The 56,372-nt window shown below is 49.0% G+C and carries 54 protein-coding genes, 4 tRNA genes, 1 other RNA gene and 1 pseudogene (1 of these 60 only partly in view); 24 read left to right on the top strand and 36 right to left on the bottom strand.

Going from position 1 to position 56,372, the window contains the following annotated elements; all coding sequences use genetic code 11:
* Both EQP46_RS18490 and EQP46_RS18485 read right to left on the bottom strand, forming a co-directional pair.
* Positions 1 to 381, bottom strand: the 5' end (the start) of a protein-coding gene (locus EQP46_RS18490; protein WP_129495052.1) for a DUF58 domain-containing protein. Its footprint begins 615 nt before the window's first position; only the first 381 of its 996 coding nucleotides appear in the window; it begins with the start codon at positions 379 to 381; its stop codon lies off the left edge, out of view.
* Positions 378 to 1,334: an AAA family ATPase gene (locus EQP46_RS18485; RefSeq protein WP_129495051.1), complete on the bottom strand. Its 957-nt coding sequence runs from the start codon at positions 1,332 to 1,334 to the stop codon at positions 378 to 380. The genes EQP46_RS18490 and EQP46_RS18485 overlap by 4 nt, the downstream gene beginning before the upstream one ends.
* 195 nt (positions 1,335 to 1,529) lie before the next feature.
* Between EQP46_RS18485 and EQP46_RS18480 the strand changes: the two genes are divergently transcribed.
* A complete protein-coding gene (locus EQP46_RS18480; protein ID WP_129495050.1) occupies positions 1,530 to 1,793 on the top strand; it encodes a TIGR03643 family protein in 264 nt (87 codons plus the stop codon).
* Positions 1,794 to 1,804: 11 nt separating this feature from the next.
* Here EQP46_RS18480 and EQP46_RS18475 read toward each other — a convergent pair whose 3' ends face one another.
* The 5 genes from EQP46_RS18475 to EQP46_RS18455 form a co-directional block, all read right to left on the bottom strand.
* A complete protein-coding gene (locus EQP46_RS18475; RefSeq protein WP_129495049.1) occupies positions 1,805 to 2,608 on the bottom strand; it encodes a hypothetical protein in 804 nt (267 codons plus the stop codon).
* Positions 2,608 to 4,398 (bottom strand): trypsin-like peptidase domain-containing protein, encoded by a 1,791-nt coding sequence (locus EQP46_RS18470; protein ID WP_129495048.1) that lies wholly within the window; start codon positions 4,396 to 4,398, stop codon positions 2,608 to 2,610. Before EQP46_RS18470 ends, EQP46_RS18475 begins: the two co-directional genes overlap by 1 nt.
* Positions 4,399 to 4,562: 164 nt before the next feature.
* A complete protein-coding gene (locus EQP46_RS18465) occupies positions 4,563 to 5,516 on the bottom strand; it encodes a ChaN family lipoprotein (RefSeq protein WP_129495047.1) in 954 nt (317 codons plus the stop codon).
* A 150-nt stretch (positions 5,517 to 5,666) separates the two neighbouring features.
* The gene (gene rlmA / locus EQP46_RS18460) at positions 5,667 to 6,482 is read right to left on the bottom strand and encodes a 23S rRNA (guanine(745)-N(1))-methyltransferase (RefSeq protein WP_129495046.1); all 816 of its coding nucleotides are present in this window, start codon (positions 6,480 to 6,482) and stop codon (positions 5,667 to 5,669) included.
* Positions 6,483 to 6,814: 332 nt separating this feature from the next.
* Positions 6,815 to 7,159: a hypothetical protein gene (locus tag EQP46_RS18455; RefSeq protein WP_129495045.1), complete on the bottom strand. Its 345-nt coding sequence runs from the start codon at positions 7,157 to 7,159 to the stop codon at positions 6,815 to 6,817.
* A 699-nt stretch (positions 7,160 to 7,858) separates the two neighbouring features.
* Between EQP46_RS18455 and EQP46_RS18450 the strand changes: the two genes are divergently transcribed.
* Positions 7,859 to 8,908: a hypothetical protein gene (locus tag EQP46_RS18450; RefSeq protein ID WP_129495044.1), complete on the top strand. Its 1,050-nt coding sequence runs from the start codon at positions 7,859 to 7,861 to the stop codon at positions 8,906 to 8,908.
* Positions 8,909 to 9,148: 240 nt separating this feature from the next.
* Here the strand turns inward: EQP46_RS18450 and EQP46_RS18445 are convergent, their stop codons facing one another.
* The 3 genes and pseudogenes from EQP46_RS18445 to EQP46_RS18435 all read right to left on the bottom strand — a co-directional run.
* Positions 9,149 to 9,502 carry a hypothetical protein gene (locus tag EQP46_RS18445; RefSeq protein ID WP_129495043.1) on the bottom strand — a complete coding sequence of 118 codons (354 nt, stop codon included), beginning with the start codon at positions 9,500 to 9,502 and terminating at the stop codon, positions 9,149 to 9,151.
* A 219-nt stretch (positions 9,503 to 9,721) separates the two neighbouring features.
* Complete coding sequence (locus EQP46_RS18440) at positions 9,722 to 10,327, bottom strand: hypothetical protein (protein WP_129495042.1); 606 nt, start codon at positions 10,325 to 10,327, stop codon at positions 9,722 to 9,724.
* Positions 10,328 to 10,401: 74 nt separating this feature from the next.
* A pseudogene (locus EQP46_RS18435) lies at positions 10,402 to 10,563 on the bottom strand (arginase family protein); the annotation flags it as partial.
* 174 nt (positions 10,564 to 10,737) lie between these two features.
* Here EQP46_RS18435 and EQP46_RS18430 point away from each other — a divergent pair.
* Entirely contained in the window at positions 10,738 to 11,541 is an 804-nt protein-coding gene (locus tag EQP46_RS18430) for a hypothetical protein (protein ID WP_129495041.1), read from the top strand.
* Positions 11,542 to 11,600: 59 nt separating this feature from the next.
* On the opposite strand, the gene speB is transcribed toward EQP46_RS18430, so the two are convergent.
* From speB to EQP46_RS18415, 3 genes are all read right to left on the bottom strand, one after another.
* Complete coding sequence (gene speB / locus EQP46_RS18425; RefSeq protein WP_102259977.1) at positions 11,601 to 12,524, bottom strand: agmatinase; 924 nt, start codon at positions 12,522 to 12,524, stop codon at positions 11,601 to 11,603.
* A gap of 56 nt (positions 12,525 to 12,580) precedes the next feature.
* Positions 12,581 to 14,500 (bottom strand): biosynthetic arginine decarboxylase, encoded by a 1,920-nt coding sequence (speA, locus tag EQP46_RS18420; RefSeq protein WP_129495040.1) that lies wholly within the window; start codon positions 14,498 to 14,500, stop codon positions 12,581 to 12,583.
* 633 nt (positions 14,501 to 15,133) lie between these two features.
* Positions 15,134 to 15,640 (bottom strand): YfbU family protein, encoded by a 507-nt coding sequence (locus EQP46_RS18415; protein WP_129495039.1) that lies wholly within the window; start codon positions 15,638 to 15,640, stop codon positions 15,134 to 15,136.
* 205 nt (positions 15,641 to 15,845) lie between these two features.
* Here EQP46_RS18415 and EQP46_RS18410 point away from each other — a divergent pair, with 205 nt between their 5' ends.
* Positions 15,846 to 16,493 carry an energy-coupling factor ABC transporter permease gene (locus tag EQP46_RS18410; protein WP_129495038.1) on the top strand — a complete coding sequence of 216 codons (648 nt, stop codon included), beginning with the start codon at positions 15,846 to 15,848 and terminating at the stop codon, positions 16,491 to 16,493.
* 90 nt (positions 16,494 to 16,583) lie between these two features.
* Complete coding sequence (locus EQP46_RS18405) at positions 16,584 to 16,940, top strand: GtrA family protein (protein ID WP_129495037.1); 357 nt, start codon at positions 16,584 to 16,586, stop codon at positions 16,938 to 16,940.
* A 90-nt stretch (positions 16,941 to 17,030) separates the two neighbouring features.
* Here the strand turns inward: EQP46_RS18405 and pflA are convergent, their stop codons facing one another.
* From pflA to ycaO, 4 genes are all read right to left on the bottom strand, one after another.
* Positions 17,031 to 17,771 (bottom strand): pyruvate formate lyase 1-activating protein, encoded by a 741-nt coding sequence (pflA, locus tag EQP46_RS18400; protein ID WP_129495036.1) that lies wholly within the window; start codon positions 17,769 to 17,771, stop codon positions 17,031 to 17,033.
* A 281-nt stretch (positions 17,772 to 18,052) separates the two neighbouring features.
* The gene (gene pflB / locus EQP46_RS18395) at positions 18,053 to 20,329 is read right to left on the bottom strand and encodes a formate C-acetyltransferase (RefSeq protein WP_129495035.1); all 2,277 of its coding nucleotides are present in this window, start codon (positions 20,327 to 20,329) and stop codon (positions 18,053 to 18,055) included.
* Between the two features lie 72 nt (positions 20,330 to 20,401).
* On the bottom strand, positions 20,402 to 21,277 hold the full coding sequence (focA, locus tag EQP46_RS18390; RefSeq protein WP_129495034.1) for a formate transporter FocA: 876 nt from the start codon (positions 21,275 to 21,277) through the stop codon (positions 20,402 to 20,404).
* Positions 21,278 to 21,593: 316 nt separating this feature from the next.
* Positions 21,594 to 23,345: a 30S ribosomal protein S12 methylthiotransferase accessory factor YcaO gene (gene ycaO / locus EQP46_RS18385; protein WP_129495033.1), complete on the bottom strand. Its 1,752-nt coding sequence runs from the start codon at positions 23,343 to 23,345 to the stop codon at positions 21,594 to 21,596.
* Between the two features lie 302 nt (positions 23,346 to 23,647).
* On the opposite strand from ycaO, the gene EQP46_RS18380 reads away from it, so the two are divergent.
* Entirely contained in the window at positions 23,648 to 24,808 is a 1,161-nt protein-coding gene (locus tag EQP46_RS18380) for a tetratricopeptide repeat protein (RefSeq protein ID WP_129495032.1), read from the top strand.
* A 12-nt stretch (positions 24,809 to 24,820) separates the two neighbouring features.
* Here EQP46_RS18380 and EQP46_RS18375 read toward each other — a convergent pair whose 3' ends face one another.
* The gene (locus EQP46_RS18375; RefSeq protein WP_129495031.1) at positions 24,821 to 26,473 is read right to left on the bottom strand and encodes an ABC transporter substrate-binding protein; all 1,653 of its coding nucleotides are present in this window, start codon (positions 26,471 to 26,473) and stop codon (positions 24,821 to 24,823) included.
* 353 nt (positions 26,474 to 26,826) lie between these two features.
* Here EQP46_RS18375 and EQP46_RS18370 point away from each other — a divergent pair, with 353 nt between their 5' ends.
* The 4 genes from EQP46_RS18370 to EQP46_RS18355 all read left to right on the top strand — a co-directional run bounded on the left by EQP46_RS18370 (position 26,827) and on the right by EQP46_RS18355 (position 30,071).
* The gene (locus tag EQP46_RS18370) at positions 26,827 to 27,597 is read left to right on the top strand and encodes an ABC transporter ATP-binding protein (protein ID WP_129495030.1); all 771 of its coding nucleotides are present in this window, start codon (positions 26,827 to 26,829) and stop codon (positions 27,595 to 27,597) included.
* A gap of 114 nt (positions 27,598 to 27,711) precedes the next feature.
* Positions 27,712 to 28,476 carry a transporter substrate-binding domain-containing protein gene (locus EQP46_RS18365; protein ID WP_129495029.1) on the top strand — a complete coding sequence of 255 codons (765 nt, stop codon included), beginning with the start codon at positions 27,712 to 27,714 and terminating at the stop codon, positions 28,474 to 28,476.
* Between the two features lie 160 nt (positions 28,477 to 28,636).
* A complete protein-coding gene (locus EQP46_RS18360) occupies positions 28,637 to 29,338 on the top strand; it encodes an ABC transporter permease (protein ID WP_129495028.1) in 702 nt (233 codons plus the stop codon).
* 10 nt (positions 29,339 to 29,348) lie between these two features.
* Complete coding sequence (locus EQP46_RS18355; RefSeq protein ID WP_129495027.1) at positions 29,349 to 30,071, top strand: ABC transporter permease; 723 nt, start codon at positions 29,349 to 29,351, stop codon at positions 30,069 to 30,071.
* 149 nt (positions 30,072 to 30,220) lie between these two features.
* Here the strand turns inward: EQP46_RS18355 and xthA are convergent, their stop codons facing one another.
* Positions 30,221 to 31,027, bottom strand: a complete 807-nt coding sequence (gene xthA, locus EQP46_RS18350; protein ID WP_129495026.1) for an exodeoxyribonuclease III — start codon at positions 31,025 to 31,027, stop codon at positions 30,221 to 30,223.
* 242 nt (positions 31,028 to 31,269) lie between these two features.
* On the opposite strand from xthA, the gene EQP46_RS18345 reads away from it, so the two are divergent.
* Together EQP46_RS18345 and EQP46_RS18340 are read left to right on the top strand one after the other, a co-directional pair.
* A complete protein-coding gene (locus EQP46_RS18345) occupies positions 31,270 to 31,701 on the top strand; it encodes a hypothetical protein (protein WP_129495025.1) in 432 nt (143 codons plus the stop codon).
* 204 nt (positions 31,702 to 31,905) lie between these two features.
* The gene (locus tag EQP46_RS18340; protein WP_129495024.1) at positions 31,906 to 32,874 is read left to right on the top strand and encodes a glutathione S-transferase family protein; all 969 of its coding nucleotides are present in this window, start codon (positions 31,906 to 31,908) and stop codon (positions 32,872 to 32,874) included.
* Between the two features lie 123 nt (positions 32,875 to 32,997).
* Here EQP46_RS18340 and EQP46_RS18335 read toward each other — a convergent pair.
* The 4 genes from EQP46_RS18335 to EQP46_RS18320 all read right to left on the bottom strand — a co-directional run bounded on the left by EQP46_RS18335 (position 32,998) and on the right by EQP46_RS18320 (position 33,537).
* Positions 32,998 to 33,082: transfer RNA gene (locus EQP46_RS18335), tRNA-Tyr, on the bottom strand.
* A 67-nt stretch (positions 33,083 to 33,149) separates the two neighbouring features.
* A tRNA-Tyr gene (locus tag EQP46_RS18330) sits at positions 33,150 to 33,234 on the bottom strand.
* Positions 33,235 to 33,301: 67 nt separating this feature from the next.
* A tRNA-Tyr gene (locus EQP46_RS18325) sits at positions 33,302 to 33,386 on the bottom strand.
* 66 nt (positions 33,387 to 33,452) lie between these two features.
* Positions 33,453 to 33,537, bottom strand: a tRNA-Tyr gene (locus tag EQP46_RS18320).
* A 245-nt stretch (positions 33,538 to 33,782) separates the two neighbouring features.
* On the opposite strand from EQP46_RS18320, the gene EQP46_RS18315 reads away from it, so the two are divergent.
* Positions 33,783 to 34,856 (top strand): efflux RND transporter periplasmic adaptor subunit, encoded by a 1,074-nt coding sequence (locus EQP46_RS18315; RefSeq protein ID WP_167482780.1) that lies wholly within the window; start codon positions 33,783 to 33,785, stop codon positions 34,854 to 34,856.
* Positions 34,857 to 37,976 carry a multidrug efflux RND transporter permease subunit gene (locus tag EQP46_RS18310; RefSeq protein WP_129495022.1) on the top strand — a complete coding sequence of 1,040 codons (3,120 nt, stop codon included), beginning with the start codon at positions 34,857 to 34,859 and terminating at the stop codon, positions 37,974 to 37,976.
* A gap of 108 nt (positions 37,977 to 38,084) precedes the next feature.
* Here EQP46_RS18310 and EQP46_RS18305 read toward each other — a convergent pair whose 3' ends face one another.
* Both EQP46_RS18305 and EQP46_RS18300 read right to left on the bottom strand, forming a co-directional pair.
* Positions 38,085 to 38,363: a type II toxin-antitoxin system RelE/ParE family toxin gene (locus tag EQP46_RS18305; protein WP_129495021.1), complete on the bottom strand. Its 279-nt coding sequence runs from the start codon at positions 38,361 to 38,363 to the stop codon at positions 38,085 to 38,087.
* Positions 38,360 to 38,644 carry a type II toxin-antitoxin system RelB/DinJ family antitoxin gene (locus EQP46_RS18300; protein ID WP_129495020.1) on the bottom strand — a complete coding sequence of 95 codons (285 nt, stop codon included), beginning with the start codon at positions 38,642 to 38,644 and terminating at the stop codon, positions 38,360 to 38,362. The genes EQP46_RS18305 and EQP46_RS18300 overlap by 4 nt, the downstream gene beginning before the upstream one ends.
* Before the next feature lie 198 nt (positions 38,645 to 38,842).
* Here EQP46_RS18300 and EQP46_RS18295 point away from each other — a divergent pair, with 198 nt between their 5' ends.
* Positions 38,843 to 39,160: a DUF1244 domain-containing protein gene (locus tag EQP46_RS18295; protein ID WP_129495019.1), complete on the top strand. Its 318-nt coding sequence runs from the start codon at positions 38,843 to 38,845 to the stop codon at positions 39,158 to 39,160.
* A gap of 201 nt (positions 39,161 to 39,361) precedes the next feature.
* A complete protein-coding gene (locus EQP46_RS18290) occupies positions 39,362 to 40,096 on the top strand; it encodes a class I SAM-dependent methyltransferase (RefSeq protein ID WP_129495018.1) in 735 nt (244 codons plus the stop codon).
* A gap of 32 nt (positions 40,097 to 40,128) precedes the next feature.
* On the opposite strand, the gene EQP46_RS18285 is transcribed toward EQP46_RS18290, so the two are convergent.
* From EQP46_RS18285 to EQP46_RS18255, 7 genes are all read right to left on the bottom strand, one after another.
* The gene (locus tag EQP46_RS18285) at positions 40,129 to 40,650 is read right to left on the bottom strand and encodes a peptide-methionine (S)-S-oxide reductase (RefSeq protein ID WP_129495017.1); all 522 of its coding nucleotides are present in this window, start codon (positions 40,648 to 40,650) and stop codon (positions 40,129 to 40,131) included.
* Positions 40,651 to 40,769: 119 nt separating this feature from the next.
* Entirely contained in the window at positions 40,770 to 41,456 is a 687-nt protein-coding gene (gene queC / locus EQP46_RS18280) for a 7-cyano-7-deazaguanine synthase QueC (protein ID WP_129495016.1), read from the bottom strand.
* Positions 41,457 to 41,546: 90 nt separating this feature from the next.
* Entirely contained in the window at positions 41,547 to 41,999 is a 453-nt protein-coding gene (locus EQP46_RS18275) for a GNAT family N-acetyltransferase (protein WP_129495015.1), read from the bottom strand.
* A gap of 39 nt (positions 42,000 to 42,038) precedes the next feature.
* Complete coding sequence (locus tag EQP46_RS18270; protein WP_129495014.1) at positions 42,039 to 42,461, bottom strand: hypothetical protein; 423 nt, start codon at positions 42,459 to 42,461, stop codon at positions 42,039 to 42,041.
* Between the two features lie 124 nt (positions 42,462 to 42,585).
* Complete coding sequence (locus EQP46_RS18265) at positions 42,586 to 43,317, bottom strand: helix-turn-helix transcriptional regulator (RefSeq protein WP_129495013.1); 732 nt, start codon at positions 43,315 to 43,317, stop codon at positions 42,586 to 42,588.
* A 230-nt stretch (positions 43,318 to 43,547) separates the two neighbouring features.
* A complete protein-coding gene (locus EQP46_RS18260) occupies positions 43,548 to 44,198 on the bottom strand; it encodes an NADPH-dependent FMN reductase (protein ID WP_129495012.1) in 651 nt (216 codons plus the stop codon).
* A 107-nt stretch (positions 44,199 to 44,305) separates the two neighbouring features.
* Entirely contained in the window at positions 44,306 to 45,376 is a 1,071-nt protein-coding gene (locus EQP46_RS18255) for a PLP-dependent cysteine synthase family protein (RefSeq protein ID WP_129495011.1), read from the bottom strand.
* 199 nt (positions 45,377 to 45,575) lie between these two features.
* Here EQP46_RS18255 and EQP46_RS18250 point away from each other — a divergent pair, with 199 nt between their 5' ends.
* The 4 genes from EQP46_RS18250 to EQP46_RS18235 all read left to right on the top strand — a co-directional run bounded on the left by EQP46_RS18250 (position 45,576) and on the right by EQP46_RS18235 (position 50,587).
* Positions 45,576 to 46,043, top strand: a complete 468-nt coding sequence (locus EQP46_RS18250) for an Lrp/AsnC family transcriptional regulator (RefSeq protein ID WP_129495010.1) — start codon at positions 45,576 to 45,578, stop codon at positions 46,041 to 46,043.
* Between the two features lie 116 nt (positions 46,044 to 46,159).
* A complete protein-coding gene (locus EQP46_RS18245) occupies positions 46,160 to 47,902 on the top strand; it encodes a SmdA family multidrug ABC transporter permease/ATP-binding protein (protein ID WP_129495009.1) in 1,743 nt (580 codons plus the stop codon).
* Positions 47,902 to 49,656 carry an ABC transporter transmembrane domain-containing protein gene (locus tag EQP46_RS18240; protein ID WP_129495008.1) on the top strand — a complete coding sequence of 585 codons (1,755 nt, stop codon included), beginning with the start codon at positions 47,902 to 47,904 and terminating at the stop codon, positions 49,654 to 49,656. Before EQP46_RS18245 ends, EQP46_RS18240 begins: the two co-directional genes overlap by 1 nt.
* A gap of 268 nt (positions 49,657 to 49,924) precedes the next feature.
* Positions 49,925 to 50,587, top strand: coding sequence for a helix-turn-helix transcriptional regulator (locus EQP46_RS18235; protein ID WP_240671768.1), 663 nt, complete (start codon positions 49,925 to 49,927; stop codon positions 50,585 to 50,587).
* Positions 50,588 to 50,607: 20 nt separating this feature from the next.
* Here EQP46_RS18235 and EQP46_RS18230 read toward each other — a convergent pair whose 3' ends face one another.
* The gene (locus EQP46_RS18230; RefSeq protein ID WP_129495007.1) at positions 50,608 to 50,994 is read right to left on the bottom strand and encodes a VOC family protein; all 387 of its coding nucleotides are present in this window, start codon (positions 50,992 to 50,994) and stop codon (positions 50,608 to 50,610) included.
* Positions 50,995 to 51,312: 318 nt separating this feature from the next.
* Here EQP46_RS18230 and EQP46_RS18225 point away from each other — a divergent pair, with 318 nt between their 5' ends.
* A complete protein-coding gene (locus EQP46_RS18225) occupies positions 51,313 to 52,236 on the top strand; it encodes a porin (protein WP_129495006.1) in 924 nt (307 codons plus the stop codon).
* A 293-nt stretch (positions 52,237 to 52,529) separates the two neighbouring features.
* On the opposite strand, the gene tesB is transcribed toward EQP46_RS18225, so the two are convergent.
* Positions 52,530 to 53,402: an acyl-CoA thioesterase II gene (gene tesB / locus EQP46_RS18220; RefSeq protein ID WP_129495005.1), complete on the bottom strand. Its 873-nt coding sequence runs from the start codon at positions 53,400 to 53,402 to the stop codon at positions 52,530 to 52,532.
* 227 nt (positions 53,403 to 53,629) lie between these two features.
* On the opposite strand from tesB, the gene EQP46_RS18215 reads away from it, so the two are divergent.
* Positions 53,630 to 54,049, top strand: a complete 420-nt coding sequence (locus tag EQP46_RS18215) for a YbaY family lipoprotein (protein WP_129495004.1) — start codon at positions 53,630 to 53,632, stop codon at positions 54,047 to 54,049.
* A 26-nt stretch (positions 54,050 to 54,075) separates the two neighbouring features.
* Here the strand turns inward: EQP46_RS18215 and EQP46_RS18210 are convergent, their stop codons facing one another.
* Positions 54,076 to 54,387, bottom strand: coding sequence for an MGMT family protein (locus EQP46_RS18210; RefSeq protein ID WP_192545529.1), 312 nt, complete (start codon positions 54,385 to 54,387; stop codon positions 54,076 to 54,078).
* 226 nt (positions 54,388 to 54,613) lie between these two features.
* Between EQP46_RS18210 and EQP46_RS18205 the strand changes: the two genes are divergently transcribed.
* Together EQP46_RS18205 and ffs are read left to right on the top strand one after the other, a co-directional pair.
* Positions 54,614 to 55,354 carry a VP0952 family biofilm-associated protein gene (locus tag EQP46_RS18205; protein ID WP_129495002.1) on the top strand — a complete coding sequence of 247 codons (741 nt, stop codon included), beginning with the start codon at positions 54,614 to 54,616 and terminating at the stop codon, positions 55,352 to 55,354.
* A 158-nt stretch (positions 55,355 to 55,512) separates the two neighbouring features.
* Positions 55,513 to 55,609, top strand: an RNA gene (gene ffs, locus EQP46_RS18200) — signal recognition particle sRNA small type.
* 108 nt (positions 55,610 to 55,717) lie between these two features.
* Here the strand turns inward: ffs and EQP46_RS18195 are convergent.
* Complete coding sequence (locus EQP46_RS18195) at positions 55,718 to 56,044, bottom strand: hypothetical protein (RefSeq protein ID WP_129495001.1); 327 nt, start codon at positions 56,042 to 56,044, stop codon at positions 55,718 to 55,720.
* Positions 56,045 to 56,372: the final 328 nt, after the last annotated feature.

The following is a 56,372-nucleotide window of genomic DNA, read 5'->3' as shown; positions in this document are numbered from 1 at the left end:
GGCTTGCACGGATTTCAGCATCAACTGCGAACCAAACTTCATGCTGGCACTGAGATCGATGGCGAGCATCACTGGCTGTTCACGTTCTTCGGTGAACAGCTTGGTGTGCGTTTTCCCCGTGCGCGCAGTGACGCGCCAATCAATCGAGCGAATATCATCACTTGGCTGATAAGGGCGCACCTCAGAAAAGTTCATGCCGCGGCCTTTGTGTCGGCTGCCATGTTGCCCGCTCAATTGCGACCAAATGCTGAGCGCGGGAGGTAACCAGCGCACCGCTTGTTGTCGATAATGAAGCAGTTCCGCCAAACACAGGTTCACGCCATCGCTGTGCGCGGGCAGCGCCTGTGCAGGGGAAGCGCTATGGGCGTTGCTGACACTCATACACTGGCAACCTGACCAATGAGGTGTTGCACCACGCTGTCAGCATCAATGCCTTCCGCTTGCGCTTCGTAGCTCAGCAACAGGCGGTGGCGCAGCACAGGGTAGGCCATGGCTTGCACGTCTTCCGGGGTCACGAAGTCACGCCCCGCAAGCCATGCGTGAGCACGGGCACAGCGGTCGAGTGCGAGTGTGGCCCGCGGGCTGACCCCCATTTGCAACCATGCCGCCAACTGATCGCTGTAGCGGCTTGGCTCACGGGTCGCCATCACGAGGCGGATAATGTATTTCTCCACGTCGTCAGCCATGTGAATGCCAAGTACCGCATTGCGCGCTTCAAAAATGCTCTCTTGATTGATGTGAACAGGCTGCTGTTTCTCCACCCCCAAGGCTTCACCACGGTTCAGACGGAGGATGTCGAGTTCACTCTCTTCGTTAGGGTAATCGACGTTTAGCTGCAGCAAGAAACGGTCTAGCTGCGCTTCAGGAAGTGGGTATGTGCCTTCTTGTTCGATCGGGTTTTGCGTCGCCATCACCAAGAAAAGCTCAGGCAATGCATAGGTTTGACGCCCCGCGGTAATTTGTTTTTCCGCCATGGCTTCAAGCATCGCTGCTTGAACTTTGGCCGGTGCGCGGTTGATTTCATCGGCCAGCAACAGAGAGTTAAAAATCGGCCCTGCTTGGAAGGTGAACTCGCCCGTTTCTGGACGGAAAATGTCTGAGCCTGTCAGGTCTGACGGCAGCAAGTCGGGGGTAAATTGAATGCGGTGGAAATCGCCTTCGATGCAATCAGACAAGACTTTCACCGCGCGTGTTTTTGCCAATCCCGGCGGGCCTTGTACCAAAATGTGTCCGTCGGCTAACAAGGCAATCAGCAGTTGTTTGACGAGCTCAGGTTGGCCGATCACCTGACTTTGCAGGTAAGCGTTAAGACGTTGAAATGTATCAGCTAGCATGGCGAATATGACCTTGGTGTATCGAAAACAAAAGGAAAAAGATGAATCTCAGACCGCGTTCGAGGCGAGAGGTTCCACCTTATTGATATGGAGCGCGATAAGAGCGCTTTCAAGGGCGGAAAAGAAGACGTGTCACAGAACATAAACCAAAATGGTGTGTGCGCCGTATGTTTGACTCGAACGAGGAGAATATCGATGAAACATACGTTTAATGACGAAGAGACTTCACGCATCATCGAAATGGCGTGGGAAGACAGAACACCGTTTGAAGCCATTGCGACCCAATTCGGCTTGATTGAAAGCGATGTTATTCGCTTCATGCGCTGTCATTTAAAAGCGGGCAGTTTCAAATTGTGGCGCAAACGCGTGTCGGGCCGAGTAACCAAACACGCGATGCGACGCCCAGAAGGCATTGAACGGGGTTACTGTTCGACGCAGTACAAGCACCGCAGAAAGTAACATTCCCGGTGCTAGTTAATTTCAGGTTTAGTAAATACATCATCTAATGCAGAAATGAGGGTTTCTTCGCTGGCGATCCAGCCGACACCATTCACTGAGCGTAGGAAGTACTGGCCCGATGGCGTCGAGAAAACGGCTTCCACAGACCCTTGCATCCGAGTAATGCTGCCTACGGGGTGCCCATGATCATCAACAAGCTCCCAATTCGTGACACCTTGCTTCCACGCTTCCTCTGATTTCACGATGACCTGAATGCGCTCTTCTCCCATCTCGGGAAGCGAAAAACGCTGTCCTGGCGTCAATGTGTCTAAGTTGGTGTCATCAAATTCAATGAAGTGCTTTTTATCCATGGATTGCACATCCGTGTAATTTTCAAAAACCGATTTAGCACTTTCACTGGCGCGCCACAGTGTCAGATCCACATCAACGAACGTTTGTATCGGGGCGATGCTGTTATTGCGATTGTCGCTTCCCTCCAATGCATTGGCGTTTTTTTCTGCGAAAGCCGACACATCAGCGTCGAGTGCATCCAAGGTGTCAGATTGCGGCGCAACCAGCTCAAACTGCGCAATAGGCGCAGTGTGAGTGTTTTCTCTATCCGATGAAGATCCTTTCAATTCTGGTGAAAGAATAGGAGCCTCCATCGGTTGCACCGCGAAACCGTTTTCCATTGCTTGTTTCTCGTCATTCTCATGCAACGTGCTTTCTTCGGAAACAGGCGAAGATGACTCTGCCTCCCATAGGGAGGGCAGAAAAGAAACAATGACACTAGAGATAAGGCTAATGATGCCGATAGCGATCAGATTACGTTTCATTATTGGCCAGCGTGCTCTAGGGCTAATTTGAACGTTAGTGTTTTATTGAAGCTTGAATGCCAGCCTTTTCCTGCAATGTTAAATAAGCTGTCGTAGCTTCCTTTTGGCAATGAAGTGTTATCTTCTGCGGAGTAAGACACACGCAATTGGCCGTATTTCGCGCCGTTTGAGCAATACACACCATTGTTCATGGTTGTCCAGCCGCATCCTGCATAGCGAGATGCGCGTAGCGTCACCGTTTGAATTTCTTTGGTATCGCGGTTTACGGCTGGTACGTTTAACGTCGACCATGTATTGAAACGACCATGCCAAACGCGTCGCGTTGCATCACTGGTGGTTTCACCTTCGCTCAAGTAATACACCGAACCGTTGACGGTGTTGTCATAGCGAACTGTGGTCACGGCGCTGGATTGCGTGACAGTGCCTTCGATGTGAGAGGCGCCATCGACAAGAATGCTGGTGTTGAGGTTGATCGCGCTATTGTAGCTGTGGTCATGCCAACCTTTTGCATTCAGCGAGAACGTGCTTTTGTACAATCCAGCGGGCGCAGCTTGGTTATCAGAGGCGTTGTACCACACTTTCAAACTGCCTTTTGAGGCGCTTGGGTAGCAATACACGCCGTTATTAATTTCACCCCAGCCACAGTAGGTTTGGCGTTGTGAACGCAGCACGATGTTATGCGTGCCGCCCGTGGTTTGGTTAACCATCGGCACCGTAAGAGGGGTGTAACCACGAGGGTATGCCCATTTGCGGTTTGTTGGGCCTGACACATTGTCACCCGCAAGGTAATACACCGTCCCTTTTACATTGGCTTCAACATCTTTCAGTTCGACCGCTTTACTTTCGGTTAGCGTGCGAGAGCGTGTAACCGTATTGATGTTAGGGAAGATGCGTTTCACCCATGCTTGGTGCGGCGCGACACGGCCGTGGCCTGAATATTGGCTTCCCCATCCAGCCCACCATGATGTAATGCCCATCCCGACAAATTGGCCTTCACGCCATTGCCATGTGGTAGAACCGCTATCGCCCGGCGCAGCGTATGCCCAAGCGTCTTCGGTGTTTGCTTTGTTACGTAAACAGCCGCCAACATCTTGCGTAACGTTTGCAGCGCCATAAGCGCGACCTGAAGACAGCCCCCCAAGGCTGGGTGTGCCTTGACGACCATAGCCAGCGAGTGTCATCGGTTGACCAACATAACCGTTAAACTTAGCGTCATCGGCATAGATAGGCTGTGGCACTGCACTCCCATCGCTACTGATTGGGTTCGTGAGCAAAGGTATCTCGAGAATGGCTAAGTCAGATTGACACCCGTTGTAACCGATGAAGTGGTTCGTGGACACACCGGATGCGACAAGGCGACCATCGCCCGTGCGGAAAGAAATGTTTTGTCCTGTGTAAGAGGATTCTTGTGATTTGTTATCCCCAGCGACACAGTGCGCGGCCGTAATGATAAATGCGGTATCCCCATCATTGCCAAGCCAGGTTGCGGTACAGAGCGCGCCACCGGCGACAATGCGACCGACAGCTTCAAAACGCGGTTCGAGAGAAATCGCTTTGAGGTGGTCATAAACTTTGCGAACAACGGTGTTTTCATTTGAGAGTGAGCCGCCGAGCTCTGTGTATTTCGCATCACTGACACCCACAGCGAATGCGCCTGTTGAGATAGAAGATGCCAATACGGCTGAGGCTAAAAGCGTCGGAATTAAACGTGTCGGAATAAAAAAGGAGCGATGTGATGTTTGATTTGATGAGACTGCGGCCACTGAAGCCAGTGTTTTAGTTGTTTGCATTTCCCTGCACCTTGACGTTGTCGATTACGTTTTCCGGTGCATCTTGCGATATTTACGCCACTCAAGGGTTCTTGATGATGAGATTATTGTCATGATTAGAATGTGGTTATGTAACCCTGAGTGGCACTATTTCTGGGTGTTTTGCCTCCGTGTTTGGCTATGCACTATTCACAGCTGAGAGATTTTCTCGATGTGTGCCGCATCTTGCCAATCGCCGCATTCATCTCTTCTTCGGACAGCCATTGCTCTGGCAAGGGTTTGACGATCAAACGGTAATCGTCAACGTGATTGGGAAGTGGATCATCCTCGGTTTGCGGCGAAATGATCGCGATCTTTAACTCAGGGTTGCGTTGGTGGATACGGCTGGCAATCCCTAACCCTTCCTCAACGTGAAAAGCCCCAGCCACATGCATCACCGTGAAATCAGGGTGTGTGGCGAGAAAGTCCACGATGCTTTCCGCCATGGTGTCATCCCACGCAATTTGGGCGAGGTATTGGTTCTTGGTTTTCTCTTCATCGCCATGAAACATCACCGAGAAGAACTTTTCTTTATAAGGCGATGCCTCTGACGACAATTGCCGCGCCACATGCTGGCGTTTATCAGCAGGTAGGTTGTCGAGGTAGCTTTCCCCTTTGGATGACAGGCAGCGCACGATGTCTTGCGTGGTGTTCGCCGCAATCACAGGCAAGGCTTGCTGCTTGGCGATTTCCATTAAAGGTCGGTAATCACTGGCGTAATTCGGCCATTTTCCGGTGTAACTTGTTAAGGCGTGTTCACCTCTGTCGCCGTTCAGATACGCATCTATCACAGGTTGGGCAGGGCGTGAGAATTGCTCCATGGACAGCGCCGTCGCTGGGCGTCTTTCCGCCAAGGTCGCCAGCAATTGCGCTTGAAACAGATGAATGCCCGGGTGCGTGTGCCATTCGCCCACCAAAATCACGTCGGCGTCGCTGACCGCATTGGCAAATTCGTTTAAGGAATAGGGCGTGCCGCCTGACGATTCAATGCGGTAATCGTACAAGGTGGTGGCAGGAACGGGCGTTTTTTGCAGGTCTAGCGGATGGCTACAAGCAACCAGCAAGGTTGTCAGGCATGCGGAGAAGAAGGCACGGGTCATAATGCGAATCCATCAGTGAGAGAGTGCTTCTTTCAAACTACCTCAAGATGCACCACTCGGCGAGTTTCACCGTGGATTAAATCACATAAACAAAACGCGGCTCGCCTGTGACCAGAACGAACCGCGTTGCGCTCAAAACGAGAAAAAGGCTTAGGCGTTTTTACGATAAACGCGCAGTGTGAAATCCGCTTCGCAATCAAAGGCGGTTGCGTCTTTCAGGGTTTGCCACAGTGATTCTGGCGCGCGCCACGCAAACGGCGTCATTTGCAGCAGGGTGGTTGCATCGTCACTGTTTAAGATCATTGGGTAAGCGACAGACTGCTCCGCTTCCAGTTCAAAACCTGGCAAATCTTCCACCGCCACATCGTGCAGTTTCACCTCTGAGTAGATGCCTTCTTTCAACTGGTAAAGATGGCGAGGCCCCGGGGTTACAGTGACAACAACGCCGCCGCTTTTCACGGTGCGCTGCAATTCTTCACCGTTACACGGCGCATAAATACGCACAACCGCGTCCAGTTGATCATCCGCAAACGGTAAGCGTTGGCTTGATGCCACAAGAAAATCACAGGCAGGGTAGCGCTTCGCCGCATAGCGGATCGCGATTTTTGAAATGTCTAAACCAATGACCTTGGTGTTCGCCATTTGCGCATCAAAGTAGCTGGTGTAATAGCCTTCGCCACAACCGATATCAAGCAGCTGCGTGCTGCCTTCTTTGCTGACCAAACCACGCAACAAGTCACTCACCGCATCGCGCATCGGTTGGTAGTGCCCGCCGTTTAGAAATTGACGGCGTGCTTGCATCATCTCTTTATTGTCACCGGGATCTTTCGAGCGTTTGTGCTGAACAGGCAACAGGTTTACGTAGCCTTCTTTAGCCAGATCAAACTGGTGATTGTTGGCGCATTTGTAGGTGCGCTCAGAAAGATTCAGCGGCTGCTGACATAGCGGACAAAGATAAGATGACATAGTGACATTTCGACAAGGATGGATGAGCGGCAAGGATACGGTGCAAGGGCTAGGGGTTCAAGCAAGGAGAGGAGAATAGAAAGAGAAAATTACTCGGGAGGCACTTTGAAAACGATAAACCGCTGAGTGCGGCATACGCCTCAAAGCAAAACAAATGTAAACGATGTGTCTGGTCAGATATGTAAAGGATGTCTCGGGTTTTACTTCTTTCCGCGGTTGTTCAGCTCTTGATCCTCCCCACTTTTCAAGGGGGGAGTTAGAGGGGGGTTATGGCTGCGGGCAAGTGTTTGGGTATTGATTATTTCAGCACAGGCTCATCAACATAAACGTTGTCAGTGAAATGAACTTTTATAGATTCTATAGAGTTTTTTCAACTCATCTTCATCAATGACTCTCGCTTCAGACACATTGTCTGAGAGTATATCCATAAAACTAAGTATATCAGCGGTCGTTAATTCTTTTTGTTTCGGAAAAAATTCTTCTGGTGTAACCGAGAAACTTAACCAACTCCGATCATCATCAAATACAATATGGGAACCCCATTTACAGATGAATAATTCCCCTTCTCGCTCACGCCAGACAACACTTATGTGGTAGTAGTAAGAATCCTCATCAAACCACTCATAATAGGGATATTCATCTCCATCTTCATCCTTGAAGGTTTTGTCATAGCTCATAGAAAATATTTCTACCGTTGCGACAGTGGGTGCTTCGGTATTGTGCGATACATCGGTAAAGGTGTCTGTACCAATAGTGAAAAAGATTAACGCGGACAGGCACTTTTAGAAAAAGCAAAACCGGTATAAACCCTATGTCCGATCAGATATGTAAAGGGTGTCCCCCGGTTTACTCACATCTCGGCTTGCAAAGCTCTTGACCCTCCCCACTGTTCAAGGGGGGAGTTAGAGGGGGGTTATGGCTACGGAGAGCAGGTGTTTGGGAATTGACGCTGAATGGTTTTTGGACAATTTTGAGCTAGCGTTAGTGACTAACTCAAAAGTGGACAGAAACGTGTTTCGGAAATTAGAATATTAGTACTTCATGAATTACTTAAAGTATGGAAAAGTCGTACGCTTAACTTGGTGTCCAAAGCTAATGTTGCAATTCACAACAATGGCCAACCTGCACGTTATCTATAACTAAAACGAGGTACTCGATATAAAGATGCTATGCTACCGATACCACTACATACTGCTTACATACCAAGGTAGTGCTGCATGTCTGTAAAGGTGGCTTCTGAACCGAAATTACCATAAAGCTAGTTTAGATCGAAGAAAATCATCATAAGATTGATTTATGAAATAAGTTACTTGAAGAGTGAGCGTAAGCATTTAAAATCTTTACCCATATTCTTAAGCAGTGTCAGTAATGAAAATATGAAAACTACTTTTAAAATTGGATTGGTGGTTGCTTGTGCACTATCCATTTCAGCATGTCAAAGTACCGCAACACAAACAGCAGTCTCTCAGAATGAAAAGCTACCTAAGTTCGTTTACAGCCCTCAAGGTCAAGAGCAGTTTGTTTTCGCAGAGGTTCCTGACAAATTACAAAAATATGCATATGCAGATCTATGTTTTCAACTACCGATAAAACACCCCTCTGAATGTGGATTAAACAAGTTGGACTACAACAACTATGTTGGGAAAAAAGGATACTATGTAGATACACCAGAGAAACAATATCGTGGTGGATATGTATTACGAGAGGCTGTATTAGAGACTGGTGAGGTTGTATACCTAATGTCTTCTACTAAGTACAAGCATGTCGGAAAGAGTTTTATAAGTTTGGCTGAACACAATAAAGTATCTAACTTTGAGCCAGAGCCAATTACCGAAGGTTCAGTTGTGACTATTACTGGTTACAGTAAACTTGCAACGGACAGGTTAAATGTGAGTAGCCAGAATACCCACTCTTTCACAGAAAATGAAATCAAAGCTATCCAACGTATAGCATCGAAACACCCTAAAAACGGAGCACGTATTGCAGACTTATTGACAACGCTAAAAGTTGATTATGATGCTTTTGAGGGACGAACAATTATAACTCATTTACCCTTCAATAATAGAGAATCATATTTATCACTAAAAGTTATTATTATGGATAATGGGAAGTTTTATCCATCGGTAACGTCATTCTATAAAGCTAAAGACTGGTTATTTGTTGATAGTTATTCGGTATCGGCTGATGGTTATCGCTGGAATAGCGGCTCATTAGAGTTCAAGAGAGATCATGCGGGTGGGACCATATGGGAGTGGAATAACTCTTCTTTAAATAAGAAACAAAGAGAAATGTTAATTAAAATGGCATCCTCAGATAAATCGATTATTCGATTTAGAGGCAAAGATTATTACGATGACTATGAATTAACAAAGCTTCAGAAAAAAGAACTGTCATCTCTACTGGAGGTGGTAGAGTTAATGGAGTAAATGGTAAATTCAGCCAAACGATATTATACAAAGGCGCTCATTTTGAGCGCTGTTTTGTATCTGTGAGAACTATGTACCTTTTAAGGAGAGTTCAAATTCGGACTAATAGAATGTGAATGATCTTTTACTCTAACGAATTTCGGGGCAAGAATGACTTAGAGTTGGTGCTCCAAGCCATGCAGATTGGATAAACTGGATTTGGTGAAAACCTAGCTTATTTCAGTTTATCTCTTAATTTTCTTATGGTGTAACTAACTTAGGCTCAGAGAAGCTACAAGTAGAACAAGTATAAACTCTTTCCATCGCACCTAACCTACCCATAGTTTTGTGTGGTTTTGTTGAAACCAACTCAAACGAACGGTTATTGCACTTGGGACAAAGTTCACCAGTCGCGCTGGTTAATGCATTCAGCTTTTCCTTTAGTGTTGCATTTTCAGCGACCAAGTCAGCGATTTTAAGTTTGGAATCTGCTAACTCTAAACTTAAATCTGCCAATACATTCTTAAACTCAGCATCCTCTATAGTTTTCCCAATCTCACGTAAACGAGTCGCTAATGAGAGCGCTGTAGAAAATGAAGACAGTAAATCCGCCATGGCTTAACCCTTATTTAATCTATAAACATATATTTTCAAAAGAGTATCATGACTCAATCTAAATATACCAACGGGAGAATACGATAGGATCGAGTATTTATACACACCTCTCGTTTGGCATTAGAAAATCTATCTAAAACTCTCGGCGTGAATCTGATGACGTTAGCTTTTGCCAACACGGAAAGGGGCAACCCTAAGCCAGCAATGCAATCGTAAACTTCAAGAATGATGTGGGCTAATTTCAGGTAGTTTTAGCTGTTGTCTCAGAATGTCATAGACCTCTTCCATGCCGTCGATGCAATCAAACACGGTATCATTGTTGAAATGCCTACCTGATTGTCTTGCTAGATCTGAGGAGACATCGAGCAAGTGTTTCGTGTACTTGCTTTCTTTTCCAGTCCAGAAGCGCACGGTTCCAAAAGGCTGACCAATAAATCGCGTCACTTGAATTTTTGTTTCAGGCGTAAATTCAATGGATAGTGAACTACCACCGAGGTTTTTCCTCTCTATGATTGCCCGCTTATTGGTTACGACATAAACCGTATTTTTCCGAATATATTGGTCGTGAATTTGTTTACCGTATAGGAAATAGAACAAGGCCATTGCCAACAAAAAGAGTGGCAACGCACTGGAAGGTGTATCAGCGATAGATATTGAACCGATGAGAACGATAGGGAGAAGAATCACCAGTAAAGTGATGTTAGAACCCATTGACGTCGAATCTCCTTCTCTATGTATCCGCCCTTGATGAGGCTGCCCGCACCACAATACGCGTTCAGACTCTTCTAAGGGTGTATTGACCTTACTAGCATCAATGGTACTCACACTTACTCCTTAATACCTTGAGATCGTTCAGACAACAAAAAGCATCCGTGACACCGTCGCACAAAAAACAACCCCTAGCAAATGAACAAATCCCATCGCGCCTCAATTTGAAAATGGTCGGCTTCTGATTCGCTGCCCATGTCGTATGTGTCGGTGTGGGCATCGAAGTGAATCAGTGCCATTTCGCCGAATTGCTTTGCGTGTGAGCGCTGTAGGGGCAGGGTCACGAAGTGGTCGCGGTTTTCGTAGAGTGTCTGTCTCTATGTTTCTGTATGGTGATAAAAGGTTCTAACTAATTGAGACCAGAGTTTTTTTGAGCGCTAAAAATTAGGGTGCTATCGCCTAACTATTTGCCGAGAGAAACACCGTGAAATAAAATACGCGTTTAAATATCTGATTGGACGAAACAAATGAATATCGGTGAAGTGGTTGAAGGCACTATGGGCAATGTGAAACAGCGCTTGTCCAGCCCGTTTTTCGGTGCACTTCTCATTGCTTGGTTATGGGAAAATCACCGAGGAATAGGTGTTTTTTTGTTTTCTGAAGCTGACCAACGTTTAGAAATAATTAGTAACTATGACATTACATCAGAGTATGGAGCCATTGTATCAACTTTTTTGTTTGCGATGTTCGTTTTCTATTTTGTGATGCCTGCTATTCAGTTTCTCTATCAATGGACTTATCGCTTGTTTTTAGGAGTTCGTTTATCTCGTGCTCTTTTGGAGCAAGACAAAGCAATTATTGATGATGAGGTCGAGGCGGAAAAAGAGTATCGCCGGAAATTGAAATTTGATCAGCTTGGTGATTGGAAAGCCGAAAAGGTAGGGATGTCATCAAAAATTGAAGAACTTGAGTTCGAAATCAACTCCTTGAGGAAAGAATTAAACTTCCATGAAGATAATTTCAAAGATTTGAGTAACAGCAGTGAGTCTCGTATCAGCTATTTACAAGATGAATTGCAATCTACACGGCGGGAGGTTTCTGAATACACGAAACGTCTAAAGAAACACTATACATCTTTGGATGAGGTTCTTTGCGAAGCTGAAAAGACGATTGGTGGTATCACGCCCGACTCGATCAAGCTAAGTACTATTCGAAAGGTTATAGCTGCGATAGATAGAGAAGATCTTTCAAGGTTAGTTCAAGGCTTAGAGTACTTGGGGAAAAATAAGGTCGTACGAGAACTTCGGCAAAATCTCTCTAGCGAAAAATAAGCTTAGTTATAAAACAAAAACACCCGCCAATGCGGGTGTTTTTCCTAAATGAGGCTGAATCACTTCGCCTTGCGATTCGCTGCCCACACATGAAGCAGGTCAGTCGCAATGGTCGCGGCTGCCAGTGAGGTCAGTTCAGCGTGGTCGTAGGCTGGGGCGACTTCTACCACATCCATACCAATCAGGTTGATGCCTTGCAGGGCGCGGATGACTTTCAAGATCTTGTCCGTGCTCAAGCCGCCGCATACTGGTGTGCCTGTGCCCGGTGCGTAAGCAGGGTCAAGACAGTCGATGTCGAAGGTCAGGTAAACCGGACGATCGCCCACGCGGGTTTTGATCGCTTCCACGATTTGATCCACAGACCAATCGTTCGCGGTTGCGGCATCCACCACTTGGTAGCCCAAGGTGTGGCTGTGCTCGGTGCGAATGCCGATTTGAATAGAGCTGTGTGGGTCAATCAAACCTTCGTTTGGCGCATGGTAGAACATGGTGCCGTGGTCGTACTGGCTGCCCATGTCGTAGGTGTCGGTGTGGGCATCGAAGTGAATCAGTGCCATTTCGCCAAATTGCTTTGCGTGTGCGCGCAGCAGGGGCAGGGTCACGAAGTGGTCGCCGCCAAAGGTCAGCAAGGTTTTGCCTTCTGCCAGCAAGCTGGTGGCGTGGGCTTCTAGGCGTTCACACATTTGGGCTGCGTCGCCGCAATCAAACACCAAATCACCACAGTCAGCGATTTTGATTTCTTTGGTGAGGGAGAAATCCCACGGCCAGCGTTTGCCTTCCCACGCGAGGTTGGTAGACGCTTGGCGAATCGCGCCAGGGCCCATGCGGCTGCCAGAGCGGCCTGTGGTGGCCATATCAAACGGCACACCGGTAATAACAACGTCTGCATCGCAGCCTTGTGGTTGGAACACCAAAGGTTGGCGCAGGAAACCGAACGCGTTGGCGTACAGTGAGTAATCTGGGAAATTGGCGAGGGTTGCCATGAGTTAAATCCTTGCAAAAAAGTGGCTGCCTACGTCTGAGCAGGCAGCCAATGTCATTAACGGTTTTGGTGAATGTCTTCGAGGTAGGTGTAGCCTTTCAAACCTTCTGACAGTTCGAACAGAATAGATTCTTGCTCTTGTTCTGGCAGGGCTTTCACCATTTCTTCGTATTGGCTCAGGAACTCGTCTGCTTCCAAGTGCACATAACGCAGCACGTCGCCCACGGTGTCGCCGTGGTGGATGGAGGCAATCTCGTAGCCGCCGTCTTTGTTGGTGCGCACAACGGCGGAGTCGGTGTCACCGAACAGGTTGTGCATGTCGCCGAGAATTTCCTGATACGCACCGACAAGGAAGAAACCAATGCGGTACGGGGATTCATCACACCACGTCGGCACGGCAAGGGTGCTCTCGATGCCTTGGCCTTCCACGTATTGCTCAACCGCGCCATCAGAGTCGCAGGTGATGTCGAGCAGCACCGCGCGGCTTTCCGGCGCTTTATCCAGCTTTGACAGCGGCAGAATAGGGAACACTTGTTCGATGCCCCACGCATCTGGCAGCGACTGGAACAGCGAGAAATTCACGAAGAATTTGTCGGCGAGGCGGCTGTTTAGCTCGTCCAATACTGGGCGGTGTGCGCGGTTCTTGTGCGACATTTTGCAAGACAGTTCGTAGCAAATACGCAGGCTGATTTGTTCTGCCCATGCACGGTCAGCAAAGTTCACCAAGCCCATGGCGAATTGCATGTGCACTTCCGCCAGATCGTTTTGGTTGTCGTGGTAAATCTCGACCAATGAGCGTTGATCGGTTGACTGGCTCAGGTCTTTAAACGAGCGCCACATGTTGTGCAGGATCTGCGATGCGTCTTCTGCAGGCGCAAACACTTCTTCACGCTGGTAGCTTTCCACGCCCATCACATCGGTGATGAGTACCGCGTGGTGCGCGGTCAGGTTACGGCCTGATTCAGAGATAATGCGCGGCATTTTGATGTCGAAGGCTTTACACACATCACCGATGGTGAAGACTACGTTGTTCGCATACTCGCGCTGGCTGTAGTTCATTGAGCAACTGCTTTGGCTACGCGTGCCTTCGTAATCGACCGCCAAGCCGCCACCTACGTCGAGCGTGGTGATGCCTGCGCCCATTTGGTAAAGCTCAGCAAACACACGCGCTGCTTCGTTCACGCCTGAGCGCACGTCACGGATGTTGGCGATTTGCGAGCCGAGGTGGAAGTGCAACAGTTGCAGCGTGTCTAGCATGTCTAGCTCACGCAGGCGGTTCATGACCGTCATGACCTGAGACGCTGACAGACCAAACTTAGATTTCTCGCCGCCGCTCGCTTGCCATTTGCCTTTGCCTTGGGACGCCAAACGCGCACGCAGCCCCAGACGCGGTTTCACGCCCAGCGCTTTTGCTTCCGCCAGTACGGTGTCTAGCTCAGAGAGTTTCTCGAGCACGATGTAGAGTTCGTGACCCAGCTTTTCGCCAATCAATGCAAGACGAATGTATTCGCGGTCTTTGTAGCCGTTACACACGATCACCGAGCTGGCTTGCTGTGCCATGGCCAGTACCGCCATCAGCTCTGGCTTGCTGCCTGCTTCAAGGCCGAGTTGGCGTTCTTGGCTGGCGTATTGGCTTTTCAGAATTTCGCCGACCACTTCTTTTTGCTGGTTCACTTTGATTGGGTAAACCAGCAGGTATTCACCTTCATAGCTATAATCTGAGATGGCGTCGTTGAAGTGGGTGCACAGGCTGTCTACGCGGTGGTGCAGGATCTCAGGGAAACGCACCAGCACAGGCAAAGATGCGCCTTTGGCGATCAGTTCATCTGCCAGCGTAGAAAGGGCGATGTGGTTGTCCGGTTGGTTGGTGTCCGGACGGGCAACCACGTCGCCTTGTGAATTAATGTCGAAGTACCCTTGGCCCCAATATGGCGTGTTGTAGACATCACGGGCGTCGTTAATAGACCAATCACTCATGTTCTTTCCTCATACGGTGATTGGGTACATGCCAAATAAGCCATGCGCAGTGAGCTGCAAAGCAACGGCATATACCGAAAATTATGGAGATAACGATTGCGATAACGCGAACGGTGTTAGCTGAGACGGCTCATTGAGCGTGCATGTCTCGCGCTCACGGTAGCGTCGGATAGATCAGGAAATTCGCGTCATGGCGACGTGTCCGCCTCGATGCGGATTTTTTCCTGCGCGCCGTTGCCGAAAGGGGCTTGGGTTGATGTTGCGGTTGGATCGTAGCTGCGGAGTCGCAAAGGGTCATCAGGCTAAGCACCTGATCATCATGGTTTGCGAAAGGTTTCATTTTCATTCCCACACAGCCGTGCTGCAGACAGGCACGGTATGAAGAGACAGTGGCTTGGATATGTGCGTTATTTCAATTGGTTAAGCACAGTAACCAGCCTGTATACACCTCGTCGGTATGATGGAACCCTTTGGGTGCATGGCGATTAGACAACCGTTTGCCAGTGGGTGCAAATAAATTAATTTGCGCATTACGATGAGTAATTTTAATGATGAAAAGCAGGCAATAAAAAGCCCTCGTCCAATCAAGGTTGAGGGCATTCTCAGGGTGTTTGGGTATCGTGTTAAACGCGATTACGCGCCCACGATTTGGCAAAGCTCGTTGCCACATAGATGGTACTGACGAGGGCACTTACGCCACACTTGCAGCATGCGCTGGTATTTTGCCAGCATCGGCGTTTGGCTGTTGAAGTGGTGCGAGCCTTTGTCGAATTGCGGGTAAAGGCCTTCGTTGTCTGTGAGGAAGCGAACATAGTGCATCAGTTGTGCTTCTGTCGCGGCATCAAAGCCCCAGAATTGCAGGCGACGTGCGTCAACATCACATTCGCAACGGGTGCCGTCTTCCAGCATGCGGTAAGATTCCTGAAGTGCGTGGTGCATCTCCATGATATCAACCACCTGGCGGCACAGGTCTTCTGACATTTCGCCGAAATCTTTGTCCAATTCACGCATTTGCAGAGCGTAACCACGCTCTACAATGGTTTGTAGGCGCTGATATTTTTCCGCGTTTTGTGGATCAAGTTGTGACATCAAGGTGTATTGGTTAGATAGGATTAGACGCTGAGCGTGTGTCATTTCCATGGTTGTTGCCTCAAAAAGATAAAAATTCTTTATCCAAACAATCTCTTAGTTATGTGTTTGAGGTGAGAAGTTTGGCAATTCATGTGCCACAGATTAACAGTTGGTGTGGTTCTTTTTTTTGATCTGGACACAGGTTAGTTACGCTTTTTAACGTGAAATTTCACAAAATAGTCGACGTTTGAGAGCGAAAAATAACAGGGATTTTATGTTGTATTGGCAGGTATTTGGTTGGGCTGTTTTGCTGGTCATGCTTTGGCTTTGTTGGCCAAGGGATGGGTGGCAGAAAATGCGCCAAGACAAAGGCTATCAACACTTGGTGTTTGCCAGTGGCATTGTGCTGTTTTGTTTGTGGGCGCTGAAAGCCGGCATTCGCGAAGGGCTGGATATTCACTTTCTGGGGATGACGGTACTGACGCTCTGTCATGGCCCAAGGATCGCGGTGTGGATTGCCATGATCCCGCTTGCCTTGATGGTGGGCTTTGGCCTGTTACCGGCGATGGATGTGGGGCTCTATGCGGTGACCACGGCGGTGATTCCCGCCTTTGTGAGTTACGCCATCTTCTGGCTTTCCTACCGTTACCTCAGCCGGCATCTGTTTGTGTATATCTTCATTGCAGGCTTCTTCAATGCGGCGTTCACCATTGTATTGCATTTGATCGTGGTGTCGGCGGGGTATTGGGTGTCTGGCCTGTATTCATGGGAAACCATTACCCATAACTACTTGATGCTTGCCGTGCTGATCTGGTTCCCAGAAGGCCTGCTCAATGGCATGGCGGTGACGCTGATGTCTGTGTATCGGCCACACTGGCTCCGCACGTTTTATGACAGGGAGTATTTGTCGCCGGATCGATGAAATGCAGCGCGCGCATTGACCTTTTTTCCACCTCGACGCCGTTAGTCTTGTTTGCGGGGAGTCATGGGGCGATAGAAAGGAAATGCGGTAATGGCGGAGTTTCGTCGATTTATGGGGGTAGGGTTATTCAACACTGCGCTTGGCTATGCCCTTTATGCATTCTTTCATCTCTTTCTGAGTTTCACTCAGGCTTATACCGTGTCCGTCGCTATCGGCATTGTGGTGTCCTACATGCTCAATACCAAAATGGTGTTTCGAAGCCGCATTTCCCTCAGAACTGGCATTCTCTTTCCTGTGGTGTGTTTCGTGCAGTATCTCTTGGGGATTTGTTCGCTGAGGTGGCTGGTGGAGCAGGGCGGCATTCATGACTTGTTGGCACCTCTGTTGGTGCTTGGATTGACGGTGCCGTTTGGCTTTTTTGGTTATCGGTATGCGCTGAGGGGATGAAGCTATTTAGCTATGTAGCTATGTAGCAGGGAAACAGGGAAGCGGAATCATTGGCTTGGGCGAGCACCCAAGCCAACAGAGAATCTGGATTTAGTACATCACTTTCAAGCCGTAGCTTTCTAGAATGTTTTTCAGGTTTTCCATGGTTTCTTTCTTCGGTGGACTCACGTCTTTTAGCTCGTACTCATAGCCCAGTGCTTCCCATTTGTGAGCGCCTAGCTGGTGGTACGGCAGCATTTCCACTTTCTCGATGTTTTCCATGTCTTTGATGAATTCACCCAAGCGGTGTGCTGAATCTTCATCGTCGGTGTAACCCGGTACAACGACGTAGCGGATCCACGTTTTTTGGCCGCGCTGGTGAAGGTAACGTGCAAAGTCCAACACACGCTTGTTTGGCACGCCTACCAGGTTCTGGTGAATGTCATCGTTGATCTGCTTCAGGTCGAGCATCACAAGGTCGGTCACGTCCAGCACTTCATCAATCACGTCGGTGTGCTTGCGGATATAGCCATTGGTATCCAGACAGGTATGAATCCCTTCTGCTTTGGCGGCAGTGAAGAAATCGCGCACAAATTCAGGCTGAAGCATGGCTTCACCGCCAGACGCCGTTACGCCACCACCCGATGCGTTGATGAAATGACGGTATGCAAGCACGTCTTTCATTAGCTCTTCAACGGTCACTTCACGTCCGTCATCGAGATCCCATGTATCGCGGTTATGACAGTACTTACAGCGCATCAAACATCCTTGAAGGAACACGATGGAACGAATACCCGGACCATCAACGGTGCCACAAGATTCAAAGGAGTGGATACGGCCATTTACCGACATGAGGTTCTCCAAAAACTACTGTAAAAAGTAAGGTGTTATTTTATTACAGTTCTGTGCGTATCTAAAGGGAATAAACAGAAAGAGGGCAAGGAATCTCAAGGTGTTGAGGGTTGAATGTAAGATCAGAAAAAATCGACGTTTTTCCCATCATACAGAATGAGAATCGCTGTCATTAAGCCACTGTGAACTGGGCGAATAACTACGGAGACGTTGGCGAAAGAAAGGCATAAAAAAACACCTCCGCATGGGAGGTGTTTTTTATCACTCAGTGAATGCTCAGATTATAGAGATTCAGTGAATGTACGTGCGATGACGTCTTTTTGCTGTTCAGCAGTCAGAGAGTTGAAACGCACAGCGTAGCCCGATACACGGATAGTCAGCTGTGGGTATTTCTCTGGGTGCTTAACGGCGTCTTCCAGTGTTTCACGGTTCAGAACGTTCACGTTCAGGTGTTGACCACCCTCGATGCCTGATTCGTGGTGGAAGTAACCGTCCATAAGACCAGCAAGGTTCGCTTTCTGCGTGTCGCCATCTTTACCTAGTGCGTTAGGCACGATAGAGAAGGTGTAAGAAATACCGTCTTTTGCGTGAGCAAATGGCAGTTTACCTACAGACGTTAGTGATGCTACTGCACCTTTCTCGTCACGACCGTGCATTGGGTTTGCGCCTGGTGCGAATGGTGCACCTGCACGACGACCGTCAGGGGTGTTACCTGTCTTCTTACCGTATACCACGTTTGAAGTGATAGTCAGGATAGACTGAGTAGGTACCGCGTTACGGTAAGTTTTCAGTTTACGAATCTTGTTCATAAACTTCTCAACCATTTCACATGCGATGTCATCAACGCGTGAATCGTTGTTACCGAATTTCGGATAGTCGCCTTCGATTTCGAAGTCGATTGCGATGCCGTCTTCGTCACGAACTGGTTTCACTTTCGCGTACTTGATAGCAGACAGTGAGTCAGCCGCTACAGACAGACCTGCGATACCACACGCCATTGTACGGTAAACGTCACGATCCATCAGCGCCATTAGCGATGCTTCGTAGCTGTACTTGTCGTGTGAGTAGTGAATCGCGTTTAGTGCGGTCACGTACTGTGTTGCCAACCAATCCATGAAGCTGTCTAGGCCAGCCCATACTTTGTCGAAGTCTAGTACTTCGTCAGCCATAGGCGCTTGCTTAGGACCAACTTGAAGTTTCAGCTTCTCATCCACACCGCCGTTGATTACATACAGTAGTGTTTTAGCAAGGTTTGCACGCGCGCCGAAGAACTGCATGTGCTTACCGATAACTTGTGGAGATACACAACATGCGATCGCGTAGTCATCGTTGTCGAAATCTGGACGCATTAGGTCATCGTTTTCGTACTGGATAGATGACGTGTCGATAGACACTTTCGCACAGAACTTCTTGAAGCCGTCAGGCAGTTGCTCAGACCAAAGAACAGTGATGTTTGGCTCTGGGCTTGGACCCATGGTGTAAAGCGTGTTCAGGAAGCGGAAGTTAGTACGGCTTACTAGTGTACGACCGTCAACACCCATACCACCCATTGATTCTGTTGCCCAGATTGGGTCACCAGAGAACAGCTCATCGTACTCAGGCGTACGTAGGAAGCGAACCATACGCAGCTTCATTACGAAGTGGTCGATCATTTCCTGTGCGTCGATTTCAGTGATCTTGCCAGCAGCGATATCACGCTCGATGTACACGTCTAGGAACGTAGAAGTACGACCTAGAGACATTGCAGCACCGTTCTGAGATTTAACAGCAGCTAGGTAACCGAAGTACAACCATTGAACAGCTTCTTGAGCAGTTGTTGCAGGACCAGAGATATCTGCACCGTATTTCTTCGCCATTTCTTTGATTTGGCCAAGTGCACGGTATTGCTCTTGAATTTCTTCACGCAGTTGCATGGTCATTTGTAGATCGTCGCCAGCTTCCAGTTTCGCTTGTAGCGAATGGAATTGCTTAGCTTTGTCCTTCATCAGGAAATCTACACCGTAAAGTGCAACGCGACGGTAGTCACCGATGATGCGGCCACGGCCGTATGCATCTGGAAGACCAGTCAAAACACCAGACTTACGGCAGTTCATGATATCAGGGGTGTAGATATCGAAAACGCCTTGGTTGTGTGTCTTACGGTATTCTGAGTAAATCTTAGAAACCATTGGGTCAAGCTCGCGATCATACGCTTTGCAAGAACCTTCGATCATGCGTACACCACCGTTAGGGATCAGTGCACGTTTCAGTGGCGCTTCAGTTTGCAGACCAACGATCTTTTCTAGATCTTTGATGATGTAACCAGCGTCATGAGCAGTAATAGTAGAGATAACTGAAGTATCGAAATCTACTGGCGCGTGAGTTGAGTTCTCAAGCTTGATGCCTTCCATTACTTTGTCCCAAAGCGCGTTAGTCGCTTCAGTACCTTCAGTAACTAGGAAAGACTCGTCGCCTTCGTATGGGGTGTAGTTCTTCTGGATGAAGTCACGAACGTTAACTTCAGTCTGCCAGTCGCCGGCTGCGAAGCCTTCCCACGCTTGAGTAAATTGCTCTGCCATGATGTACCTACCTGTTTAAATTCAGTAGAAAAGAAAATATAGAGATTCGCGTCGTTTGAGTTCAGCTATGAATTAGCTGTGACTTTGTTCGCCACGAAGATGAATCAGCCAGTAAGTCATGCCTACAAGTAGGCCACCACCAATGATGTTACCGATGGTCACTGGAATAAGGTTATTCAGGATAAAGTTGCTCACCGTTAGGTCGGCGAAATCTGCTGCACTATACCCTGTTGCTGCCCAAAATTCAGGGCTCGCGAAGTTATTAATCACGATACCCATCGGGACCATGAACATGTTTGCAATGCTGTGCTCAAAGCCTGCTGCAACAAACATAGCAACTGGAAGCATCATCACGAGAATCTTGTCTGCGACACTGCGGCATGAATAGGTCATCCATACAGCTAGACACACCATGAGGTTACAAAGCGTGCCGAGAACAACGGCTTGAACAAAACTGTGGTGCAATTTGTGCTGGGCAATTTTCATTGCGTTGATGCCCCAATCACCATTGCCTGCCATGTGCTGACCCGCCAGCCAAATCATGACAACAAAGAAAAGCGCACCCACCATGTTACCGAAGTAAACGGTGACCCAGTTGCGGCTCAGTTGTGCCCATGTGATTCGATTATTGGCTTTTGCGACAGTCGTTAATACGGTAGAGGTAAAGAGTTCACCGCCACAAACAACAACAAGAATAAGGCCGAGGCTGAAGGCGATACCGCCAACAAATTTGACGAGACCCCAAGGCGCATCACTCGCACCTGCGGTCACTGTGGTGTAGAAAACGAAAGCAATAGAAATGAATACGCCAGCAGTGATGGCGAGGATAAAAGATTGGAAAGGCGCTTTAGTTGCCTTGTAAACCCCGACATCTTCAGCTTTTTGCGCCATTGCTGGCGGCATCAGTGCGTCAAAAGGGTTGGTTTGAGTCTTCACGATAGTACCCACTGGTCTCCAAATTTCGCTGAAAGAATAGTACCAGAGGCTTGTTCCATCAAAATTGATTTAGATCATTGTTGTGAAATTTTATAACATTTAAAACGGCGATTTTTGGCTTAAAATTTATATGTTGTTGATATTGTTAAATATAAAAAATTTAAACATTTTCAAATAAAATTGAATTGTAATTTAATTACGTATTTTAAAAGAAGTAAACGTCGACTTTTCGTTACCAATGTTACGGTAAAGCATTGCAATCAATCGCTTATGAATGCCTCGTTGTGCGACTATTCATAAGCTGAATGATTTGCTGATAGTTCTCTTATTAAGACAACTTAGCCTTTGCGATTTGTAGCTTGTTATAAGAGCCAAGCAGCTTTTGGTGCGCGCCAAATGCGGTGAGATCGGCCTCTGGTGCGGTTAGGCCAAAGAAGCGGATGTCTCCAGAGATGGAATCCCAAACGGCATCTGTGGTTTCTTCGCCATAAATAAAGCCAAACGCCTGACGGTATTCCGCAGGATCACGTACGTCATCTTGTGCAAGCTCTAGGCTTGCGATCAGGCAGCGCATGAATACGGTGCGTGCTTGGCTGTAAATGGTGGCGTTGTAATCCAAACTCCACACTGCGAAGTCTTGTGCAGATTCCAGATCACCCATTGCCAGTGCCAACAGGCATTTCAGTTCACCAATGGTGAGGGATTTCCATGCGGTGTTTGCATCTGGGGCGATACCCATGAGTTCGCACACCATGTAGCTGTCATCGAAATCTGCCATTTCGAGCACATCGAACAGGAATTCAACGGACTCGTCGCTGTATTCAGAGGCGAGTAGCATCGACATAGCATCACGCAGATCGGTACCACGGTTGTTATTACACAGCTGAATTTCTTCAGATGGGTAAATTTCCGACCAACCTGGCACGATCACGCGACAGCAATTCACATCAAGGTGGGTGTAGTCGGCGATGTAAGCGTCGGCATCCTCAGCGTGCAGTTTGCCCAGTAGCCAATCGCATTCTTCTTGCGATGTGCCCTCGAAGTTCCAATCCGCAAACTCGATGTCGGCGGTGGCTTTGAACATGTCCCAAGACACCGTGCCTGATGAGTCGATGAAGTGGGTTTCAAGGTTGTGGTGATCGGCCACGTCTTCGTCGTGGAAAGACGGCGCTTCGAACACATCCAGATCTTTAAGGCTGCGACCTTGAAGCAGTTCGGTCACGGTACGCTCCAGCGCCACCTGAAAACGTGGGTGCGCACCCCAAGAGGTAAAGCAGGTGCCGTTGTTTGGGTTAAACAACGCAACGCAAATCACGGGGTATTTGCCACCCAGTGACGCGTCGTACGCGACAACAGGGAAGCCTTCGGCAATCAGCGCATCAATAGAGGCTTGAACCGATGGGTAACGCGCCATCACGTCGGATGGAATTTCCGGCAAGCTGATGCGTTCAGCGATAATGCGGTTTTTGATGGCGCGCTCGAACACTTCAGACAGTGCTTGGCTGCGTGCTTCAGTTTGGGTGTTACCCGCTGACATGCCGTTCGACACATACAAGTTACCAATCACATTCATTGGTACATACACGGTTTGTTGGTCGCGTTGGCGCTCAAAAGGCAGGGCACAAATGCCGCGTTCTTCGTTGCCGGATTGCAGGTCAATGAGATCGCTGGCAGCAAGGGTGTCTTCTGGGTCATAGAACGCTGACATGGCATCGTCCAACAAGCCTTCTGGCAAGCTGTCGTCATCGGTCAGTGGAAACCATTTCTCGTTCGGGTAATGCACAAACGGTGCGTTGGCAACGTCATCACCCAAGTAGAAATCGGCGTAGAAATAGTTACAAGACAGACGCTCAAAATACTCACCCAATGCAGAAGCTAATGCTGCTTTCTTGCTGGCACCTTTGCCGTTGGTGAAGTTCATCGGCGCATCAACGTCGCGGATATGAACAGACCAAACATTGGGTACTGGGTTTAGCCAAGAAACAGGTTCAACGTTGAAGCCATACGCAGTGAGTTTTTCCTCAAAGCGATTGATGGATTCTTCCAGTGCGGCATCTTTACCAGGGATATAGGTTTTCATGGGAATCTCAGTCTCATAAGGGGGCGGCGAGTATAGCCCGAATAAACGTGCTTCAGTAAACATATCTTTATTCGGATCAACAGACCCGAACCGAAATGTTGTCAGGCTATAGCAAGGTAGCAAAGGGTGTGACAAATCGGGAATTCAAACAAAGCGCATAACGAAAATCGGTCATTTTTACGCCTGTTTTTCTCATAAAAATGAGGATTGTCGTTTCCATGCAAAAAATCGGCGTTAAAACGCACGGATATTGTCCGATCTGCGTTATAGTCGATTTATCAGATCGTTAACGGCTAAGGGATATGAAAGGGTTCGGTATTGCTATCCTCTTTATGAGTGCATCATTTTCGGTGCTTGCCAACGATCCTGATTTAGCCCGTCATCTCACGCGTATCGAACAATTGCTGTCGAATGAGCAATATAAAGATGCGTCCAATTTGGCCAAAGCGCTTGTTCCTGATAATGACGAACAAAAAGCCCTGCATCAGCGTCTTCTTGGGTTTATCTACCTGCAAGACGGCGACCTCGACCGCGCATCGCTTGCTTATACCAATGCCCTGAAATACAGAAAGCTGCCACCAAGCCTTCGACAAGATGCTTTGGGTGCGTTGGTGTCTATTTCGATGAAGCGTGACAGACCTGATGTCGCGGTGCGATATGGTCACCTTTATTTAGAAGAATTCCCGCCGTTCCAGCCGGTAGAGCAGCTGTATACCCGCGCTCTGTTTGCTGAACAGTATTATGACCGTGCGCTAAAACAAGCCAATGCGGTGATTGCGCGCTATGCCGATGCCCCTGAGTTTATGTGGCAGATTAAGGCGTTGAGCGAAGAGCAGTTGTTCCAAGATCGCGCGCTGATCAATACCACGAGAAACATCCAACAACGTTACGGCAATGATATTCGCTGGCAGCGCAAGCAAGCGGGAGCGTACGCCCGTCTAGGGCAGTTACGACAATCGCTGCGTTTGTATCAGGAAGCCAAAGAACAAGGCATGGCGCTAACGGGGCAAGATTATCTCGATATGGCGCATATTTCCGCGCAATTGGGTAAAGCATCGCAAGCGGCGCAGTGGCTATCACAAGGCGTGACAGAAGATGCGGCACTCAACGACAGAGAGACGCAGAAACGCCAATTGCAGTATCAAATGCAGGCTTCTCTATGGCGTGATGCGTGGGTAACGGCAGAGCAATTGAACCAAGAGCCGGAATTGTCATTGCTCAAAGCACAGTGCCGTATTGCTTCGCAATTGCAGCAATGGCCAGATGCCGCGGAGCTGGCGCAACGCGCGATCGCGATGGGCGGTGAAGATGATCCTTTCCTTTGGGAGATTCTTGGTTACAGCGCGATGAAAACCAACCAATTCGACGTTGCCCGACATGCGTATGAAACCCTCAAACGACTCGAACCTGAGGGGGATGCGGATGTGTGGTTGAAAACCTTAGAATTGTTAACGACAGAATAAAGCGAGTATCTTCTACTCGCTTACTCGCGCTTCGGTCGGGTATAGATCCAGCAATTGAATCAAACGCATTCTTTCGGTCGGCCAAATCGTTGGAACGGCAGGCTTCCCTTTTTCTGTGTGCCAACCTCTATAGCGTGTTGATGTGTATTCAACGGTTTCAAGCTTGTAATACAGCGGCACGGTGATTTGCTGTTCTGCAATGCGCAGGTGCAGCTTATTCACCACATCGCGCTGGGCACTTGGCGACGTTTGAAGAAGAAAATCGCTCAGCAATCCATCAATCACATCGTCTTTAAAAAAGTGGTGCGCGAAACGCGGCGAGCTTGGTGCGTGATAGTCACTGTTGAAGGCTTCGTTTAGATAGCGGAAAGGCGTGTCACCAGACGGGTAGTTAGTGATGCTGATGTCGTAGTTCGCCGTTGCCATGTCCTCTATGTATTTCGGGTAAGGCAATTCTTTCACCGACACCTTTAAACCAGCCGTGCCCATCATTTCGCTGACAACGTTGGCTGCGGACGTGAAGTCACTCCAACCGGTTGGGGCAATGATCGACAGCGCTAAGGGTTTGCCTGAGGGTAACTCGCGATAACCATCGCCATTCGTGTCAGCCAATCCCATTTCATCCAACAAACGCTGCGCCACTTTGGCGTGATTGCGAATGTAGTAAAGATGCTGCTCCGCAGCCGATGGGGCAATCCAGTCTTCAAATTTTGATTCAACGCCACTCGCAAACATGGCTTTTTGGCCTTGCCCAAACACGGCAATATCAATCAACAACTCGCGCGCCAAACACATGGATACCGCACGACGGAATCGCACGTCGTTAAACACGGCTTGAGTATCGGGGTTTGCATGTTTGAAGTTGAACAGCAAACTGACGATTGTCGAAGGCTGGTGGTAGTAGTGATAGTCACGGGAATAGGAGGCGTAGTTGCGCTCAATGTCGGGAATGAATGCGCTCGCCCAATCAAACTCGCCGCTGCTGAGGCGCGAGATCAATTCATCGTTTGTTCTGACGGTAGGATAGCGAATACAGTCAATATTCAAAGCCTCTTGTTGCCAGTAATGCGGGTTGCGACATTGCACAATGTTATTACTGGTGAAGGCTTTGATGGTGGTGAAAGGGCCGGTTCCAACAGGGTGCTGGTTGAGGTAGCTTCTTTTACCTCGGATGTTTTCCCAGATGTGCTTAGGCACGATCACGGCATCTGCTAAACGTTCGGCGATTTGCGCGTTAGGCCGGCTTAACGAGACGTATACCTCATTTTTACCACGTTTTTCGACACGTTCGACCCACTTCCCGAGCGAATTGTAATCCAGTTCTGGTTGTTTATTCAGCAAGGACAAACTGTAAACGACGTCATCGCTCGAAAATGGTGCACCATCAGACCAGGTGATCCCTTCACGTAAATAGAGGGTGATGCCTGTTAAATCAGGCGAGAGTGCGTAGCGCTCAGCCAAGCGAAAGTGGGGTGTGCCGTTGTCGAACACCATGAGGGGTTCGTAGACAAAGTCATGAGTCGTCGCCAAGGTATCGCTGCGAAATGGATTGTAGTTACGCACGAAACCATTCGAGAGCTCAGGGATGATTGTCAAAGTATTAGGCATTGCAGCGCTGGTGGTAGACACCAACACGAAACACAAGGTCAAAAAGCGCAGCAGCATGAATCTCTCGTTATTGAATTTAAAGAGTATTTTTCACCGATTACACCCTACACTAACCCTAACTATGCATCAATGATATCGACGCAGTGCACAAAAATCGCTCTGATTATTTATGCGATTTATATGACTTAAATTTTAATTTGTGGAAGGTTAACAAATTGTTGCTGCTGGAAGTAATGGATGTTATTTTCAAAGAAATGGGCTTCAGTAGTGGAATGTGTTGTAACACGTGAGAAAGTTACAACTTAGTCAAATAAGCGCTGACCCCAAAAAAGTGAATAGGCAAATAACAACAACACACAGCCGAATGTGTGCACATTGAACGTGCAAAAAAAATGACAGGAGTCAGGCGCATGAGCGAAGCAGTAGCGCTGCAAATTAAAGACCTTCACAAAACATTTGGTCAACATGAAGTATTGAAAGGGATCTCTCTCGACGCTAACGGCGGCGATGTTATTTCTATTATCGGCTCTTCCGGCTCAGGTAAGAGTACGTTTCTTCGCTGTATCAACCTCCTCGAAACACCTACCAGCGGTGAAATTTGGGTCAATGGTGAATTGATCGAAATGAAGCCGGGGCGCGGCGGTGTTGCTGTGCCCGTGAGTGACAAGCAAGTGCAACGCATTCGCTCTCGTCTCGCGATGGTTTTCCAAGGGTTTAACCTTTGGTCTCACATGACGGTGATGGAAAACGTCATCGAAGCCCCTATCCATGTTCTCGGTGTCCCAAAAGCAGAAGCCATTGAGCGCGCAGAAGCCTACTTGCAGCGTGTTGGTTTGTACGAACGCCGTGATTACTACCCAGGACACCTTTCTGGTGGTCAACAGCAGCGTGCCGCGATTGCGCGCGCATTGGCGGTTGAGCCAGAAGCTTTGCTGTTTGATGAGCCAACCTCAGCACTTGACCCTGAGTTGGTCGGTGAAGTGTTGAACGTGATGAAGATCTTGGCAGAAGAAGGGCGCACCATGTTGGTTGTGACGCACGAAATGGCGTTTGCGCGTGATGTGTCTAACCATGTGATGTTCTTGCACCAAGGCCTTGTGGAAGAACAAGGGCACCCTGAAAAGCTCTTCAGCAACCCTGAGTCAGAGCGTTTACAACAGTTTATATCGTCAATTTACTAATTTTCCGTTTGTGTTTGCTAATACTAATAGAGAGCAAATCAACGCAAATGTGACAATACGGCGGATGGCGATGGAGTTTTGCCGTCCGTGTTAAGTACCTAAGGAGACATTAAGATGAAAAAGTGGTTAGTTGCAGCTGCCGTAACAGCAGCACTTGGCGCGACAGCAGTTCAAGCTAAAGAATGGACAGATGTTCGCATCGCTGTTGACGTTCCTTACGAACCATTCGAATACAAAGCGCCAGATGGCACCTTGACCGGTTTTGAGGTGGATCTGGGTAACGCTGTGTGTGAAAACGCCAAGCTAAACTGTAGCTGGGTCGTTCAGGCATGGGATGGCATCATTCCAGGTCTTAAAGCGCGTAAGTATGACGTTATTTTCTCTTCAATGTCGATCACCGAAGAGCGTGCGAAGCAAGTTGCTTTCACTAAGCCTTACTACAACACGCCAAGCGGTTACTTCGCACCAAAAGCATCAAACGTAAACCCAAGTGACGTTGCTTCACTGGAAGGTAAGCGTATCGGTGTTCAGCGCGGTACAATTCAAGACAACCACGCGACCGACACCTTCGGCAAAGTGGCTGAAATTAAGCGTTACACAACCGGTGATGACTTGGTGCTTGACCTGCAAGGCGGCCGTCTTGATTTGGTTCTGATTGATTTCCCTGTAGGTGAAGCCGCAATTTTGGGTGCTTCTGACGGTGCGAACTTCAAAACCGTTGGCGAGAACATCCAACTGGGTGGCGGTGTAGGTGCTGCAATGCGTAAGCGTGATAAAGACCTACTGGCTATCTTCAACAAATCACTGGATGAAGTGAAAGCAAACGGCACATACGAAGAGATCATGAACAAGTACTTCAAGTACAACATCAAAATGTAATGACTCGGTATGGTGAGTGAAGGTCCACAGGGTGAACCTTCACTCACACGCCAAAGCAATACTCTGCTTATCAACGACAAGCAGAATGTTCCAAAGGGAGCAGGACGTGCTCCCTTTTGACCGATTGGGTGACATCGGTTTTTACGTGCAGGAGGAAAGGATGTTAGATCTGCATGGTTATGGCCCTTCCATATTTATGGGCGCAATTCTGACCGTTCAATTGGCGGTGTTATCAGCAGTGATCGCATTGTTGCTGGGCTTGATAACAGCAATGGCGCGTCTCTCAAAAAATCGCATCGCGCGTGGCGCAGCAACAGTGTATTCCACCGTGGTTCGCGGCGTGCCTGACTTGGTACTGATGTTGCTGATCTTCTTCGGCGTTCAGATCATGCTCAACAACTTTTCTGATTGGCTCTATGACAGCTATGAAATCGATGTTTTCTTTAACGTCGACGAGTTCACTGCCGGTGTGTCTACTATAGGTTTCATTTTCGGTGCCTACATGGCGGAAACCTTCCGCGGCGCATTCCTTGCGGTTGACCGTGGTCAGCTAGAAGCGGGTACGGCGTATGGCATGAACAACTGGATGGTCTTCCGTCGCATCATGTTCCCTCAGATGATGCGCCATGCCTTACCGGGTATTGGTAACAACTGGCTGGTGTTGGTGAAAACCACCGCATTGGTTTCTGTCATTGGTTTGGCGGACATGACGCGCCTTGCGAAAGAAGCGGCGGGTGCGGTGAATGAACCGTTTAAATTCTTCATCCCGGTTGCCATCGTGTATCTGTTGATCACCTCGGTGTCGGAACTTGGCCTAAAGCGTCTGGAACGTAAGTTCAGCGCGGGTGTGGTAAGAGGCTAAGGAGAGCGGAATGTTAGAATCACTGTATGCCTTTCTCGATCAGAACGAGATTTTCACTTCAACCACCATTCTTCATTACTGGAGTGGGTTGACGGTGACTGTTCAATTGGTGGTGCTTTCCCTGTTTTTAGGCCTGATTTTATCTGTGCCTTTGGCGGTGGCTAGAACCTCTAAAAACCCGTGGATTAACCGTCCAGTTTGGGTTTATGTTTACATTTTCCGTGGCACGCCACTGTTGATTCAGCTGTATTTGATCTACTACGGTGTGGCGACCATTGAAGGCATTCAACAGTCCATGTTCTGGGCGATTGTTGAAGATGCCTTCTACCCGTGTTTGTTGGCGTTTGTGCTCAATACCGCGGCATACACCACTGAAATTCTGCGCGGCGCCATGATGGCAACCCCACGCGGCGAAATCGAAGCTGGCATGGCCTATGGTATGTCGCGCTTCACCATTTTGCGCCGCATCATCCTGCCATCATCATTCCGTCGCGCGCTGCCTGCGTACAGCAACGAAGTCATCTTCATGCTTCACGCCAGCTCCATTGCGTCTGTCGTGACCATTATCGACCTCACAGGCGCAGCACGAGACATCTACGCGCGTTTCTACGCCCCGTTTGATGCCTTCCTGTTTGTGGCTGCGATTTACTTGTGCCTCACGTTCACGATTGTGTATGGCTTTAAGCGTTTGGAAAAACGCTGGCATAGACATTTGAGGCCGTTGGAGAGTTAACTGCAGATTGCGAGAATCGAGAAAGATCAAAAGAGCAGATAAAGAAAAAGCCAGCATGAGAGTGCTGGCTTTTTATGTTGAGGAGGCAGAATCGCTTTTCGCTTTAGGCTTTTACTCGCGACTAGACTCTGCTCTTTCTCGACCCTGAATTACTTAAATTCCGCCCAAATCGGCGCGTGGTCGGATGGCTTTTCAATGCCACGCAGTTCGTAATCAATGCCGGTATCGATGCATTTCGCCGCGAGCGGGGCGGTGGCAAGTACCACATCGATGCGCAGGCCGCGGTTGTCGTCGAAGCCGCGTGAGCGGTAATCGAACCACGAGAACTTGTCGTCTGCGTCTGGGTATTGCTGGCGGAAGGTGTCTACAAAGCCCCAGTTCATCAAAGTCGCGAGCATTTCACGTTCTTCGGGTTGGAACGAACACTTACCGGTTTTCAGCCAGCGTTTTCGGTTGACGTCGCCGATACCGATATCAAGATCGATAGGGCTGATGTTGATGTCGCCCATCACAATCACGTTTTCGTCATTGGTGTGTGCGTCGTTGAGGTATGTCATCAAATCTTTGTAGAACTTAATCTTGGCTGGGTACTTGGTTTCATGGGCGATGTTTTCGCCTTGTGGGAAGTAGCCATTCAGTACGGTCACTTCACTGCCGTCTTCTTGCTTGAATGTTGCTATGATCATGCGGCGTTGTGCGTCTTCCTCGTCCGTTGGGAAGCCTTTTAGCACCTTGATAGGTTCTTCTTTACACAACATTGCCACACCGTAGTGGGCTTTTTGGCCGTGAAAATACACCTTGTAACCCATGGCTTCGACGTCTTCGAGCGGAAATGCTTCGTCGTGTACTTTGATTTCCTGCAAGCCAATCACATCGGGTTGGTGTTTTTCGATCAGGGCTTGGAGTTGATGAAGGCGGGCGCGTAGACCATTGATATTAAATGAGATGACTTTCATTCGCTTTTTCTTCTCTTTGTTTGTGAAATACGTCGAGCGATAACCAGTGTACCGCATCTCAGCGCATTTGGGCTGAGAAAACAGTGAGTAAGCCGAAGCTTCTGTATCGTCATAGAAGCGAAATCTTGTGTTTGCAACTATGCTGTAAACAAAATAATGCGCTAGATACAGATTGATTGACAATCAACGCGTTGCTCGCGGTTTCTTTGTTGTGGTGTTTCACGACGTGACGGAGGCAATTAATGAGAACAATGACCTTGTTTAAAGCCAGTTTGGCGGTGCTCGTGACTGCGATGCTGTCCGGCTGCGGGGAGTATGGAGACTTCACCACAGAGCAAATATGCAAAGCCAGTATTGCCGCGATCAAGAAGAAAAGCCCAACCGTCATGACCGTGGATAAAGTGGTTGTAGAAGCCGAAACCGAGCTCGATGTTTACTACATCTCTTACCGACGTCCCGATGATGGCGGTAAATGGCACGTTCGCTGTAAAGTGAACAAGACCCGCGCGATTTGGTCTCAAAACGAAGGACGCTGGCGCGATCAGGCGCAAGATCCGACGATCCGTTTTGAAATCGAAGACGATGAAATCACCATCAACGAATCCTACCCTGATGGCAGTGAAGCCAGCAATGTGACCTTTAATATCAGTTACCTTGGCGGTAAACAAAGTTAGATGTATTGGGAACTCTTTGTCGGGCTGCACATGTGCAGCCCGATTTGTTTCTCGCTTTGATGCTTTGTTGAACTGAAAGCTGTTGATGTCCAATATGGCTGTGCATCTTGTTCAAAAATCTAGAACAACACTAACAAGTTTGTCATGCCGACTTTCTTTGCCTTACTTTTTATACTTTCTCTATGGAAATAAGGGAGAAGCATAATGGGTAAGTTAGTTGACGGCGTTTGGCATGACGTTTGGTATGACACCAAAGCGTCAAACGGTAAATTTGTTCGAGAAGATGCGGGTTTTCGTTCTTGGGTAACACCAAACGGTGAGGCTGGCCCTACCGGTGATGCTGGGTTTTCTGCTGAGTCTGGCCGTTATCACCTCTATGTTTCTCTCGCGTGCCCTTGGGCACACCGCACGCTGATTTTCCGCAAACTCAAAGGGCTTGAATCGCACATTGGCCTCAGTATTGTCAGTGCTGACATGCTGGAAAGCGGCTGGGCATTTGATGAACCAGAATCGCTGTACGGTTTTGACTTCATGCATCAGCTCTATACCAAAGCCAAAAGCGATTACACCGGGCGTGTTACCGTGCCGGTGCTTTGGGACAAAAAGACAGAGACCATCGTGAGCAACGAGTCGTCTGAAATCATTCGTATGTTTAACACGGCATTCAATGGCCTGACAGGGAACACGGACGATTACTACCCGGATGCGTTACGAAACAGCATTGAAGAGTGGAATGCGACGATTTATCCGAACGTGAATAACGGTGTTTACCGCTGTGGGTTCGCGACCACGCAAGAGGCGTATGAAAGCGCATTTGATCAGCTCTTTGGCACACTAGATTGCCTTGACGAGCATTTGGCGACGCATCGCTTCCTGACGGGCGGACGCATCACAGAAGCGGATTGGCGATTGTTCACCACGTTAGTACGTTTCGATGCCGTGTACGTGGGTCACTTTAAGTGTAACCGCCAGCGTATTGCGGATTACTGCAATATCTTCAATTACATGAAAGAGTTGTATCAAGTGGAAGGCGTGGCAGACACGGTGAACATGGAACACATCAAACGCCACTACTACTACAGCCACGCGAACATCAACCCAACGCGCATTGTGCCAAAAGGGCCAGAGCAAGATTTGTGGACGCCGCATGGCAGAGAAGCTTTGAGCATCTAAGCTACGTGGAATCTACGCCGCAGCTAATTCATTGTCGATAGCGCCCAACACCGACGTATTCAGCGCAAAGTGACGATGATTAAACGCAAAAAAGCCAGCTCAATGAGCTGGCTTTTGCAATGATGGTGGTGGGAGAAGGATTCGAACCTTCGAAGGCGGAGCCGTCAGATTTACAGTCTGATCCCTTTGGCCACTCGGGAATCCCACCACGAGTTTTTCTTTTTCTATGTTGCGTTGCGTTCTTAATGTTGCCCATCAAGCCGCAAGGCGAATGATGGTGGTGGGAGAAGGATTCGAACCTTCGAAGGCGGAGCCGTCAGATTTACAGTCTGATCCCTTTGGCCACTCGGGAATCCCACCACGAGTTTTTCTTTTTCTATATTGCATTGCGCTCTTAATGTTACCCATCAAGCCACAAGGCGAATGATGGTGGTGGGAGAAGGATTCGAACCTTCGAAGGCGGAGCCGTCAGATTTACAGTCTGATCCCTTTGGCCACTCGGGAATCCCACCACGAGTTTTTCTTTTTCTCTGTTGCGTTGCGCTCTTAATGTTTCCATCAAGCCACAAAGCGAATGATGGTGGTGGGAGAAGGATTCGAACCTTCGAAGGCGGAGCCGTCAGATTTACAGTCTGATCCCTTTGGCCACTCGGGAATCCCACCACAAGTGCGGGGCGCATATTATCAAACACGTCCGTGCTGTAAAGTATTTTCTCTAAAATACGATGCGTTTGCTGGTTTTTTCAACGCCATGATGAAAAGGCGAGCGAACTGGTCAAATTTCTTTCCAATCTCGTAAGTTAATACATTCTGTCGATAGCAAAAACTTCCATGGATTTACATTTCTTTACCGCACGTAAAAGGTGCATCGAGTAGACTATGGCGAGTTGTTCTTCTTGGTTTATAAAATGAAAACAAAAGCCCTTTTCACAGCCCTTGTCGTTATAGGTGCTGCCAGTGTCTTTGTCTGGCAAAAAAACTCCGAAGCCGCGGGCCAGTCGTCTGCGAAACCGACGCGTCCTGCGATTGCGGTTGCGACCTCGAAAGTGGAAGCCCACCCGGTTTCTCGAAGCCTTTCTTTGATTGGTAACCTTAAATCTGAACACTCTGTGGTGATTGCGCCGGAAGTGGGTGGGAAGATTTCGGCAATTTACGTTACCGCGGGTGAAAAAGTGGAAGAGGGCGCATCGCTTCTAACACTGGATACCGCGAAATCACAAGCGGCTCTGGCCGAAGCGCAAGCGTTCCATAAAGACGAAGTGCGTAAGTTGCGTGAATACAGCAAGCTGGTTCAGCGCGGCGCATTAACCAAAACAGAATTGGATGCCCAACAGGCAAGCGTTGATGTGGCGAAAGCCCGTCTGGATGCTGCCACGGCTGACTTCAACGACCACCATATTAAAGCGCCTTTTTCTGGTACCGTTGGCCTAGTGGACATTACGCGAGGACAGTTAGTTTCTGCGGGGGAAGCCTTGTTGAACCTGGATGATCTTTCATTGATGCAGTTAGACGTGAATGTGCCAGAGCAGTACTTCAGCGATCTGAACAAAGACATCAAAGTAACAGCACGTTCGAAAGCATGGCGCGACCAAGCGTTTGAGGGGCAGCTGACGGCGGTGGATTCACGCGTCAACAATGACTCGCTTAACCTTCGCGCTCGCATCAACATCGACAACCAAGGTGACTTGCTTCGTCCTGGCATGATGATGGAAGCCCTGTTGGATTTTAAACCGCAGATCTCGTCAGTGATCCCTGTTCAAGCGATCGAATATTCGGGCACGAAGCGTTTTGTTTACCTTGTGGGTGATGATGGTATTGCCAAGCGTACCGAAGTGAAATTGGGCGCGCGTGTCGATAACAAAGTGACCGTTGAGAGTGGATTAGCATTGGGCGATCGCATTGTTGTGCAAGGCCTTGTTAGCATGCGAGATGGCACAAAAGTGAATGATCTCACCGCAGCGAAAAGCGCAGAGGGCAAGTAAATGTGGCTCTCGGATATTTCCGTTAAGCGACCGGTTGTCGCGATTGTTCTGAGTTTGCTGCTCTGTGTGTTCGGTATCGTTTCCTTCGAAAAGCTGGCCGTGCGTGAATACCCAGACATTGATAGCCCTGTTGTTTCGGTGATGACCCGATATGCGGGTGCGTCTGCCAGCATCATGGAAAGCCAAATTACCCAAGCGCTCGAAGATGAACTGTCTGGCATCAGTGGGATTGAAGAAATCACCTCTGTCAGCCGCAACGGCATGTCGCGCATTACCGTTGAGTTCGACATTGATTGGGATCTCACCGAAGGCGTGAGTGATGTGCGAGACGCCGTTGCCCGTGCGCAGCGTCGTTTGCCTGATGAAGCCGACGAACCTGTTGTGTCTAAATCTAACGGCTCAGGCGAAGCGTCTATCTACATCAACCTTGCCTCGCCAGAAATGGACCGCACTCAGCTCACTGAATACGCACAGCGCGTACTGGAAGACAAATTCAGCCTGCTAACGGGCGTGAGTTCCGTTGAGCTTTACGGTGCGCTTTACAAAGTGATGTATGTACGCCTTGATCCTGTTTTGATGGCAGGTCGTGGCGTGACAACAGATGACATTACTTCTTCATTGCGTCGTGAAAACTTGGAAAGTCCGGGCGGTGAAATCCGTAATGACATCACCAAAATGACTGTGCGTACGCAGCGTTTGTACCAATCGCCAGAAGATTTCGAATACCTTGTGGTGCGCACCGCGTCAGACGGCAGTCCGATTTACCTGCGTGATGTAGCAGATGTGTACATCGGCTCACAGAACGAAAATGCGACCTACAAAAACAACGGCGTCAACAACCTAAGCCTCGGCATTGTAGCGCAGTCTGATGCAAACCCACTGGATGTTGCGGTCGGCGTGCGTGCGCTGGTGGAAGAGTTTCAACCTTTCTTGCCGGCGGGCGCAAGCTTGTGGGTGGATTACGACTCAACGGTGTTTATCGAGCGTTCGATTGATGAGGTTTACAGCACCTTGTTTGTCACCGGAGCGCTGGTGGTTCTGATCCTCTACATTTTCATTGGTCAGGCACGTGCCACGCTGATCCCGGCGATCACCGTGCCTGTGTCCTTGGTATCGGCGTTTATTACCGCGTACTTCTTTGGCTTTTCGATCAACTTATTGACCTTGATGGCGCTGATTCTGGCGATCGGTCTGGTGGTGGATGACGCCATCGTGGTAGTCGAGAACATGTTCCACCACATCGAAAAAGGCGACACACCGCTTGTGGCGGCGTACAACGGTACACGTGAAGTGGGCTTTGCGGTTGTGGCAACCACCGCCGTGTTGGTGATGGTGTTCCTGCCGATTTCCTTCATGGATGGTATGATCGGCAAACTCTTTACCGAGTTCGCCGTGTTGCTGGCAATGGCGGTGATTTTCTCATCCGTGATCGCGCTGACCCTGACCCCTGTAATGGGCAGCAAAATCCTGAAAGCCAATGTGAAGCGCGGCAAATTCAACATCATGGTTGATAACTTTTTCAGTCGCTTTGAAAACAGTTATCGCAATGCGTTGACCCTTGCTATTCGTGCTCGCTTCGTCGCACCCATCGTGATTGCAGCCTGTGTGGGTGGCAGCTACTTCTTGATGAAAGCACTGCCAGCACAGCTTGTTCCGCAAGAAGACCGCGGCGTGTTGATGGCGTTTGTGAAAGGCGCAGAAGGCACGGCTTACAACCGCATGGTAGGCAACATGGAGCAAGTGGAGCAGCGTCTACTGCCATTGGTAGAAGAAGGGCTTCTCACCTCTATCAGCTTACAAGCACCAGCATTTGGTGGCATGGCGGGAGACCAAACGGGCTTCGTGATCATGCAGCTAGAAGATTGGGACAACCGTGACCAATCTGCAGAGCAAGTGCTAGGCCGCGTTCGTCAAGCGTTGGGTGGCATTCCGGATATCTTTGTGCGTGCGTTCCTGCCGGGTTTCCGTGGTGGGTCAAGCGAGCCTGTCCAATTTGTGTTGGGCGGCCCTGATTACGATGAGCTGAACAAATGGGCGCAAGTGCTGTTGGACGAAGCGAAAGCCTCACCGATCTTGCAAGGCGCGGATCTGGATTACGCGGAAACCACGCCAGAGCTTGTGGTGAACATTGACCGCCAGCGCGCCGCTGAGTTGGGTATCAGTGTGGACGATGTCTCTAACACCATGGAAGTGATGTTGGGCGGCCGCACAGAAACCACCTTTATCGATCGTGGTGAAGAGTTTGATGTTTACTTGCGTGGCGACGAATCTCGCTTCAACAGCAAAGACGACATCAGCCAAATCTACATGCGAACGCGCACTGGCGAGCTGGTGAGTTTGGATACCTTGGCGGAAGTTGAAGAAGTGGCGTCATCGCAATCTCTTCGTCACTTCAACAAGCAAAAAGCCATCACGCTGAAGGCGAACTTGGGTGAAGGTTACACTTTGGGTGATGCCTTAACCTTCCTGGATGCGAAAGCCATTGAGCTGCTGCCAGCCGATATTTCTATCAGCTATTCCGGTGAGTCGGCAGACTTTAAAGACAACCAAAGCAGCATCCTGATTGTGTTCGGTTTGGCGTTGTTGGTGGCGTACTTGGTCCTTGCCGCGCAGTTCGAAAGCTTTGTGAACCCCTTGGTGGTGATGTTAACCGTCCCTATGGGGATCTTTGGTGGCTTTGTTGGCTTGTGGATGACAGATCAAGGCCTGAACATTTACTCGCAGATCGGCATGATCATGTTGATTGGTATGGTCACCAAAAACGGCATCTTGATTGTTGAGTTCGCGAACCAGCTCCGTGACCGTGGCGAAGCCTTTGAACAAGCGATCATTGATGCGTCTGTTCGCCGCCTCCGTCCGATCATGATGACCGCGTTCACCACCATCATTGGAGCGTTGCCGCTGATCTTCTCAACAGGTGCCGGCTATGAAAGCCGTGTGGCTGTAGGCACGGTGATTTTTGCGGGCATGACCTTCGCAACGGCGGTTACGCTGTTCGTCATCCCTTCAATGTACCGTTTGCTGTCTGTGAAGACCCACTCACCGGGCTTTGTTGAAGCACAGTTGAATGCTGAGCTTGAGCAGATCAAACCGCACCGAACGAGTCATGGGGATTTTTAAGAGCCAGGTGCGAGAAAGAGCAGATTCGAGTCTCTAGAAAGATCAAAAGCCAGCGGAGATGCTGGCTTTTTTGTGTTTGTGGTAACGCACCGGTTAGGGGAGATGTCTCTAATTCGAGGGAAATTTTTGCTTATGGTGCAACACGCGCATGACGCGGATGTGTGAGCCATCAATCCAATAGGACACAATCATCGAAACCTCAGGAATGATGAGAAGCCTTCCCTGAATACCGTCTCGTTGAACGCCCATTAAAGGCTGCTCTAATAGGTTTTCGACTTTTTCCTCGATCAGTTCATCGGTTTTCTCGGCCGCATCGGGGTTGAAGTCATAAAGGAATTCGAAAATCTTTTCGCGATCGTTAAGAGATTCTTCTTCCCAAAATATCATTGGCGACCTCGTTGACGAATTTTTGCTTTTCGTTCTGCCATCCGCGTTTTGGCTGTGTCATGTTCTATGAAAACTGCCTCGTTTGCGTCGAGTTTATCGAATGCTTGGTTTACTTGCTCTGTTAACCAAACGTCATGAGACAAGGCCTTTCGTTGCTGTTCTGCCAGTTGTTCCGTCAGTTCGCGGCATGCATCGCTCAGTGTTCTACCTTGGCTCTCAGCCATTTGCTGTGCCAAGCGCTTGGTCTCTTCATTGACTCGAAATTGAATGCGAGTATCCATTTTAGGCTCCTGATACGATGTGTGTACAAATGTTAGCACTGGCGATCATTGCTATCAACTTTGCTTGATGTGAGTGAAGCGCGTATCTCACCCACCTTTCAACTTTCGCATTTTCCTTTTCTTCCCTTGCCCTGATTGTTATGTTCTTACCCATAACAAGAATTTTGCTTTCAAAAACGCATTTAAAGGATAAAAGCCATGTCGGATAAATTGACGCAACAGCAGCAGGATGAATTAGACGCAGCCACGTTTCGCCGCTTTTTGTCGCACCTCGACAACAACAAAGACGTGCAGAACATTGATCTGATGATCCTTGCGGATTTCTGCCGTAATTGCCTTGGCAAATGGTACAAAGCCGAAGCGGATCAGCGTGGCATTGACGTGAGCGATGACGAGGCTCGTGAGCGTGTTTACGGCATGTCTTATGCAGACTGGAAAGCCAATCATCAGCTTCCAGCGACCGACGAGCAAATGGCGGCGTTTAAAAAGCGTCAGGATGCCAAAGAAGGTAAGTAAGCCTCACATTGAGATGAAAAGCGCCATTTGGCGCTTTTTTTATATCTGCCACTATTGTCTTTTTGCATGTCAGCGACACTCTCAAATTGAGGATTAATATTGGGTCGTGTTTAAATTATTGATTTTTAATAATAAAATAACTGGCCTTTATCTTGCTTAGTCACTTTTGAGTTCATAAGAACACTAAAAGGGGCACGATTGATGAAAGCGGATGTAAGAAGATTATCTACCGAACAAACCGAAGCGTTTGATGTGGAATACATCGACAAAGCCCTGTTTCTGGTACTGACCACCCACATAGATAAGCAGTTCGATACCAGCCAACCTTTCCATTTGCTGGATGTTGGCGGTGGGAATGGCATGTACGCGGATAAAGTGCTCGAACACTATCCTAGTGCTGATGTCACTGTGGTAGAGCCTGAACAAGCATTGCTGGATAAAAATCGCGTCCATCCCAACAAACACCTCCAAGCATCCACCTTTCAAGAGTCATCGCTGCAGACTAGGCACGATATGATCCAGTTTAACTGGGTACTGCATCACTTTGTTGCTGACAGTTTCAGCCAAACCTTGAACGCTCAGCAAAACGCGCTTGATACCGCTTACCAAAACCTAAATCCTGGCGGTTTGTTGATCGTGTTTGAAAACCTGTATGAAGGCGAGTGGTTACACGACCTGCCGGGACAGCTTATCTACCGCTGCACTGCGTCGAAACTGTTAACCCCTTTGTCGCATCGAATGGGTGCGAATACCGCAGGCGTTGGGGTGAGCTTTCACAGCCATACGAAATGGCAGCAAATGATAGAAAAAGCTGGATTCAGAACAACCGTGTATGTTCCTTGCTACCATTTCGGCAACTTAGGGAAATTAGTGAAATTCGGGCTGCACTTGAAAGAACAAAAAGTCGGCATGTTTATCGCCATTAAGGAGCGGTAACGTGGAAGAGATAAGCGCCGAACGGCGCTTTTTTATGCGTGTTGCGCCTCGAGAATGGTTTCTCGAAGGTAGCGCACTGCACTGGGTTTTATCAGCCTTGGAAACGTGACCGCCAGCGCTTTTAGCTTCGGCAGGATTTTCGAATCACAAAACGGCTTGTCAGGCTGACGCCAAAAGTAGTTTTGCACCGCTGATGGGTTGGGGTAAAACGCCACAAACGGTTTGGCTGTTGTGATGACAGGTGCATCATAATCACTGGCGGCGAATGCGATGGCGCTCATAACTGCCGTATGTTGATCACTGCTGAGCGGATACATGGCGCTTGGGTATCTTTCTCTCGCGCTGTGGTTTGATGTGCAAGAATGCGTGGAAAGGTGCACGCGAGCGATATCTTCCAGAGAAATGATCTTTTCATTGAACGCAAAGAACGCCGCTTCTACGTACTTTCCATCATGAGATTTTACGAAGCCTTGTTCGACATTCGACACGCCGTTCAGCGCATTAAACACGGCTTCCATGCACCAATAGCAGGTGCCACTTACCGCAATGTACATGCTTCCTCCTCGTTAGGCCTACAAGAGAAGAACCGAGGTTTTCGCCAATGTATTTCATCAATTGCTAAAAAAGGCAGCCAAGCTGCCTTTTTACTCATGTCTAACACAAAGGTATCGACTTAATGACGTTTACTTTCCAGTGACGCCATTACGTTTTCTTTGTCTTCAAGATAGCTGTCGAGACCCTTCTGGCGAAGGTCACAGGCAGGGCAGTCGCCACACCCTTTGCCGATCACGCCGTTGTAGCAAGTCAGGGTGTTATCGCGAACATATTCCAATTTGCCGTATTTGTCTGCCAGCGCCCAGGTTTCTGCTTTGTTCAGCCACATCAGGGGTGTACGTAGCTCGAGTTCGCGGTCCATGCCGAGTACCAGTGCTTTGTTCATCGCTTGCACGAAATCGTTGCGGCAATCTGGGTAGCCTGAAAAATCGGTTTCGCAGACGCCCGTAATCACGGTTTCCGCCCCCAATTGGTAAGCGTAAATCCCTGCCAATGTCAGGAACAGAATGTTGCGCCCTGGTACGAAGGAATTCGGTAGGCCGTTTTCCTGCAACTCATGAGACACAGGAATGTTGTCGCGCGTCAGCGAACTGATCGCCAGTTCATTGAGCAAGCTGACATCCATCACCTTGTGCGAGGTTGCGCCGAGTGCTTTTGCAACATCTGCCGCCACCTCAATCTCTTGCTTATGGCGCTGACCATAATCGAAGGTCATACAATGTACTTCGTCAAACTCAGACAATGCTTGGATCAGACACGTGGTTGAATCCTGCCCGCCACTAAAGACGACAACCGCTTTTTTCATGGGTAACCCTTTCGCTCATCACTAAATGCTTTTTATGGGCGAAGTGTAACGCAGAAGCGAGAGCAGCTCTATGCAGAGCGATGCTTTTCCTCACTTGGAAGACACATCCAAAAAGTAGTGGAAATAGGTGGTGTCTTTCACATAGCCCAGCGATTCATAGAGTTTTTGTGCGCCGATGTTATCGGGTGCAGTTTCTAATGCGAGCCCATTTGCACCGGTTTCAATCGCGAGTGCTTTGGCGGCGTTTAATAGGGCTTTCCCCATGCCTTTTCCTCGCTCGGAATCGAGAACAAACAAATCGTTCAGCACCCAACTGCGCTGTGCCGACACCGATGAGAAGGTCGGATAAAGTTGGGTGAAACCTGCGGCGTCACCGCGTTCGTTTCTGGCGAGAAACACAACCGATTCGTTGTTAGAGAGGCGCTCTTGAATAAAGCATGTGGCCAGTTCGATGTCGTCAGGCTTGCCATAAAACACACGATATTGGTTAAACAGATCGGCAATGGCGGGGATATCACTGGTTGTTGCTTGAATGATGTTCATCTCGAGGGGCCTCCTTGACCTTGGGGTCTGTCTTTTTCGTTACGATGTTTTTTCTAACTGCCATGTCCCATTGCAGACAGCATTAGTGACTTTCCAATCACCGTCGATGCGATCGTGGTTTGCTGTGCCTGCGAAACGGTATCCCCACTTTTGGCTATCGGCATACAAAGCCAGTTCGCCTGTGTCACTGACAAAGCCTTCTAAATAGGTGTTGTTGTACATGAGGCGAAGCGACACTTTCCCTTCTTTGATGGTGCCAATAATGCGGGTTTGCAGGCAGATATTATCGCCACTGATATCCGTGCGTTTTCCTTCCCATTCGCCATCAAACTGGGTTGATACGTTGAAAGGTGCAGCAACAGGTAACGGCGGATTGAGTGGGGCTCTGTCGGCACCGAACATGTCTTCAACCATCATGATGAAGAAAAAAACGGCGCTGGCAGCGATGAGGTACTTTTTCACTGTGGTCTCCGTAAGCTTGAAATGAAAACAGTATCAAATTGAAATGATTGAAAAATGTAACACGTACCGCTGTGGAAAATAGGTGAATGACGTGCGCTGTGTGAGAGGTCAGTCGCGAAACCCTTTACAGTTCAATGATACCGAGACTGATGGCTTTCGCGACGGCTTGTGAGCGGTTCACCACATTGAGTTTTCGAAATGCATGGGATAGATGAAACTTCACCGTGCGTTCTGACAAGGTGAGGATGGCGGCAATCTCCCAGTTACTTTTTCCTTCTTTGGCCCACGCGAGCACTTCTTTTTCTCGTTCGGTGAGTTTGGGGACGGAAATGGTTTGGCGATTAAAGCTGCCTGTGCGGCTAAACATCTCATGGATGTGCGGGGCAAGGTATTCCAAGTAAGGGGTGAAACGTATGGTTTTTTTTTCACTTTCGAGTGCCAGTGAAACAATGGAGAGGCCGGTGTCGCCAGACACCTGAATGGAAATTCCATCTCGCCCTAAATGCTTTTTGTAGCCTTTGCTAAAATTGTCGCACTGAGCAAGAGGCTCACAATCACGCCAAGATACCGCTTGATTAACCTTTTGAATGCGTTGAAGAACAGGGTCAACACGCCAATATTCGAGGTGTTGATAGGCTTCCACCCAACTAAATGGCGTGTTCTTTCTTAATACTTGCGTACTCGAGGTGAGGGTGAAGGCATTACGGTGATCAAGCGAGATCATGGCGGAAGAGAAAGGGATCACATCATGAAGTCGGTCCAGAACTTTATGGGTGTTGTCATTGTCGCTGTTAGAGGTAATACAGAGCTGAGTGATATCCATCAACTGCAATAAGGTTTTCTTGTTCGCATCCATGCTTACAACCCACCATTTAAAAGCGAATGAAGAGGCAGTGTATCCTTGTTTGTTGATGTATTGCTTTTCTGGATGGGTTGTTTTTGAGTTACTTATCAATTTGTTATGCAATAATTGATGATTGCAACAGTATGAGCGGTAAGGGAAGTGCTACTCGCTATTGAAAGATGATTTCGTGGCAGTTTTTCATCAAAGAAACCTTGTCGGAGTAGCATGATATTCTCGACGGGTTAAATCAGATTCTTGAATTCAAAAAACGGCTTTTGGCTGAAGGATTGCGGTCGGACACCGGATGTAGCATGTGGAGCTACAACGCGTAAAAAACGCGAGAGTTCGGTGTCTAATTTTACTTGATCGCTAACGTTCAACTTCCCATCTTTAAAAGCGTCGTAATAGCAGCCCAAACTGTATGAACCAATGATCTTCGCACCTTGTAACGGGAGCACTTTTTCCATGATGCTAAGGTTCGTCGCACCGCCGCTTTTATCTCGAGATGTGCTCATGAGCAAAACGGGTTTATTGCCAAAAAGCGCGATTTCATCCTTGCAAGCGCGAGCAAGCCAATCGAGTAGATTTTTGAATGCCGCAGGCATGAGTCCATTATGGTCTGGGGTGGCAATAATATAGCCATCATATTGACGAATCGTGCTTTTAATTCCCGCTAAGCGTTCAGGAAAGCCCAACACGCGCTGGTTATCTGCGTTATAGAGGGGCAAGGAAATGTAGCGCATGTCCAGACAATCGACAGCCACTCCCTTGATGTCGGATGTTGCAAGCTCAAGCAGGTTTCGGTTGATCGACAGTTCGTGGCTACTCGCAGAAATCGCTAATATTTTTTTCACGTCACAGCTTATGTCAGGACAAAGAATGATGCCCATCATAGTGTGTGACTGATTAATAACTACCTGTACGCTCGTACAGGTGGCATTGCTGATGCACAAAAAAGGGCGCAACGCGTGCACCCTTAATCGAATGAAGTGTAGGCTAATTAGCAGCTGTATTTCTGTAGTGATTCTAGCGTTGGTTTGATGTCACCGATATTTTCCTTCACCCATTCCTCGTTGTAGTAGCAATCAAGGTAGCGTTCGCCGCTGTCGCAAAGCAATGTCACGAGTGAGCCGCGTTCGCCGCGTGCTTTCATCTCTTCAGCCAGCATCAACACACCCATCAAGTTGGTGCCGGTTGATGGGCCTGCTTTACGGCCAAGAATGCCTTCAAGCCAGTGAACCACGGCCACACTGTCAACGTCCGCGATGGTTTCCATGCGATCAATCACACCTGGAATGAAGCTTGGCTCAACGCGAGGGCGGCCAATGCCTTCAATTTTACTGCCGCGATCCAGCGTTAAGGTTTTGTCGCCTGTTTTAAAGTAATCGTGGAATACCGAGTTTTCAGGATCGACGGCCATCAACTGCGTTGGGTGGCAGCGGTAGCGGATGAAACGGCCAATGGTGGCGGATGTGCCGCCAGTGCCTGGGCTCATGACAATCCAGCTTGGGATTGCGTAACGTTCGAACTTCATTTGGCCAAAAATGCTGTTGGCGATGTTGTTATTGCTGCGCCAGTCTGTCGCGCGCTCTGCGTAAGTGAACTGATCCATGTAGTGGCCGTTCAGCTCTTCAGCAAGTCGGTGCGATTCCGCGTAAATCTCATCAGAGCGCTCGACGAAGTGGGCTTCACCCCCGTAGAACTGGATCTGCTCGACTTTCTTTTTCGACGTGGTTTTTGGAACCACAGCGATAAAACGTAAACCCAACAGGCGCGCAAAATAGGCTTCAGAAATGGCGGTGCTACCTGATGAAGATTCGATGATGGTGGTGTCTTGGTTTATCCAACCATTACACAACGCATACAAGAACAGCGAACGTGCAAGACGGTGCTTCAAGCTGCCTGTCGGATGTGTACTCTCATCTTTCAGGTAGATATCGATATCATCGAAGTACGGAATATCCAGCTTGATTAAATGGGTATCCGCCGAGCGTTGAACATCGGCTTCGATTTTACGGATAGCATCGCAGACCCAGTGGGACGGAGTGGCACAGCAAGGGGCTTCAGTCATTATTGGCAGTTCTCAGTGTTTTAATGGGTATAGGTAAACTTTAACTGCTTGTTCAGAGTATTGTTTTTCCATTTACGCTCGAATAATCGAAAGTGTTAGAAAATTATTCTACAATTGTCGCTTAGGTGAAAATAATTTCTCCATTAGGCAGGTTGGCGAAACGGTGGCTGCTTAAATGGGCAACGAGAGTAGTATATTGATGACTGTCACATTAGATAAAGTTGACCGCCAATTGTTAGACTGTTTGCAGCGAGATGCATCGCTGTCGCTGGCTGATCTCGCGGAGCATGTCAACCTCACGACCACGCCGTGTTGGAAGCGATTAAAGCGCCTTGAAGAGAGTGGTGTGCTGCGTAAGCGCGTCGCACTGCTTGATCCTGAAACGCTAGGCTTGTCCTTTACCGCGTTTGTGCACATCAAAACCTCCAATCACTCAGAAACTTGGTATCGTGCATTTGTGGAGGCAGTAACGCCGTTTCCCGAAGTGATGGAATGCTACCGTATGGCAGGCGAATACGATTACATGATGAAAGTGCAAGTCGCAGACATGGCCGCGTATGACCGTTTTTATAAGAAGCTGGTGAATAGCATCGAAGGGCTCACGAACGTGACATCAACCTTCGCCATGGAGCCATTGAAATACACCACCGCATTGCCGCTCGTTTAACGTGCTGATGGCTTGCTTTGAATCCAATAAGCAATAAAAAGAACAAAGGATGCCTGTTTTTGTGTCTGCACGCCTCAGTATGATCGAGATCGAAACAGGCAGGTTAAGGAAAGTGAATGCGAATATTCGTCGAACTCAGTTGGTATTTTCGACAGCAGTGGAAGCGCTATGCCGGCGCAATTGGCTTCCTCATGCTGGTCTCCCTGTTTGAATTGATCCCACCGAAAGCCATTGGTTGGCTGGTAGATGGCGTAATGACAGGCGATGTTAGTCGTAACATGTTGCTGGCTTCATTGGGCGGGATCGCCGTGTTATGGGGGCTGGTGTACGTGTTACGTGTGGTATGGCGCGTGTGGTTATTTGGCGCCGCTGTTGAGCTTGGCACTGTGCTGCGTGACAAACTGTATCGCCACTTTACGACACACTCACCGCGCTTCTTCGAACGTTACCGTACTGGCGATCTCATGGCGCGTACCACCAACGATGTGAAAGCCGTGGTGATGACGGCAGGTGAAGGCGTGCTTACCGCCGCAGACTCCGCCATCATGGGACTGGCTGTGCTGGTGGTGATGACCACCACCATCAGTTGGGAGTTGACCATTCTCGCGTTGCTCCCTATGCCAGTGATGGCGATTCTGGTGAACCGATTTGGCACACAGTTGCATCACCGTTTCTCTGCGTCGCAAGCCGCGTTTTCGTCGTTATCGGATGAAACCCAATCGTCGCTCAACGGCATTCGCATGATCCGCGCATTTGGCTTAGAACAACAGCAAATCCAGCGTTTTAATGCTGTGGCAGATGACACGGGCGAGAAGAACATGGAGGTCGCGAAAGTCGATGCCATGTTTGATCCAGTCATCTACCTCACCATCGGCGCGTCTTTTTTCTGTTCGATCAGTGGCGGTGGCTATTTGGTGGCAACAGGGGCGATGACGCTGGGCGAACTCACCGCATTTACCTTGTACCAAGGTTTGATGATTTGGCCGATGCTGGCGATCGCATGGCTGTTCAACATTATCGAGCGCGGCTCTGCAGCGTGGATCCGCATTAAAGAACTCTTGAACGAAACGCCAGACCTGGTGGATGGCGAGAAAGCGTTACCCGCAGAGCGTGAAACCTTGTCTGTCGCGATTGACCAGTTCACTTGGCGTGGTCAATCAGTGCCCGCGCTGCGAGATGTACACGTTGATTTACCCCCAGGAAAAATGCTCGGCATTGCAGGGCCGGTAGGCAGCGGGAAATCGACCTTATTGAGCTTGTTACTCCGCTTTGAAGATCCCGTCCAAGGATTTGTGTCATACGGTGGTACGTATTTACCTGAATTTCGTTTGGGCGAATGGCGCGCCAAAATGGCCGTTGTCACTCAAACCCCTTTCCTGTTTTCCCGCAGCATTGCGGACAACATTGCTTTAGGAAAGCCAGATGCAACCCGCGAAGACATACGCACTGCGGCGGCGCTTGCGTGTATTGATGACGACATCATGCAGTTTCCTGAAGGCTATGAAACCCAAGTCGGAGAGAAAGGCATTACCTTGTCCGGTGGGCAAAAACAGCGTATTTCCATTGCACGCGCACTCTTGCTCGATGCCGAAGTGTTAATCCTGGATGATGCCTTATCCGCCGTCGACGGGCGCACAGAGCACCACATTCTGAAAAACCTGCATGACCGGGCTCAGCACCAAACCACTGTCGTGATTGCGCATCGCTTGTCGGCACTTGAAGCCGCCGATGAAATCATCGTGCTGCAAAAAGGCCACATCGAGGAACGTGGTACTCACGCCGAGCTGTTGGATACCAACGGGTGGTATGCCGAAATGCAGCACTACCAACAGCTCGAACAAGCACTGGAGGAGGCGTAATGAACAAGCGCGAGATTTTAAAACGCCTGCTGAGCTATTTGTTCGAAGACAAAAAAGGCTTTGCCATTGCCGCGTTGTTCTTGCTGATTGCCGCGGCGGCAGACGTGAGCGGCCCATGGCTAATTCGCATCTTCCTTGATGATTATGTCTCGAAAGATCATTACCCCGCGATGATGTTGTGGGCGTTGGCAATAGGCTACATCACAGTCACGATACTCTCGGGGTTCTTGCATTATGCTTATGGCATTAGATTTAGTCGCATCGCCGTGGATATCGTGCAAACCATCCGCAAAAAGGTGTATGCCAGCATCATTAATCAGCCCTTATCAGCCTTTGATTATGTGCCTGCGGGCAAGCTGGTCTCCCGTGTGACTAACGACACCGAATCACTCAAAGAGCTTTATGTGCAGGTGGTGGCGAGCTTCCTGCAAAGCTTGGCGCTGATTACGGCCATGCTCACCGCCATGTATTTGCTCAGCCCGATGCTGACCCTAGTGGTGGCGATCCTGATGCCGTCCGTGGTGCTCGTGATGTACTACTATCAACGCCGCTCGTCAGATCCTTACCGAGAATCTCGTGATTTACTGACCGACATTAACGGCGTGATGAGTGAATCGATTCAAGGCATGAGCCTGATTCAACTGATGGGGCAAGAACAGCGTTTCTCCGAGCGCTTTGCCTCGCTGAACGAACGTCATCTCGGCGCAGAAGTGCGCATCGTTAAAATCAACGGCATCTTCCTGCGCCCATTGATTGATTTGCTGTCCGGCATCGCGCTGGTGTCTTTGGTCGCTATCTTTGGCTGGCAAGGCCATGAAGTGATCGGTGTCGGTGTGTTGTATGCCTTCATCAGTTACCTCGGCCGTGTGACAGAGCCGTTGATTGAACTGATGCAGCGTTTGTCGCTGTTGCAGCAAGCCATCATGGCGGGCGAGCGTCTGTTCGAACTGATGGACGCGACGCAACACCAATACGGCGACGATGACGCGCCCATTGCGCGCGGGGATATCAGTGTGTCTGACGTGAACTTCAGTTATGACGGCACTACGCCGGTGCTGAACAACATTTCGGTTTCCGTGAAAGAGGGTGGTTTTCTTGCGCTGGTGGGGCACACAGGCAGCGGTAAAAGCACACTGGCTTCCTTGCTGATGGGTTTTTATCCTCCAAGCACAGGTGACATCCTTTTGGGCGGTCGCCCCATTGCATCACTTAGCCAAAACGCTCTGCGCAACGGCATTGCGCTGGTGCAACAAGACCCTCACGTACTCTCGTCATCGTTTCGCGACAACGTCACACTGGGGCGAGATGTGTCTGATGATGCCGTTTGGGAAGCGCTAGGGTTGGTCGACATAGCCGATTACGTGCGTGAACTACCCAAGGCGTTAGATACTTTGCTCGGCACGGGCGATGTCAGCTTATCCGCAGGCCAAAAGCAGTTGTTAGCCTTAGCGCGTGTGCTGGTGGATAAACCACGCATCCTGATCCTTGACGAAGCCACCGCGAACATTGATTCCGGCACCGAAGAGCGCGTGCAACAAGCGCTGTCTGCCCTTCGTCATACCATGACCATCGTAGTGATTGCGCACCGACTTTCCACCATTGCAGATGCCGACAACATTCTGGTGCTGCATCGCGGGCATGTGGAGGAGCTGGGCACGCACCAAACGTTACTGGCACAACAAGGTCGTTATTGGCAGATGTATCAGTTGCAGAAAACCCGGGCGCATTTGAAGGCGTTGGAAGAGCAGGCGTGAGATTCGAGAGTGCGAGTGTCGAGAAAGAGCAGGAAGAGCAGAAGCGAGATTCGAGAATACGAGCGTTGAGAAATAGCAGAAAGAGCGGGTAGAGCGAAGAAAGTGCTTGAAGTTGGGTTGGGGTGAACGGATTCTAGGAAACTCGAAACTCGAAACTCGAAACTCGAAACTCGAAACTCGAAACTCGAAACTCGAAACTCGAAACTCGAAACTCGAAACTCGAAACTCGAAACTCGAAACTCGAAACTCGACAACGCAGGTGCGTGTGATGGGAATGAATGACGGCAAGGTTATCGAGGTTTGGCAGGCTGCGCCGATTCGGGCGATGACGGCCTTTGTTGTCCCTGATGGCTGTCGTGATGTGATTGTTACTCGGAACACGCTCGGGAATGTTGATGTGCATGTCTCTCCACTTTTCGACACCACCCTCGCCATTGAAGTTCTGCCAAACCAACATCTCACGGGTTATCGTTTGCAAGCGGGAACCTTGCTTGATGAGGCGGCTTTGCTTTCTGCGTTGGCCGAAGACGAGCATAACGTAGAAGAGAAAATCGCCACATTTGCCTCAAGTAATGCCAATGTTTACGAGGCATTGTCGTGTATGCGTGAACACGGTGGAACGGTGGCGAGCATCGCTGCTGAACTGGGTGTCAGCGAGCGAACCCTGCAGCGTCATGTTCAGCAGCATAGCGGAAAGTCGCCGCTGTTTTGGCTGCGTTTAGCGCGTATTCGACAAAGTGCTTTGGCGCTGGTTACTGGTAACACACCTAATAAAACGGCGTCTTTGAGTGTTTGTGATATCGCGTTTGAGTTCGGCTTTTCTGACCAAGCGCATTTTTGCCGAGAGATTAAACATTGGTTTGGCGTGACGCCTGAGCAACTGAAAACCCGCCAAGATTTGATTGAACAACTTTACCAAGCGGGTTACTGACGCCTTCTTTGGTATGGCGCTTATTGCGCCTGAATTGGGGAGCATATCTCGACCAAGAACCCATTGAGGTCTTTCACATACGCCGTTGTTTGTCCCCAAGGCATATGTTCAACGCCCTGCACCAACACTGCGCCCGCCGCTTTTGCCTTTTCTAAATAGCGTTCGACCTCTTCCGTTTCAAACGCGATTTCAAAACAAGGGGCATTTCCGTTAACGCGTGATGGGTTCTTCCCCAATTGCTCCATCAATGCCAGCGATGAAAAAGAGAGCGTGGTGTCGCCAGAAGACAGTTCACCGTAGTCTCCACTTTCGTGAAGCATCGCGGTTTTCATGCCAAATGCATTTTCGTAAAAAGCGAGCGTTGCCGCGACATCTTCCACGTACAAAATCGTGTATTTGAATTTCATATCGAATCCTCTTCTAAGGGTTAAAACTAACGTAACGCACTCCGATAAATAGGTATTGAAGATTTCCGACAGCATTCTGGAAAGAGGGCTTTGTGTTGAAACGAACGGGCAAAGCCCCTGAGAAAGATAAGTGAGCACAATATGAAACTTATCAATAAGTTGCATCATCTTGCGATCGATGACGGTAAGTCATCGAAATGAAATATAGATCGACATAAAACGTCATGGTTCAGTCACTTAACCTTCATTTTTAGCGTCTAGTTTTGCCTCATCGAAACATCAGTAAGCAAAACACTCATTTAATAAGGACGTTAGAAAATGAAAAAGGCAGCACTCGCTTCAGCAATTCTTTGTGCGTTGGTATCAGCACCGACCTTGGCAGCAACCGTATATGATGCCGATGGCACCACGCTGAAAGTTGGCGGCCGTGCAGAAGCGCGTTTCAATGTTTCAGATAACAACGAAAGCACTGAAGACAGCACCTTCAAAGATAAATCTCGTGCTCGTGTAAACCTGAAAGGCAAAACCGAAATCTCTGATGACCTTTACGGTTTCGGTAAATATGAAGCAGAATTTTCTGATGCAGATAGCTTGAAAAACCGTTACTTCTTCGCGGGCTTGGGGTTTTCTGCGGGTGAGTTTTCTTACGGCAAGCAAGACTCTGCGCAGGTTCAATTAACGGACATCACTGACGTGATGGCCACCTTCGGCGGTGATGCGGCAGACGTGGTCTCTGGCAACAAAGACAAGCGCGAAAACAACTTTGTTTACGCTGGCGAGTTCAATGGCCTGACGCTGCAAGCAAACTACATTGCAGCGGATGAAAAAGATGCAGACAGCGTCGGTATCTCAGCGCTTTACAGCTTCGGCGCATTTGCTGTCGGCGCAGGCTATGTCACTCAAGATGCGGGCACAGACAGCGATGATCAAATTAACCTCGCTGCTCAATTCAAGATGGACGCGTTTACCTTGGGTGCGCTTTACACCATGGCATCAGAAAGCAACGTGGATTACACGGGCTACGAAGTGTCTGCACAGTACAAAGCGAGCAAGAAACTGGCACTCGTTGGTGTATACAACTTCGGTGAGTTCGACAACACCACGACAGAAGAAGCGAACAACTTCGCACTTGAAGCGGTTTACAAGTTTAACGGTCACCTACGCACTTACGCAGGTTACAAATTTGAAGGCGTAACAGGTAAAGACGACCAACTACAAGCGGGCATCCGTTACGATTTTTAATCGCCCGTTCTCCTTTTAGAAAACACCTCATGTCGTCAAAGGCCAGTCTTCCACTGGCCTTTTTTTGATCTCATGTTTTGGCTTTGGCTTTGGCTTTGGCTTTGGCTTTGTTCTTGATCCACTCCACTTTTCAAGGGGAGGGATAGGGAGTGGTTATGCTCTTGGTGTTTTTGCTGGTAGCCGACTTGGTGTTACGAATCGGATAGAAAGTACTTGGCTCGATGCGCCAACAGCCCCCTCCCGGCCTCCCCCTTTGGAAAGTTGGAGGAGAAGAGCGAGAGAGGGGTATTACGTTAAGCGCGTTTTGGCGCGCCACTGCGCATTAAGCCTTCTTGAACCGCTGAGGCGACCAATTCACCTTTTTGGTTGAAGATTTCACCGCGCACAATGCCGCGTGAACCGCTGGCAGAGGGGCTATCAATCACGAACAGCAGCCACTCATCCATGCGGAATTCACGGTGATACCACATAGAGTGGTCAATGGTTGCGACCTTCAATCCCGGTGTCATTAAACTCACACCATGTGGTTGCAATGCCGTGGTCAGGAAACCCCAGTCTGATGCGTATGCCAGCACATATTGGTGAACGCGAAAATCATCTGACATCTTGCCGTTCGCGCGGATCCAAAGGTATTGCTTTGGTTCAACAATGTGCGGTTTAAGCGGGTTAATTACATGAACAGGACGAACCTCGATAGGGCGCTCCCCCCCGAAGGTTTCAATGACCTTCTTCGGCAAATGAGCAGCAATTTCATCCACCAAGGTTTTTTCAGATTTCAGTTCTTCAGGGCCGACCACATCTGGCATGGTGGATTGGTGTTCAAAACCTGGCTCGTGCTCTTGATACGATGCAGTGAGATAGAAAATCGGTTTACCAAACTGAATTGCCTTCACACGACGCGTGCTAAAACTCACGCCATCACGCAGGGTTTCGACATCATAAACAATCGGCTTTTCAGGGTTACCTGGGCGAAGAAAATAGCTGTGGAAAGAGTGCACAAAGCGGTCGCTGCTGACCGTGCCCGTTGAAGCAGAAAGTGCCTGACCAATGACTTGGCCACCATACACCTGCGGTAAACCCAAGTTTTCACTTTGTCCGCGATACAAGCCTTCTTCGATTTGTTCGAGTTTCAGAAGGGACAGTAATTCGTCCAGTTTATCGCTCATAAATCCCCTAACGCGTTGTTTGCCAAGCAATTGACAGAAAAATGACAGAACTCTCTCAATTTACCGATAATTTCGAACTTTTCCAGAGGTTATGCTCTCTAACGCAATGCAGTCCTGATTAACGGAGTGTGATCTTAAATCCACAATTTTAGGAAGGGTTGCGTTCTCTCGCGTGTTACACTGTTGTTAGCATTGTCATTATTGGTCGTTTTGTCGGAGTTTGTACCATGAAAAAGGTGTTTTTTGGGTTCTTTGCAGCGTTAATCGCACTCGCGTTTACGGCATGCAGTGACATCATGGCGGATCAAGATATGGCAACAGTCGATGGCGACGTTTTCTACCTCCAACGTATAGCACTACCAGACAATGCAAAACTCACCGTTACACTGGCGGATGTCTCTCTTGCAGACGCACCAATGGAAGTCATTAGCAGTCAATCCTACGTGACAGAAGGCAAGCAGGTACCATTGCCATTTAGCCTAAGCTACTCACCGAGTGAAATTAAGCCGGGTCACACGTACAACGTTAGCGCACGCATTGAAGTGAATGGCGAGTTGGTGTTCATCAGCGACACCGCACACCACGTGATTAATGACCCAGCATCGACACAGAACATCAAAGTGCAGGTGGTCAGCGCCGCGCGTTAATCCAAGGTGATAAACGCAAGTGACGACTAGGCAGGCTCACCATCCCATTTGAAACGGCGCAACGAAATTGCGCCGTTTTCTTTTACCTCAACACCCTCTTCTAACAACAGCTCACGCTGATCGATAAAGCGCGCACCTTTCAACGAAATCATGCCTTTACCGTTAACAACACGAAACCAGGGCAAGCGACTGTCTTTCGGCAATCTTCCTAAAAGCTTTCCAACGTGACGCGCATGACGGGGAAACCCCGCAATTTTTGCGACATCACCGTAAGTTGTCACTTTTCCTTTCGGGATCTGCACGAGTACCGCATAGATTTGATCATCAAAATTGGGCATATTGGATTGAGATAACGCAAAATTAAAGAAACAGACAGTCTCCATCATAGCGCAAACAAAACACCCATTAGCATGATTTACTGATGGTTATTCCAAAGCGGCGTGGAAACCAAGCGCAGAAACAGAAGAACAAAAAGGGACTGGATACAAAACGCGTTATCGCCTTTCGGGAATCGCTGGTCTCAACCAGCAAGATATCGACATACAAGCGCAAGGAGGTGCAGCTATGTGGTATTCAACAATGTTAATGGTCACCGCCGCCGTGACCGTCATCGGTGCAGCCTTTTCTCTCGCCATTACAGATGGAGACATTCCGCTGCTGGCTTACGTCATCCCCGCACTTTTCCTCATCGGTAACGGGGGAGCAGCTGTGTGGCTGCTCGTGATTGGCCTAGTCGGTTTCGGTGCCATGGTGCCATTGCAACCTGTCGCGATATCCCTCAGCTTATGGATGATTTTACCCGCCCTTGTTCTGATGACAGGGGAGCGCCGCAACTGGCAAGTCTCCATCCTTGTGCTGTCCGTGGTTATCGCCATGGAATGCGGTGTGCTCGCCCTACAAGGCGATGAAAAGCTCGGCGGCGCAATGCGCTACACCTTGATGCAAATCTTCTGTGTCGTCCTTGTATGGCTATCTGCGTATTTCTGGAAACCTGTTACCAAAATCAGCTGGTGGCCTGCCGCCTTGATCGTAGGCTTGCTCGCGGGTGGATTGCCCCAAGGTGCCATGCTTGCGTTCTGCGGCAGCGTGTTGGTGTTATCACTGCAAGAGTTACAACGCATCAGTGATGGTCACCGCGGTGACAAGCTCACCGTGATACTGCCTGCCATCGGCTTTGCCACCATCGTTGTGATCCCGCAATTTTCCGTGCCTAACCCTGTGTTTGTGGCATGGCTGTTATCACTGACGATTGCATGGCTAGGGGATTACCTCCTCAACGCGGAAAACGAAGAGGAAGAAGAGTGAGCCACAGGCTGAAATTGCCGGAAGCGGATAAAATCTCAGCACTCACACCCTGAAAGCCGGATAACCCCTTGCATTGGTGTCAGCCTTCTTACATAATGCGCCCGAACCGAAAGTTTCTTTTAAAAGAAAAGTTTGGTGTAACAAATCTATGGAGGCCCTATTGGTTCTCCCGCAACGCTATCTTGTGTAATGGGTCAGGTCCGGAAGGAAGCAGCCCCCGCTTGGGACGTGTGTGCCGGGATGTAGCTGGTAGGGCTTCCACCCAATTAAGCCCTCCTGTTTTACTTCGTACTTGACACCTTACAAGGTCATTGATTGATTCTCCTTTCTATACCTGATTGAAACGCAACTGTTCGCGTAGCTTCACCCCTTTTCTATGTTTCTATCCTCGTTTGTGTGCTCTTGAGCGTTCACTGACGCGTCTGTGTCTTTTGGAATCACCGTCCAATCATCATCAATAAAGTAACCATCGCATCTGGCACTTTCACGGAGTTGCTGGTTTTGTACGTCTGCTATCATCGAACCAAGCCTTAGCTCTAAAAAGTAATCCTCGTTACGTTTAGCCAACTCTTTGTCGATGGGTTTTGGTACCACGGTTTCAGTGGTTTTTTTACGTGAGCGGCCGACTAGCACGTAACTGGCGACGGAAACGATGAGGAGTATGCCAATGGAAAGGAAAATGACGGTCATGATGAAAAGTCCATGGTAGCTAAGAGCCAACAGATTGCGCCAACATGTTGAGCGTTGTCGAGCAACATGGCGTTGATTTCAGGGAAACCCTACAAAAGTATCTACACTAAAACCCAAGGACAGCGCATTCCTCGCACCACTGGAAGGCCGACGGCCCCCAGTGTTGAGTGCATCCATTCAAGTAACCAAAAAGGAAGGCAAGATGACAGACGGACAATGGGTATTTATTGGGTTTGGGCTGGTGCTGATTGTGGTGGCGGGGGTCTTGTTGCTAACACGCAAATCTTGAAAGACACATCGTGCCATCACCATCAAACAACACATCATT

The organism is Enterovibrio baiacu (genome assembly GCF_004120195.1).
Taxonomy (GTDB): Bacteria; Pseudomonadota; Gammaproteobacteria; order Enterobacterales; family Vibrionaceae; genus Enterovibrio; species Enterovibrio baiacui.
The sequence above is the reverse complement of the archived record's forward strand: the minus strand, read 5'-3'. Positions and strand labels throughout refer to the sequence as shown.

Bases quoted from the DNA above. Each gene is read 5' to 3' on its own strand.
- EQP46_RS18485 (WP_129495051.1), bottom strand. From the start codon at position 1,334: ATGCTAGCTGATACATTTCAACGTCTTAACGCTTACCTGCAAAGTCAG.
- EQP46_RS18480 (WP_129495050.1), top strand. From the start codon at position 1,530: ATGAAACATACGTTTAATGACGAAGAGACTTCACGCATCATCGAAATG.
- EQP46_RS18475 (WP_129495049.1), bottom strand. From the start codon at position 2,608: ATGAAACGTAATCTGATCGCTATCGGCATCATTAGCCTTATCTCTAGT.
- EQP46_RS18470 (WP_129495048.1), bottom strand. From the start codon at position 4,398: ATGCAAACAACTAAAACACTGGCTTCAGTGGCCGCAGTCTCATCAAAT.
- EQP46_RS18465 (WP_129495047.1), bottom strand. From the start codon at position 5,516: ATGACCCGTGCCTTCTTCTCCGCATGCCTGACAACCTTGCTGGTTGCT.
- rlmA (WP_129495046.1), bottom strand. From the start codon at position 6,482: ATGTCATCTTATCTTTGTCCGCTATGTCAGCAGCCGCTGAATCTTTCT.
- EQP46_RS18455 (WP_129495045.1), bottom strand. From the start codon at position 7,159: ATGAGCTATGACAAAACCTTCAAGGATGAAGATGGAGATGAATATCCC.
- EQP46_RS18450 (WP_129495044.1), top strand. From the start codon at position 7,859: ATGAAAACTACTTTTAAAATTGGATTGGTGGTTGCTTGTGCACTATCC.
- EQP46_RS18445 (WP_129495043.1), bottom strand. From the start codon at position 9,502: ATGGCGGATTTACTGTCTTCATTTTCTACAGCGCTCTCATTAGCGACT.
- EQP46_RS18430 (WP_129495041.1), top strand. From the start codon at position 10,738: ATGAATATCGGTGAAGTGGTTGAAGGCACTATGGGCAATGTGAAACAG.
- speB (WP_102259977.1), bottom strand. From the start codon at position 12,524: ATGGCAACCCTCGCCAATTTCCCAGATTACTCACTGTACGCCAACGCG.
- speA (WP_129495040.1), bottom strand. From the start codon at position 14,500: ATGAGTGATTGGTCTATTAACGACGCCCGTGATGTCTACAACACGCCA.
- EQP46_RS18415 (WP_129495039.1), bottom strand. From the start codon at position 15,640: ATGGAAATGACACACGCTCAGCGTCTAATCCTATCTAACCAATACACC.
- EQP46_RS18410 (WP_129495038.1), top strand. From the start codon at position 15,846: ATGTTGTATTGGCAGGTATTTGGTTGGGCTGTTTTGCTGGTCATGCTT.
- EQP46_RS18405 (WP_129495037.1), top strand. From the start codon at position 16,584: ATGGCGGAGTTTCGTCGATTTATGGGGGTAGGGTTATTCAACACTGCG.
- pflA (WP_129495036.1), bottom strand. From the start codon at position 17,771: ATGTCGGTAAATGGCCGTATCCACTCCTTTGAATCTTGTGGCACCGTT.
- pflB (WP_129495035.1), bottom strand. From the start codon at position 20,329: ATGGCAGAGCAATTTACTCAAGCGTGGGAAGGCTTCGCAGCCGGCGAC.
- ycaO (WP_129495033.1), bottom strand. From the start codon at position 23,345: ATGAAAACCTATATCCCTGGTAAAGATGCCGCACTGGAAGAATCCATC.
- EQP46_RS18380 (WP_129495032.1), top strand. From the start codon at position 23,648: ATGAAAGGGTTCGGTATTGCTATCCTCTTTATGAGTGCATCATTTTCG.
- EQP46_RS18375 (WP_129495031.1), bottom strand. From the start codon at position 26,473: ATGCTGCTGCGCTTTTTGACCTTGTGTTTCGTGTTGGTGTCTACCACC.
- EQP46_RS18370 (WP_129495030.1), top strand. From the start codon at position 26,827: ATGAGCGAAGCAGTAGCGCTGCAAATTAAAGACCTTCACAAAACATTT.
- EQP46_RS18365 (WP_129495029.1), top strand. From the start codon at position 27,712: ATGAAAAAGTGGTTAGTTGCAGCTGCCGTAACAGCAGCACTTGGCGCG.
- EQP46_RS18360 (WP_129495028.1), top strand. From the start codon at position 28,637: ATGTTAGATCTGCATGGTTATGGCCCTTCCATATTTATGGGCGCAATT.
- EQP46_RS18355 (WP_129495027.1), top strand. From the start codon at position 29,349: ATGTTAGAATCACTGTATGCCTTTCTCGATCAGAACGAGATTTTCACT.
- xthA (WP_129495026.1), bottom strand. From the start codon at position 31,027: ATGAAAGTCATCTCATTTAATATCAATGGTCTACGCGCCCGCCTTCAT.
- EQP46_RS18345 (WP_129495025.1), top strand. From the start codon at position 31,270: ATGAGAACAATGACCTTGTTTAAAGCCAGTTTGGCGGTGCTCGTGACT.
- EQP46_RS18340 (WP_129495024.1), top strand. From the start codon at position 31,906: ATGGGTAAGTTAGTTGACGGCGTTTGGCATGACGTTTGGTATGACACC.
- EQP46_RS18315 (WP_167482780.1), top strand. From the start codon at position 33,783: ATGAAAACAAAAGCCCTTTTCACAGCCCTTGTCGTTATAGGTGCTGCC.
- EQP46_RS18310 (WP_129495022.1), top strand. From the start codon at position 34,857: ATGTGGCTCTCGGATATTTCCGTTAAGCGACCGGTTGTCGCGATTGTT.
- EQP46_RS18305 (WP_129495021.1), bottom strand. From the start codon at position 38,363: ATGATATTTTGGGAAGAAGAATCTCTTAACGATCGCGAAAAGATTTTC.
- EQP46_RS18300 (WP_129495020.1), bottom strand. From the start codon at position 38,644: ATGGATACTCGCATTCAATTTCGAGTCAATGAAGAGACCAAGCGCTTG.
- EQP46_RS18295 (WP_129495019.1), top strand. From the start codon at position 38,843: ATGTCGGATAAATTGACGCAACAGCAGCAGGATGAATTAGACGCAGCC.
- EQP46_RS18290 (WP_129495018.1), top strand. From the start codon at position 39,362: ATGAAAGCGGATGTAAGAAGATTATCTACCGAACAAACCGAAGCGTTT.
- EQP46_RS18285 (WP_129495017.1), bottom strand. From the start codon at position 40,650: ATGTACATTGCGGTAAGTGGCACCTGCTATTGGTGCATGGAAGCCGTG.
- queC (WP_129495016.1), bottom strand. From the start codon at position 41,456: ATGAAAAAAGCGGTTGTCGTCTTTAGTGGCGGGCAGGATTCAACCACG.
- EQP46_RS18275 (WP_129495015.1), bottom strand. From the start codon at position 41,999: ATGAACATCATTCAAGCAACAACCAGTGATATCCCCGCCATTGCCGAT.
- EQP46_RS18265 (WP_129495013.1), bottom strand. From the start codon at position 43,317: ATGGATGCGAACAAGAAAACCTTATTGCAGTTGATGGATATCACTCAG.
- EQP46_RS18260 (WP_129495012.1), bottom strand. From the start codon at position 44,198: ATGATGGGCATCATTCTTTGTCCTGACATAAGCTGTGACGTGAAAAAA.
- EQP46_RS18255 (WP_129495011.1), bottom strand. From the start codon at position 45,376: ATGACTGAAGCCCCTTGCTGTGCCACTCCGTCCCACTGGGTCTGCGAT.
- EQP46_RS18250 (WP_129495010.1), top strand. From the start codon at position 45,576: ATGACTGTCACATTAGATAAAGTTGACCGCCAATTGTTAGACTGTTTG.
- EQP46_RS18245 (WP_129495009.1), top strand. From the start codon at position 46,160: ATGCGAATATTCGTCGAACTCAGTTGGTATTTTCGACAGCAGTGGAAG.
- EQP46_RS18240 (WP_129495008.1), top strand. From the start codon at position 47,902: ATGAACAAGCGCGAGATTTTAAAACGCCTGCTGAGCTATTTGTTCGAA.
- EQP46_RS18235 (WP_240671768.1), top strand. From the start codon at position 49,925: ATGGGAATGAATGACGGCAAGGTTATCGAGGTTTGGCAGGCTGCGCCG.
- EQP46_RS18230 (WP_129495007.1), bottom strand. From the start codon at position 50,994: ATGAAATTCAAATACACGATTTTGTACGTGGAAGATGTCGCGGCAACG.
- EQP46_RS18225 (WP_129495006.1), top strand. From the start codon at position 51,313: ATGAAAAAGGCAGCACTCGCTTCAGCAATTCTTTGTGCGTTGGTATCA.
- tesB (WP_129495005.1), bottom strand. From the start codon at position 53,402: ATGAGCGATAAACTGGACGAATTACTGTCCCTTCTGAAACTCGAACAA.
- EQP46_RS18215 (WP_129495004.1), top strand. From the start codon at position 53,630: ATGAAAAAGGTGTTTTTTGGGTTCTTTGCAGCGTTAATCGCACTCGCG.
- EQP46_RS18210 (WP_192545529.1), bottom strand. From the start codon at position 54,387: ATGCCCAATTTTGATGATCAAATCTATGCGGTACTCGTGCAGATCCCG.
- EQP46_RS18205 (WP_129495002.1), top strand. From the start codon at position 54,614: ATGTGGTATTCAACAATGTTAATGGTCACCGCCGCCGTGACCGTCATC.
- EQP46_RS18195 (WP_129495001.1), bottom strand. From the start codon at position 56,044: ATGACCGTCATTTTCCTTTCCATTGGCATACTCCTCATCGTTTCCGTC.